Raw genomic sequence first — 57671 nt, 5'->3', positions numbered from 1 at the left:
AGTCTTTAAGACAACGATTGTCATTAGACAAAACAGCGATATCCCAAGTAACCAAACATATCGACTTTTTCGCATAAAATCCCTCCTTGCTTGTCTCTACTATATATTCTAAGAGGGAAATGCTACTTTAAGACCACATTAGCCAAAAACTTTTCTTAATACATTAAGCACAAACTCCGGTAAACGGACATAATAAATACGCATATCTCTGTCCTCCTTTACACGCCTTTGATATCCAACGCTCAGTGGTAATGTATGCAGACAAAGCAAATATTGATATCCTAAACTGATTGGTAATTCTTGACAGCTTCTTCAAGCTGTGCAACGAGCAAACGCTCTTCTTCTGTATTTGCTGTGAAATACAGTCGTCCAATTATTCCAGTAATCACCTTTAGGACATCTTCTAGTACTAACTTTTCCTTCATAGCTAATTGCGCGCTGGTCTCAATCAAGGCAATTCCAAACTGATGTCCTACTCCTTCTTTAATCATGCGTGTACAGCTTTTCCCTAACAGCCTCATAACTAAAGATGCTTCCTGAACATCTAACTGACGTACCGCATCAATGGTTGTTGTTAGTCCTTGAACCATACGTAAACCTACGCTATTCCAGCTTATTTGTTGATTATCCATAATATGCCCCCCCTAAAGCAATTCTGTTCCCGTGCCATACTATATGCCTTTGCTCCAGTAAGGGTGATAAAAAGAAAAAGCAGATAAGGTAATTTCCTTATCCGCTCTCTCTTGTTACTTTTATTAATTTTAATAGATCCTACCAAAGAAATGGTGAGCTAGGAGATCCAAAACCAACGTGGGAAGTCGCACATGAAATGTGCCTTCTTCACAGTTACGTCTTCACCGTCTCAAGACCAGGGACGCAGTGTCACACAAGCGGAAGTCTTTTACGTGAACATGAAAGCAAACTTCCGTTTAACCTAACAATCAGTCTTGCACGGTCTACCAAGACCCACACCGGAAGGCGCACATTTAAATGTGCCTTCTCCCCAGTTACGTCTTCCCCGTCCCAAGACCAGGGACGCAGTGTCACACGAGCGTGGAGTCTTTTACGTGAACAGAAAAGCAAACTTCCGTTTAACCTAACAATCAATCTCCCACGGTCTACCAAGACCCAAGCCGGAAGGTGCACATGAAATGTGCCTTCTCCCAAACAACGTTCCCCCGTCCCAAGACCAGGGACGCAGTGTCACACGAGCGCGGAGTCTTTACGTAAGCAGAAAAGCAAACTTCCGTTTAAGCGACCCCAGATACGGGGCAGTGCACACGGCCCCTTCTCGCCGTCCATGGCTACAGGGGCACTTGGCCATCCATGGCCGGCGGACGTGCACTGCCACCAGTGAGCCAAGGATGGCTCATCTGGCACGATAATCTCCGGTGGAGATTATCGCCGTAGGCGGGTTCTTCAAAACGATAACTATCGCCGAAGGATGAACCCCGCTCCCCAGAGAAAAGAGCTTAAACGGTTAGTTTGCTCTGCGTCGTAAGCACGGAGCGCTGTGTGATACAAGTCCCCGCTATTTCCCTAACTTTGCCACTTTAATCCTCGAAACCATAAGACATGCTAAAACTAACATGCTCACCAGATAAATATACCAAGGCAACATATTGCGAAAAAACATTAATAAAGCCATAAACCCACCAGCAAAGGTAATGGGGACACCTACGAAATACGTTGTAATATTAAGCATATTAAACCGAGCTAAACGAACTGCTCCACATAAAGCAAATAATGCTGCAATACCTAGCCCAATATACCTTACATAGTCCGGTTGGGGGTATAAAATTGCTTGATAAGTAAGAATAGCCGGAGCAACCCCAAAAGATACCAAATCGCTCAATGAATCCAGTTCTTTACCGAAATCAGAACTTACCGAAAGTCTGCGGGCCACCTTACCATCTAAACTATCCATTAAAACCGAAAGAACTATCATAGCAGCTGCCAGAGTATACTGCTGTTCGATAACCCAAATTAGGGCTAGAAAACCAAAAAACAGATTTGCTAAAGTAAAAATACTTGGGATCATACTGGTAGTAATTGGATTTCCCTTCATTTGAACCTCCTCCTCTTGATATTATCTAGTTTATCATTTTTATGGTGATTATAAAAGCTCTTAGCTTAAATGACTAGTATATTCCTCGATTTTACGAAATACGAGCTTGTTTTCCCCACGAACATGGGTTTTTATGGGCAAAGATCCTAAGAAAAATCTACCATAGTATTTGTCAATAACTCTGTCATCCAATAAGATAACTATTCCTCTATCCCCCTTTGATCGAATAAGGCGTCCAAATCCCTGTTTAAAGCGAATAACGGCTTCGGGCAATAAGAGTTCTCGAAAAGGATCCTTACCTTGGGATTTAAGATACTCGGAACGGGCCTCAATTAAAGGTAATGTCGGTGGCCAAAATGGAAGTTTCACTACTATAACGCAAGATAATGTATCGCCAGGAATATCAATACCTTCCCAAAAGCTATTAGCACCTAAAAGAACACTCCTTGGATTTCTCTTAAAAGCTTCTAATAAACTGCTGCGTTCACCTTGTATTCCTTGAGCCAGTGATTGGATCTTTGTCCTAGCTAATAAAGGATTTAGGTACTCATAGGTTTGCCGAAGCATTACATGCGAAGTAAAAAGGACTAGTGTCCTACCATGCATTCGCTCAGCGACTCCCGCTATAAAGTCTGCAAGCTCGGGAGCATTCTGCCCCTTGGAATCTAAAAGTCTGATACCATTTTTAACGATAATTAATTGCATCTGTTGCTCATAATCAAAAGGAGAATCCACCTGGGCAGTAATTGTTGACCTAGGCAAACCAATATCTTGTAGAAAATGCTCGAAGGAATCCGAGATGCTCAAGGTGGCTGAAGTCATGATTACCGAGTTAAGTCGAGAAAATATTTTTTCTCTTAGAGTATCACTAACATCAATTGGAGACGTTTTTAGAAACAATCTAGATGATTGTTCTAGCCAAGTAACTTGTTTAGGATTGTTTAGGTTTATTGCCAGTTTAAGCGTTTCTACATATTCCTGTAACTCTCTTTGATGAGTAGATATTGCATACTTAAGGTCTTCGACCTCATCAGCATCATCTTCACTTAAAACACTCGCTAAACTATCCAATATAGAAAGTAGCGCTTTAATCCTTCCGGTAAGGTTTTCTATTTGAACATTTAACCCTTCCCACCATTGTCTGGTAGTATGTTGGGCAATAAATCGGAACGTTCTCTCCGATCCTAAAATCAAAGACAACAACTCAAATAGTTCCTTAGTTTGTTTTAAAACACTTACACTGTTTTCAGGAATCCCATCTAGTCGTTTATTAAAAATCTCCCAAGGGACAGAAGGAACTAAATTTTCTAAAGATCCCAAACGTTGCTTCGTAGATGAATAAAAACTAAGTCCCGTGGATCGGTAAATGCTATCTACGGCCCTTGTTACACTCTCCAAACATAATTCAGAGCCTAGATGCTGTAAGGCAGTTTGATAGATCTGGTGTGCTTCATCAAGGACTAAGTAATGATATTCTGGCAATACATTATAATCTGTTTTTAAATCAGAAAAAAGGAGTGAATGATTTACGATTAACACATCTGATTCTTCGGCTTTTTTACGTGCTCTGAGTAAGAAGCAAACTCCTGCCTTTGAACATCTTCCAGGAATACACATATCATTATCGGCATTTACATTAGGCCAAAGTTCCATTAAGCCGGGTACTTTTGATAGTTCTTGGACATCACCCGTCAATGTTTCCCTTACCCAAACTAGGATAGTAAGCACTGCCAGTTTCTGTTGCACACCCAGGTTTTCTCGGCTGGCTAAGCAACCCTGCCATTTCTTTATGCAGAAGTAATTATTTTTCCCCTTTAATACTGAAGCCTTAAAAGGAAAAGGCAGGACTGATTCTAAAATCGGGATATCCTTCTTTTGAAGCTGTTCCTGTAAGGGAATAGTATGAGTTGCCACAACAACCTTTTGGCCTGTTTTTTTGGCAGACCATAGACTTGGTATCAAATAAGCAAATGATTTTCCTGTTCCGGTGCCGGCTTCAACAACAACATGTTGTGAGGAAGAGAATCCCTTTGCTATGAGTTTGGCCATTTTCATTTGCCCCGATCGACTCTCATAACTCGGGATGTTTTGTTCAAGATTTCCTCCCGGAGCAAAATTCTCCACAACCCAGTCTGTCGAGTCAGGAATCCTTACTGAAAAGTTTTTCTCAGCTGAAAACAACCCCTCAGAAGAAGGGGTAAGAACCAGATCTGTACGAATGGGCCTTTCCGGGAATGATCGGATTATTTCTCTCTGTAATTCTTCAAAGAAGCCCTTGCCGGCCCATTCAGCAATAAATCCATTTGCCTGATTAAAGAAACTAAGATCAAACTTTAACCCTTTTTCCCAGCACGCTTCATAAAGCTTCCAAGTCAACCATGTCTTTTCCTCTATTATTCGCTGATCCTCTTTCCTTGATGGAAGAGATAGTTTTTCTGCTAGAAAATCGAGCTGATAATGATGCAGTGTTGGGAAGAAAATCCTTGCTAATTCTGAGGTGTCCCAAAAAGGCTGCAGAAAATGGAAATTTAATTCTCGCTGAAGAATAGTGAGGAACAAGGACACTTCATGACCTACTAAGACTGCATCACTCATAAAATCAATAATCTCTTGACGATGCTTAATTAACCAGTTATCTTTATTAAAGTCAATATTTCTATGTCTATAGTCTTGACAACCTGGTTCTTCTGAGTCAACCGGTTGATAAGAATAACAGCATGATTCGTGAATCAGTCCTTCGCGGACTCGAAGTGCAGATAACTGCACTATTCTACCTTGTGAAAATTCAGAACCCAATGTTTCAATATCAAAAAACACCATATCTTTGACCACAGATGTTGACCCCTCTCTTCTTGATATTGTACACTATTTTCAAGACTGGAACCAACAAAAGCAGGATTTTTGAAATCCATAGCGAATACTCTTTAAAATACGTTCAGAAATATGAATATGAATTTGAATTCGACTATCTTTAATTAGGAAGAAGGATTCCCATTGTTAAGAAGAAAGATATCGATGTTCGGACTCACTCTCGCCATTTTATTCACTAGCCTTTTCTTGAACGGATGTTCTCCAAAACCCTTTTTAACACAAGATGGAACTTACGTAATTTTGTCAGTTTCCCCAACAGGCATGAACCAATCGGAGCTCCTGGAATTACCCTGGAACACTAATATGGCTGTTCTACAAAAGTTCCTTTTAGAAGCTTCTTTTGTATTGAGTGATCTGCACACACCGAGTCCATCTGAGACATCTACGGAAACCCTAGTAAAGGCGACAAAAATTCAGGCTAATTTCCCGCAACCAAAGAGAATGAAATTTATGGTTGATAACCACACACTTAATCTTGATGTACAGTCCATACAAATTGAAGTGGAGGGGCCAAATGTAGGCCAGGTTATCATCAATCAAACTATTATTTTACAAGGACTGGAGAACCCTAACCTTCAACCTGCCTTTCAGGAATTATTAGATGCATTGCACAATAACAAAGCGAAATAGAAAGTTGCTTAACCGCAACTTTCTTTTTGTACAACTATCCAATTTTAGTTTAGAATATTTGCTAAACTTCATATTCTCAGCTCTTGGCAGAGGTTATAAAGGAAGCTTTTCTTAGCAACACTATAAGGGATTACGTACATTTTAGATGTGCGAATTGAAGGGGATACATTTTATGATATTTTTGTTGGACAATCATGACTCTTTTACGTATAACCTTTATCAATACTTCGGAGAACTTGGAGAAGACATCATAGTTAGGCGACAAGACGCCTGTAAACTTGAAGATATAGAAGAGGTACATCCCGACCTAATTGTAATCTCACCCGGCCCTTGTACCCCTGACGAGGCTCCTCTCTCTTTAGCGGTCATTGAACATTTCAAAGGACGTATCCCTATCTTAGGGGTTTGTCTTGGTCATCAAGCTATAGGACAATTCTTTGGTGGAAAAGTGATCAGGGCTAAGCAGCCAATCCATGGCAAGACAATGCCTATTCGACATGATCAACAAGGAGTTTTCCATGAGTTAATTAACCCTTTAGTAGTAACTCGATATCACTCTCTGATAATCGAGCGTTCCACTCTTCCCGAAGATCTTCTAATTACTGCCGAAACGGAGGATGGCGAAATCATGGGGATTCGTCATTCTGACTTACCGATAGAAGGTATTCAATTTCATCCGGAAGCCATATTAACTGAATCTGGCCGCCAGTTGTTAAAGAACGCCCTTCGAAATGCAAAAGACTGGAATTCCCATAATTCTTCGTCACAATGGGTTGTTCAGCCGCTCTCAATTTCAATTCCTCCCCATCGTTTATTTCCGGCCTTAAAGGGAGAGTCTGCGCCCTTCTTTTTAGATAGTGGCAACGGCTACCAAGAACTGGGAAAATATTCTTATATGGGGGCCTTCCCCTTTCTGGAAGCAACCGCCTATTCGGAAAAGCTCGAACTTTTCTATCCCGCCAAATCTCAACTTGACATAACTCCCCTTCAAGGAACCAAAAGTCTGGAATATCTTGATCAGATTAGTCGTAAATATTACCTCCCCCATTCTCCCTTTCCCTTTTCGGGAGGGGCAGTGGGCTTTTTAAGTTATGACTTGAAAAATGAACTTGAACATCTTCCTAAGGCTGCAAACGATGACCTTAATTTACCACTATGGCGATTTGCCTGGTATGATGGAATAGTTATCTATGATCATGCCGAGAACAAATACTGGATTGCGGCCTGTGGAATGCAGGAAGATGGATCTTGCCGACGAGAATTAGCCAATTCTCGAATTGCGCGCTTAGAACAAACAATCAATGTTTTTCTGAAATACGAAACTCAACAAGAATTATTAACCCTCTCTGATAATCCTAGCGCCGCTATTATTGAGCCTAGTGTAAGCAAGCAACAATACCTAGCGGACTTACAACGTGTAATTGACTATATCTATGCCGGTGATATTTACCAAGCCAACTTAACTCAACGCTTCTCCCTAAATTGGGAAGGGGATACTTGGAGTCTTTATTCTCATCTTCATCAACAAAATCCCGCTCCTTTTGCAGCTTTCCTGCCTTACCAGGATTTTCAGGTTCTTTGTAGTTCTCCTGAACGATTTATAAAAATTGGCCCCAACGGACAAGTTGAAACACGGCCGATTAAGGGTACTCGTCCACGCAAAGACTCACCCTCAGCAGATCAACAACAAGCCATGGAACTTCAGAACAGTCCCAAAGACCGAGCTGAACTTACCATGATCATTGATCTAGAAAGAAATGATCTCGGGCGGATCTGCAGATTTGGAACAGTTAAGGTTCCTGACTTAATTAGGCTTGAAAAATATCCAACGGTTTGGCATCTAGTTTCTACGGTAACGGGACAATTGTTACAAGGATTAAAACCCAGTGAGATTATTAAGGCAATTTTTCCAGGAGGTTCCATCACAGGTGCTCCTAAAATCAGAGCTATGGAGATTATCGAGGAGTTAGAACCGCACTCTCGCGGTCTTTATACCGGCAGCATTGGTTATATAGGCTTTGATGGAGCTTGGGACTTAAACATAGTTATTCGGACAATATTAATTAAAGATGGCAAGGCCTTTGTTCATGTAGGAGGTGGGATTGTCGCTGACTCCAAGCCTGAAGATGAATATGATGAGACTCTCCACAAAGCAAAAGCATTATTTAAAGTTTTGAGAGGTCATCTGCATGACACCCATTAGTACAATTTCGACAAATGATCGTCTAGCTTTATTTGGATTTGGACTATTTGAAACTCTCCTTATTACAACTCGCGGTGCACTCTTTGTCGATCTCCATTGGGAGCGTATGTATAGGGGGGCTCAGATACTGGGCCTCAAGATGCCTAATCAGCAGGAATGGCTATTAACCATTCAAGACTTTGTCCGTCAATTTAGTCAGCCCGAACCATTTGCACTTAGAATTACCTTAAGTGGAGGAACACCAGCAACCAATCTTCCTTCTCAGTTACTGCTTCATCAACGCTCAATACCATACACACCAGAACAGTACTCTTCTGGTATAAAGCTGCACCTCTTGACTTATCCCCGAAATGAGCAATCTCCACTAAGTCAAATTAAGTCAACTAATTATCTTGAGAACCTATTGGCAAAAGAAGAAGCTGTGAGTTACGACTGTGAAGAAGGACTGTGGCTTAATACCCAAGGATATTTAGCTGAAGGGACAATGAGCAACCTCTTCTTTGTTAAGAATAAGACTCTATATACCCCTGCACTGACAAGTGGCTGTTTGCCTGGGACTCGCCGCCAAATTATTCTTGATTTAGCTCGCTCAAATAATATCTTTACCAAAGAAGGTTTCTATACCCTAAACGATCTATCGTCTGCTGATGAAGTCTTCATGACTAACTCCTTGATGGGTTTAATGCCAGTACAAAGTTTAAACGGTTGTTCTTTTAGAGTTTCCTTGCCACACTCTAAAGATTCTATTACGAGAAATCTTGAACACGCATACTCGAATTTGATCAAAGAACAATAATTCTCTACCTTTCATTTTAATAAGGCAAAGGTGCCAAGAGTTTGAATTCCTCAAACTCTTGGCACCTTTTTGAGTTTAATTAATATTTTTCATCCAGAACCTCAAACATTTGCGGCGTTGCTTGCTTGAATGCTTTATTTTCTCCAACTGTATCAGCCCAATTCTCATAGGCTGTACGATTTTCCCATTTCGAAAAAAGCATTATATCTTTGGTGTTTTGCTGCTTATTAACTGAGGCAAATTTAAATCCCTCGATATCTTCAACAGATTGTATCCCTGTCCTAACTTCTCCTAGAATTCGATCCTGATCAGGACCATTGAAGGTATGAATAACTGTCAACATAAAATATCCTCCCATTAACCTTAATTTAATATTTAGCGTTCTCAGTTTGTCCTGAATTTTCTGTTCACATACGTGATTTTTCTATGAACTTTTATTCGACAATCAGCATAAATTAAGTTGACAGGAGTAGGAGATATAGCAAAATTGCCCATCGTTTTATCAATCATTTCATGCTATACTAAACCTGATGCATCAGGAATCTCTGGAATTATCAGAGGGGGATTAAGTTTAAGATGAAGTTAAGTTACATACGAACTGACTTTCCTAACGGGCGCTCACACATACTAATGCGCGATTCTGAATCCACAAATCCTGAACTAGTTCATTTCTTATTAGTTTTAAGCAGCAATGGCACCTTATGGGTTGACGTCTTTTGGCCATACGATGAAGAATCTGAAGGTTATACCCGCAGAATCTCAGAGCAGCAGTTCTGGCAGACCTTCCGTGAATGGAGACTACAAGGAATCTTTTTAGGGGACAATGGCAAAGTTGCTAATATGCTGGCTCGAAAGAGATTATCACGGAAACAATCACATAAAGAATCTCTAACAAAATAATCAACTCTAAAAAAGCGGCAAATGCCGCTTTTTATTTTATATATTGTTGTAAAGCCCTTCTTGTAAGTTTTGCAACTGCTTAAGGTGATCATGTTCGTTTGAGAATATAGGATTTAAAACCTCTTTCTCAGCGCTGTTTAAATACTGCTCCGAATATTGAACCGCTCTAGCTAATCCTTTATCCTCTCCGTCATAAAGACGTTTAAGCATTTCAGCCGGGGCAACCTCCCTCATATTTGCTAGTCTAGTTTTCCATTCAGCGATCATACCCGGGAAACCCGCCCCTTCTTCAACCTGCCCTCCATTTGTCTGAATATAATAAGCTATCCGGGTCGCATGCTCTTTATGATCTGTAAGAATTGCTATAAGATGGTTTCGTAGTGGGCTATCCGTTAATGTGTCTATATAGGCCTGGTATTGATCGATAGCCATATGTTCGCCCTTGAGTATTGTGTTTAAAGCTTCAAATGATGTCTTCATAAAGACCTCCTGCATCCTATTTTCATTGTATTAATAGTTTGCGAAGCATTCTCTGAATTATGTATCGTTTATAATCTTGAGCTGGATTTAACTTTTTCTAAGCGATAAACAAAAGCTAACAATTCAGCCACGGCTTGGTAAAGTTGAGGAGGTATTTCCTTTGACAATTCAACTTGCATCAGAGCTTCTACAAGTACCTCGTTCTTTTGAATAGGGATACCTTCTTCTTCAGCATTTTCTATTATTTTACGAGCAACTTCTCCTACTCCTTTAGCTACAATTCTCGGTGCCCCAGCCTGGTCGTAGACTAAAGCGGCAGCCTTATCTTCTCTTTTCTTTTTAGTTATGGTCTTGTTTTCGTTATTCTCTATCATCTCAGAATATCAACTCCACTTCGTCGAGATCCATGGAGAAAATTACGAAATTCAAGGTTCTGTCTTAGTTCTCCCGATTCGACTCTTTCTAATTGAAAGCCTAGTTTTATAAATTTCTCTTTTGTTTCAGGTATTGCTGCTTCTAGGAGTCGCGGGAGCAAGGAATCATCACTTAGCACCTTGCATGTGAAATTCTTCTCATTAAAAAAAGCATCAATTCCTATTTCTCCAAGTTCCTGAGTTTGAACTAAGATAGCAATTCGACAATGGTTTTCATCCATTTTTGATCCTTTACGCGAACTTTCGATAGCTATTTGAGCGGGGATAAGCTGCTCATGATTCAAGAGTGGTAGATGTAGGATCAGGTACGCACTATCCAGGGCTCCTGTTTTTAACCACAATTGCTGCCCAGTTATTTTCTGAAGCATTTGAACAAGTGGGTTATCCGAATCATTCCTGTCCTCATTGTTTTGACTTTGAATTGCTTTCAGGAGTACTCCTTTAAATGTATCCAAGAGACTTTGTTTTTCAATCTCTTTAGCAGGTTGATCTAATTTAAGCATATTATGTATCCGGTGTTCGTAATTTAGACCAAGCTTTTTCAAGCTCTTCAACAATTCATCTTTTCCATTGTCTCCAGATAGACTACTCCACTGAGGAATTGCCTTTTTCAAGTATGTTAATAATTCATTGTTAAACGCAGTTCCCTGCATACTTCCGAATAATGCACTAAACACTTCTAAAGGCGTTGTTGGAAAGTTTTTTACTAAAGCGACGATAGTTTGATTATTAGGTAAGCCCCGCTCATTTATCTGTTGGACTTGTGGAGGGACAGAGAAACTATCTTTTAGTTTGCCGGGAATTGGCTCACGAATAAGTAATAAGCCTCCCTCATTTAAATTCCCTACCTTCACCCAAAATTTCTCCCCCACCTGAGTTGATGTTTCTAAAAGGGCGTTTAAACTTTGTCCTTTAACCCTAATAGTCCCTTCGCCCTTATCGGAAATGTTCATAACTTCTACCAGAAGCCGCTCTCCAAGCTGAAACTTGCTTAGAAGGGCTGCGTTAGCCGAACTAGGTGCCGATATGCCACTTACTTCCACGCGTATACACCATCCTTACATAAGCAGCCGATTCCCATGCTAAAGGTTAAAAATTATCTACTTTCTTGGCTTTATTCTATTTCTTACCTTGCCTTTCCAAAGAACTTTTAAGCATTTTTAAGGCCTTCCTCATAGAACAATCCAGTTGATCAGCCACCGTTATTGATTTATCTTCTGACTTATCATTTGACATTAGTCCACTTTTAGCAGATCGTCGCTTCGCTCTCCGCCCTCTCGCCATTGGCGTAGTCTCGGCTTTTATCCCCGATTTTGGCCGGATTTTCGAAGGCTTCTTCCCTACGCGATTAATGGTGTTAGTTGAAGTTGTATCATTCTGCTCAGCCGTTAAGATATCGGGTGAAGGAAATTCTTGATTAACCCATTCTTTAATGCGCTGAGGGTGCTTCGTTACAACAAAGGCTTCTTGGATTGAGCCACTACTTTTAAGCAACAGCTTGCATCCTGTTTGTGTTTCATATTTATAAACAATACCTCTTTCAGAGGATCGGTTCACATCAATAACACCTGGAATGATGTCAGTAACTTCCACCAGAAGGCTTAGATTTTCTAACCATTCTAATGCATTTTGAATAATACCATGTTCACGTTTGACTTTATTCCTACGATGTTTCATTGATATCCTCCGGATATACTTTCTGTAGATGCTTAAAAATAAAGATGCTTCGCTTGTATCTCCCCATGTTGAATATTAATTAGTCCAAAAGAAAAGTATTGCTCTCTTCGTTTGTCTGTTGGAGAACCAGGGTTAAATAAGAGCAGACCATTTCTCCACTCTAAAAACGGAGTATGACTATGCCCAAAAACAATAATATCTACTTTTGAATCAACAAAAGCATAATAAGCTCGATCAGGGGTGTTTTTTCCTTTTCCCACATGACCGTGAATTAAGCCAATACTTACACTCTCACATTCAATAATATCCCGGTCAGGAAGTGCAACATCCCAACCATCACAATTCCCGCTCACAGCCCGAACCTGTGCTATGGAAGACAATTCCTCAAGCAATCCCATATTCGTCAAATCACCTGCATGTAGAATCATATCTACTTGATTCAAGTGTTCCCAGACAAAACTTGGCAGAGATTTACCAGGACGCAAATGTGTGTCTGACAATACAGCAATGTGCATTTTATTCACCTCTTGGCTTTAACTTAACCCCGTTTGGGGGATACTGTCTTAATGATATTATAGTAGGTATCTCTTTCAACTGCTTCTAATCCCAATTCATGAATCATCTCAATTAGCTGTTGTTCTGTCTGCATCTGAGGACTTGTAGCTCCCGCAGTATGATAGATTTTTTCTTCACGTACTACGCCATCTAAATCATTGGCTCCGAAGGATAGTGCCATTTGGGCTACTTGCGGACTTGAAGAAACCCAATAAGCCTTGATATAGCGAAAATTATCTAAGATTAAGCGAGCAACAGCAATCACTTTTAATGTTCGTACGGCACTTGCTTGAGGGAGATCCTCGAATTTTGTATTTTTAGGATGAAAAGCAGTCGGAATTAAGGCCTTGAAGCCTCCGGTCTCATCTTGCAAGGTCCTTAAAGCTAAGAGGTGATCTATTAGCTCTTCATCTGTTTCAATAATACCATACAGAACATTTGCATTTGATGGTATACCTAGGGTATGGGCAAGACGATGTATTTCTAACCAGCGCTCTCCGCTCAACTTTCCGGGACAAATGATTTCACGAACCCTTGGACTAAAATTTTCCGCTCCTCCACCGGTAATAAAGCTTAGTCCTGCATCTTTAAGAATTTTGATTATTTCTAAAACCGGTAAATTCTCTTTTTGCGCAAAGAAATCGTATTCTGCCGCCGTGAAGGCTTTTAAACTTACTTGTGGAGCAGACTCTTTTATTTGTTTAATCATTTCTAAGTAGTATGAAAAGGGAAGATCCGGATGTATGCCTCCAACTATATGAAGTTCAGTAACGCCCTGTTTGGCGAAGTGCCTTGCTTTATCAACCACTTCTTCAATAGTCATCGTATAGGAACCCTTTTCCCCTGGGTCTTTGGCAAAAGCGCAGAGTCCACATTTAACTTTACACACATTACTGTAGTTGATATGGGCATTGTTATTATAAAAAACTTGATCCCCGGTCATCATTCGTTTCTTTTGGTTAGCTAGATAACCCAGACCAAGTAAATTAGTTGTTTGTAAGAGTAATAAACCATCATCTTTGTTTAGCCTTTGCTGAGTATTTATTTTTGTATAGATTTTTTCTAATCCATCGATTACTGGAGTAAAACTCACAACGGACCCTTCTTTCCTATAATTGTTATGTATTTTAATTATAACATAATTCCTGAAATTCGAGAAAAGATATAGGAAAGATGTCGAAAAGGTACAGGAAAGGACTGTAATTAATTACAGCCCCATTAAACATTAGTGATAATTTTTCATTGTTTTACGTTGTCGTTTAATAGCTTTACGAACCTCATTCGCTACACGCCAGGTCTCAGGTTGGTGAGGGGTTATTAATTCCAGACGACCAGAGCGTTTGTCAATCAATATATCGACAGTTGGTTTTCGGCCTTCTTTTTTCTCTTCTCCTGGATGTAAAATATCGATGCCGATTTTATTTTCATCGTATTGGGGGGGAACAAGATAATTCAGCACTTCTTCAGTTGCATCCATTAATTCAACCACTTGTTCTTGGGGATAACCTTCCCTCAGGAGAATCTCTCTCACCTGTGTTAAAGGATGGTCTAGGGTGAGAAGCATCTGGGCGCGTTGTACCAAATTATAATCAATGTCCATGATGCACCTCTTTTTAAATTATTTTTACGATACTTACATTTTCCCCTTAACTTTGTATTGAATACTGATACATCTTAACGGAGTTGCCTTAATTCACCATGGATATTTAGTCTTAACTGGTGAAAACTCGAGAATCCAATGGTTTACTGATTAAGTCTAAGATTATGGTTTACTATAATTCAAAAAATTGCTTTAGGAGGAATTAAATGTCAAAATTACTTTCTCTCCCGTTTTTAATTGCTGCGATTTCTGGTGTTGCAATGGCAGTGCAAGGTACTTTAAACTCATCTTTAAGTCAAAAGACCTCACTTCTATCTGCCACACTCCTTGTCCATATTATCGGTACACTTGTCTCACTAGGAGTAATGCTCACTTGGCGAGCACCATTCTTCAGCCATACCTGGAGCTCTATTCCATGGTATTTGTATCTAGGTGGGGTTCTTAGTGTCATTATCGTCGGACTTGTAGCAACAAGTATTCCAAAAGTTGGTGTCTGTAATGCTACGACTGCAATCATCATTGGGCAAGTCAGTATGGCTGTTCTTATTGATCATTTCGGCCTATTCGGAGTTACAAAAGTTCACTGGAGTCCATGGCAATTGCTCGGCATCGGTCTTTTCGCGGCAGGCGCAAAACTTCTTTTTCGCTAAAAACTTACTTACTATTGCGATTTACGATTAATGCCATATTTGTGATTATGGCATATATTTCATCACTCACATTATACTTACTTATTTGGCCGTTTGAAGACAATATCAATGTAATTTTTCCAGCAGCGTTTTTATCACTTTCTATTAAATTCAGCAAATAGGCATAGGAATCACTGCTAACTGAAAGTTGCTTAAACTCTCCATCAGCAACAAAGATAACCCAATAACCTATAGATACTTCGTTGTTACTATTATTGTATAGTGCATTAGATACACTAGAAAAACCTTGGCCCAAGAAATTCTGATCACTTGTGAAATCAGTATTAGGATTTACCGGATTATTAAGAGAATATTGGTCGTTAATTGTACTCGCTTGAGAAACCGGATCTGAAAGATGACTATATACGCTCTTAAAAAAGCTTGGAAAAAGGACATAACCTACAACTCCAATAATCAAGATCCACAAAGCAAGTGCTTGTAAGTCCCGCCATAATTCATTGCGCGGTGGTCGTCCCCAAGTATTAGGCATATCAATCCCCTCCAATATACTTGAACTTAACTTTATCTGACAACCACAATGCTTGATATACCATATATACGTTTGTTTACTTAAAGATATGATTATTAAACTTGCATCTCTTAATTCCAACCTCTAAAATAGACTTGAGGTGGGAATATTGAATCTGCTTCGCCAGAAGCTATCCTTGTTGCCAGAAAAACCTGGCGTTTATTTAATGAAAGATAACCAAGCTCAAATTATTTATGTCGGGAAAGCAAAAGTTCTTAAAAACCGAGTTAAATCATATTTCACCGGTTCACACGACGGAAAAACTGCCCGACTAGTTAGTCAAATTTCAGATTTTGAATATATCACGACGGATTCCGAAGTTGAAGCTCTTGTTTTAGAGTGTAATTTAATTAAGAAATATAACCCAAAATACAATATTCTCTTGCGGGATGATAAATCTTACCCTTACCTATCGATTACTGAAGAAAGTCACCCTCGAGTTCTTGTTACACGCCAGTTGAAGAAAGACAAAAGTAAATATTATGGACCTTACCCTAATGCAACGGCAGCCAGGGAAGCGGCCCGTTTACTAAATCGACTATTTCCTTTTCGGAAATGTCGTCAAATCCCCTCACAACCCTGTCTTTATTATCATTTAGAACAGTGCCTTGCTCCTTGTATACAAGAGGTTTCTCCTGAAGTCTATAGAGGAATGCGCAAAGAGATATCTACTTTTCTAAAAGGGGATCAAAGTGGTATCCTTACACTCTTACATGGGAGAATGATTAAAGCTTCTGAAGCTTTACAATTTGAACGAGCCAAGGAATACCGAGACCTTATTGAGGATCTAAAGCAGTTAGGAGAAAAACAAAACATCACCCTCAATGATTTTATTGATCGCGATGTTTTGGGTTTTGCAACGACAACTGACCAGATGTGTATTCAAGTATTCTATTTGCGTCAAGGAAAATTGCTTGCCAGAGATAATTTTATTTTTCCCTATTACGAAGATCCGGAAGAAGCTTTTGTTTCTTTTGTTGCTCAGTTTTATATAGAACGGGCTGTATGGCCCAAAGAAATCCTAATTCCAGCCATTGAGTCCTTGGCACTGTCCAAACTCTTCCCTATTACAACTCCTCAGAAAGGGAAAAAAAGAGAGTTGGTACTAATGGCCATGACAAATGCTCAAACCACTCTTCATGACCAAATCACTCTTGAAATTAATCAACAGCAAGAAACAGGAGATGCTTTAAAGACACTTGGGGAACTCTTAAACATTTCAGTTCCCAGAAGAATTGAAGCCTTTGACATTTCCAATATTTCAGGAGCACACACTGTTGCTGGAATGGTACAATTTATTGAAGGTAAACCTGAACGCAGAGGTTATCGTAAATATAAAATCCAACCCATGGATACTTCTGATGATACTGCTGCCATGAAGCAAGTAATTTTTCGCAGGTATAAACGATTAGTTTCCGAAAACGAAACTCTTCCTAACTTAATATTGGTGGATGGGGGTAAAGGGCAAATAAGGGCAGCATTAAGTGCCTTAAAGGAAATTAATCTAGTAATTCCAGTTGCCGGAATGGTTAAAAATGAACGTCATCAAACCCACGGGCTAATTAATCAGTTCGGAGAACAGGTTCTATTACCTAAGAATCATCCTACGTTTTTTTTACTTGGCAGAATTCAGGATGAAGTCCACCGCTTTGCGATTACTTTTCATCGTCAGCAGCGTGCCAAAAATATGACTTTTTCTATTCTAGATGATATTCCGGGAATTGGCCCAAGACGCAAACAACAGCTGTTACGTCATTTTCCGTCACTTGAAGATATTCAATCTGCTAGCATCCTGGAACTACAAGCTTCCGGGATCCCTTTCAATACTGCTAAAACCATCTACGATTATTTTCACTCAGATTCTAAAAGTGATTGACATTAATAGGAGGAACTACAATATCGTGATCCTTAATTATAGAGTTGAACTATGTCGCAAGTGTTATTTCAAACGCACCCATAAATGCTCAATTACCGATTTTTATATTCATAATTCTTCTATAGCTCTGGTTAAACCGGGAGGAGAATGTATTAAATATACGCCTATCCCCTGGATACCACGACTATAGCTCTCTCTAGTATTTGATTACAAAAAAGTCCAGCAAAATTGCTGGACTTTAAAACTTTTGAAACTAGTTAACCCGACGAGCACCTACATACCGAGCAGCATAGTAACTATCGTTAAGGCTTGTGGTACGGACACCACTGTTTGAAGCATGTACGAATTTTCCACCACCAATGTAAACACCTACATGAGACGGGCCTTTTGCATATGTCGAGAAGAACACTAAATCGCCCGATTGTAGTTGGTCTTTCTTTACAGGTGTCCCTACATTAAATTGCGCAGAAGATGTTCTGGGTAAAGATATCCCTGAACCCTTAAAAACATACTGTGTATACCCCGAGCAATCGAACCCCTTCTTGCTCGTTCCGCCAAATACATAGGGCACTCCTGTTAGACTTAGGGCATTACTGACAAGAGTAGAATCACTTGAACGGGATACCTGTTGTTTAGGTGCTTCTGCAACTTGCACCGCTTTGGTATTAATCTTTTCTGCCTGCGCTTTCTTTGCAGTTTGCAAATCCGTTGTTGGTTGAGTTTTCTCTGCAACAATTGCGGATTTACTTTGTGTTGAGATAGGTGCAGGCTCTAATTTTTCTGGTGCGGGTGGACTTTCCACATTTACACTGGTCTTTGCTGTGATTTCAATCCATTGTAGTTGCTTTCGAACAGTCTGATTATAAGTGTCATCTAATACATTAGATGAAGCGGTTAGCAAGGGCTTCATGGGAATAGGACTCGGAGTCGTACCCTGTTCAGATGAAGCTGATACCGGAAGGCTGCTTGCTAAAAGAAGACCAGCGAAAGTAATGCTTCCCAACCACTTCCGCGTAGATGAGGAAACCACCAAATGTACGTCCACCTTTCTTAGCTTACGAGGTTAGTTGACGGATTCGGGCAGTAGGTGTAAAGCCCTACACGTGAATAGGCACGTGATTCACCCCAAAATTATCCCCCGCTCCAAAGTACTGCATTTGGACTCAGCTTTTTCTTAATATATATTATTCGAGACAAACCTAAAATGTCCTGCATTTACTCTTGAGGAAATTTATTCCTCAGTAAATATTTTCCAAACTGAAGGGGGTGGGTAAGTCTATCGTTTACTAGTTCTGTCGTATTTGCTCAAAACGAATCATCTCACTCAAATCCCTACAACAGTGTATCCGAAATTCAACCTAACATTCATCCATTATATTCCCGCCCTGCAACACTTTGGTAATTAATTGAGCCATATACGGAACTTTACAAATACCTAAACAGAAGTGCCCCCACCATTTTAAGGTGAGGGCAATAAAACGTATAAAGCGAGCTCGTTAACCAAGGTATTCAGTAGACTGACTTACTAGAGGTTCTAGTCAGATATGGGTAAAAATGAGCTTAAATCCCTAAGATTAAGTCTATCTTATAAATTAAAACATCGAAGATAAAGTCTAATTAGTAAGGCTAATTATTGGTGCAGGAATACGACCTCCACGATGAACAAACAAATTCGACGAGTATGGATGAATAGCAATTATCGGCGCTCCACCTAATAGCCCTCCGAATTCGACTCTATCCCCAGCCTGTTTGCCAATCGCTGGGATTACTCGTACAGCAGTTGTTTTCTTGTTGATCATTCCTATGGCTGCTTCGTCGGCGATAATTGCGGAAATCGTTTCTGCACTAACATCACCCGGTAGGGCAATCATATCCAGACCGACTGAACAAACACAAGTCATTGCTTCCAGCTTGTCAAGTGTTAAGGCTCCTTCTTCAACAGCTCTCACCATTCCCGCATCTTCTGACACTGGAATGAAAGCGCCACTCAGCCCTCCCACATGAGATGATGCCATTGCTCCGCCCTTTTTGACGGCATCGTTAAGCAAAGCTAAAGCTGCCGTTGTACCGTGAGTTCCACAGCGCTCAAGCCCCATATTCTCTAATATTTCTGCCACGCTGTCCCCGATTGCGGGAGTAGGTGCCAGAGACAAGTCTACAATGCCAAAAGGAACGTTAAGTGACTTGGAAGCGGCACGTCCAATCAACTCGCCCATCCGAGTAATTTTAAAGGAAGTTTGCTTTATTAAATTAGAAAGCTCACTGAAGTCTGCATTAGGATGTTCTTTTACAACCTTAGCCACAACCCCTGGCCCACTAACCCCGACGTTGATAACCCTTTCCGGTTCTCCGACACCATGGAAAGCACCAGCCATGAAGGGGTTATCTTCCGGCGCATTACAGAATACAACTAACTTAGCTGCAGCTATTCCATCATTATCTGCAGTAAGCTGTGCAGATTTCAAGATTATTTTACCCATTTTTAGTACGGCGTCCATGTTAATTCCAGCTTTTGTGGTACCAATATTAACCGATGAGCAGACAAACTCTGTCTCGCTCAGCGCTTGTGGGATTGAATCAATCAGTGCCAAATCACCATTAGTAAACCCTTTTTGCACAAGAGCTGAAAAACCACCAATAAAATTTATCCCGATCTCACGAGCGGCTTTGTTCAAAGCTTTTGCAATCCGCACCATTTCTTCTGAGTTCATTTGAGCAGCTGCAATCGCTATGGGAGTCACCGAAACTCGCTTATTAATGATGGGAATTCCATAACGAGCTGAAATTTGCTCACCAACTTCTACTAAGCGTCCGGCATTTTTAGTAATCTTATCGTAGATTTTCGTTTCCAGTTTGCCGATGTCATCAGAGCTACAATCGAGTAAACTTATACCCATAGTAATTGTTCTGATATCAAGGTTTTCTTTCTGAATCATATTAATTGTTTGTTGAATTTCTTCTCGTGCGAACGTGATCGTCATTGACTTACCTCCACTATTCCACTAATAGAATTAATATAAATACATTAAATGCGGTGCATAAATCTAAAGATATCTTCGTGTTGAACCTTTACCTGCAACCCTTTTTCATTACCCTCTTGCTCCAGAGTTTGAGCCAATCCATCAATCTCGATAGTCGCAGGTTCTAAGTCAACAATCATAATCATTGTAAAAAATTCATCTAGTATTGTTTGGCTAATATCTAGTACGTTTACCTGGCATTCTGCTAGGCGTCCTGATACCCAAGCAATAATTCCAATCTGGTCACGACCTATTACCGTAATAATTGCACGGTTAGATTCTTCTCGTGGCATTGTCATCGTTCTTCCTCCCTTTGTAGACCAATCAACTATATGGGGATTAGACTAACATATTTACGTTGTATACTCAAGCCTATTCTTCTAATCTAGACTTCAATAAGTTGAGTTACCCTATAATTACATAAAATTCACACTCAAAAACGAAAGGTTCTCAAGGGATTTTTATCAAAAATTGATTTTTTAGTTTAGGTACTCGACAATAAGATGAATAATTATTACTATTGAAAAAGAGAGCTCGTTCGAGCTCTCTTTGGAAAACTTTTATGAACAACTTCCGCCGCAACTATCGCCACAACCTCCGCCGGACTTTGCTGTACGAATTTCGAATCCACCACCATGACTGGATTCTACAAAATCGATAACAGCTCCTTCTAAGTGGGTTGTAAGTTTCTTATCCGTAAGAATGGAAACACCGTGCTCTACATCAAGAATATCTTCATCTGTTTTAGACTCTTCCAGAGTCATGCCGAAATTCGGCCCACCTCAGCCAATGCCTGCAAGATAAAGGCGAAGGAATGCATTTTCTTTATTTTGGTTCTTAAGCACTTCTTTAACTTTTTGGGCAGCTAGTTCCGTAATATTGACCATTATCTTCACTCCTTTTAATTCAACTGATTCTAAATATACCATACTTCAAGTTTTTTTAAAAGTATCTTATAAATATAACTCCAATTTTCTAATTTATACTTGTTTGCCATTGCTATTTGGTTGAAAATCTTTCCAAAGACGACGAACCTCAACTTCAATGCTTGCCGGCAGATCTTGTGAGATTTTCTGCCATTGCTTTAATTCCCCTTGAATTACCTGTACCCAACTATGATCTTTTGACCAAGTAATAAAGGCCTTCGGCTGGGGAAGAAATATAGTCTTAGCAAGTCCTAAGAATACTAGAATTGTGAACAATCGCCAAAGCCAACGCATTATCGTAATTCATCCTTTCAAGCTTATATACTATCAGCTTGTCCAGAATCCGAAATTTTAAATCGTTCAGCATGCAATTGTTGCCAGAATCCTTCCATATAAAGAAACAGCGGATCAAAAAAAGTTCTCCCGGTCTTCGTAAACAAGTGAGCCCGATAACTACAGATTCTTTCCCGGTAAAAATTTTCGCAGGAGTTTTCTCCTACTAAAGTCCAGCCCTGAACACCAGCCCATATAAACAACCGGCTTAATCCTATCGCGCCAACAAAGTCTAATTTATCAGCATCGTACAAAATTTTTGCTTCAAGAGTCTTTGGTTCATGACCTGCTTCTCGAGAATGAGAAACAATAGCTTCTCTAACTTGGTGAACAATCTCTTCAGAATAGCCATTTTTCAAAAGTATGTTCACAGCTAAACCCGCACTGCTTTCGGCGTGAGTCCTCTCAACAGCACCAGACCGACCTATATCATGTAAAAGAGCCGCCAATTCGACGACAGTGATATCAGCACCTTCTTCTAGGGCAAGTTTTCTCCCCCACTCTCTGACTCGTAGTGCATGGTCTAGATCATGGGCACGATCCTTTCTTGCATAGAAACCTTGAGCGACTTGAATAATCTGCTGTAAGGCATCGTGATTCGCTGTATTATCCATTTTCCAATCCCCCCCATTCCAGAAGGATAAATCAGTAAGATTTCAAACTTAGTGCTGGTTTAAATTCATCTTATTCCCGTAACTTCGGCTTGTCAAGTTTACCAGTTATGGAATATTGTACTCATTATTCTTAATGCATTCTTTAGTTATCTAATTTTCACCTATTAACAAACCGATTGCTTAAATTATGATATACTTTTCCAAAAATATATTTTACTTAGGAGGAGCTATGCGCAAATACTTACCAACAATTTTACTTATAGTGGGGGCATCTATGGCAGCCTTCCTTTACATAGTCTCAACTAACTCTATGATTCCACTATCAACTCTTAATCAGGAATCCCCTACGAACCCCGAGCCCCTCCCCAGGACCTCAGAACAAAGCACTGATTCCCCCACTTCACATCTTGATAAGCAACTCACTACCACCAGCCCCACCGAATCTAATCGTGTCTCTGACCCTCGAGCGGTTCTTCTCTATGAAAAGGGACTGAAGCTTTATTATCAACGCCGATTTCCTGAAGCTTTAGTTTTTTTCAATCAAGCTTTACAAATCGATGACCTTTGTTATGAAGCACTGAATGCCAAAGGGGCCACTCTAGCTTTTCAAGGGCAACATGATCAAGGGCTTGCCCTTATTAAGCAAGCCCTTGATCTAAACCCCACCTTTGTTTATGCAAATTTCAATTTAGGCTTGGCCTATGAACTTGCCGGTAAGTGGGATGATTCTATCGCATCCTATCAAAAAGCTTTACAGCTCGATGATCAAGACACCTGGAGTTATTATGGAATAGCCAGCATATACGGTCGCCAAGGTAATGTTGAGAAAGTCCTGGTATATCTGGAACAAGCTATAGCACTTGATCCTGATGTTAAGTCAGTCGCCAGAAGCGAGCATGACTTTTCCCCAGTTCAACATGACCCTCGTTTTCAAGCTCTGGTTAAGCCCTAACCTTACCCAAGGAGTTTCTCTAACCGGTCTACAAGCTCTGAGAAAACTCCCAGCGCATTTCGTACTGGGGCGGGAGTCTCCATATCCACTCCTGCTTTTCTTAATAATTCGATGGGATAGTCTGAACTTCCGCCACTTAAAAACTCTAGATACCTAGCCACCGCAGGCTCCCCTTCCTCTAAAATGGCCCGAGCAAAGGCAATCGCCGCGGAGAAACCGGTTGCGTATTTATAGACGTAAAAGGCATTATAAAAATGAGGTATACGTGCCCATTCTAAAGCGATCTCTGGATCTAATATTACGTCGTTACCATAGTATGCCATATTTAAATCACGATACATTTCCGAGAGACTATCGGCAGTTAAAGCTCCCCCCTCCTCGACTACTGAGTGTATCTTTTTCTCAAATTCAGCGAACATCGTCTGCCTGAAAATAGTACCTCGAAATTGTTCCAAATAGTGGTTTACTAAATAGGCCAATATTTTGGTGTCTTTGGTTTCTTTTAAAAGATGTTCCATGATCAATGATTCATTAAGGGTAGAGGCTACCTCAGCCACAAAAATTTTATATCCGGCATAAAGATGAGGTTGACTGCGGTTGGAAAGATAAGTATGCAGTGAATGCCCCATCTCATGAGCGAGGGTAAACATTGAATCGAGTGTATCTTGATGATTAAGTAATACGTAGGGATGAGAACGATAGGTACCCCAAGAATAAGCTCCACTAGTTTTCCCTTCATTTTCATAAACATCAACCCAACTCTTGGAGAACCCTTCTTCAAGAATACTTATGTAATCCTTACCTAATGGCTTCAAACCAGCAATAACCATACTTTTAGCTTCATCATAGGTTATTTTCATAGTTGTTTCAGGTACGATAGGTACATATATATCATACATATGTAATTCACTAAGTTTCAAAGCCTTTTTGCGCAGTTGCACATATCTATGCATCTGAGGCAAGAACTCATGAACCGTATTGATAAGAGAATCATAAACTTTTAAGGGAACCCGATCATCGTCTAAAGAAGCTTCTAATGCCGAAGGATAGTGCCGCGCTTTGGCGTAGAAAACATCAGACTTTATACTGGAATTTAAGGTTGCGGCCCAAGTATTCCGTTGCTTAGCATAAGTACCATAAAGTGTCTGGAATGCTTCCTTGCGAACCTCCTGTTTTTGACTCTCCATAAATTGGATAAAGTTTCCTTTAGTTAATTCAATAGAGTCTCCGGATTCATCTGTTATATTTGGAAACTTTAAATCCGCATTATTAGCCATTGTGAAAATTGCTCCCGGTGCCTCTGCCAATTCACCAACTTCAGCTAATAATCTTTCCTCTGCTGAACTAAGAATATGTTCTTTCTTACGAAGAATGTCATCCAAGGCATGGTTATATAGTTCCATTTTAGGTGAAGTTGCGCGGAACTCTTCCAGCTTTCCCTTAGGCATGGCTAATAATTCCGGCACTACAAAAGAGACTGCACTGCTGACCTTGACAGCTAGAGCACTGGCGCGATCGGTTAGGGCTTGATAATTTGCATTACGATTATCCTCATCACGCCTCATACGTGCATAAGAGTATACTTCTTCTAAACGAAGACTCAGATCGTCCATCCACTCGAAACAGGAGATAAGATTATCCGTATTATCTGCTAAATGCCCTTCAAATTTTTTCCCCTCTCCCAATAATTTCTCAATCTGAGAAAACTCTTCTTCCCATTTGCTAATATCTAAAAAGATATCCTCTAACCGCCATTTATGAGCCTCTGAGATTTCTGTTCTAGACTTTAGTCGTTGCTGATCCACAAATAGTAACCTCCTTTAGTAATAATTACCTTTATTATTATATACATCCTAACTGTAAATTACTATTTTCTAGAGACTTTGAAAATTACCCTTAAACACAGCGAAACAGGCAGCGTACGTTCCACTGCCTGCTCCACCTTGTCCACTATCCCCTTGGAAGGTTCCCCAACCTTCCAAGTTATATTTTACTCGATCATTGCGACCTATGCAAGTATATTGCTATTTGCTTTCGACGATAACTTGCCGTTAATCTCTATCTGTATTATGATAGTAGGAAAATACTCAATATTCATCAATCCTTTACATAATATGGCAGAATTGTAGCTCCTATACCTAGGCTCTATAAGATTCTGACTCATCTTTAAATGATGGGACAGTTTTTTTTATACCTGCACTTATTATCTAGCTGCGATAACAATCCAACAAACCCTCAAAGATTCAAATCAGACAATTAACCTAGAGATTTGGCTACTGCTAATATCTCTTTATATTTAGGAAGGAGATAGACATGCAAAAAATTGGTTTTTTAGGTCCAAAGGGAAGTTTTTCAGAGGAGGCTATACTTTTATTTTTAGCTGCTCACCCTGATTTAACAGCAACAGCCCCAGATCTGATCCCATTTTCAACGATACCCAAATTACTATTTGCCTGCAATGATCATGAAATCGACTGGGCTTTTGTCCCTTTAGAGAATTCGACAGAAGGTCAAGTAGGCGTAACAATGGATACGCTGGGACAAACTGAGCACCTCTTTATTACCCATGAATTTATCCATCCAATTGACCAATGTCTCTTAGCACACGAATCTATGCCACTTGAACAAATCGAACGAATTTATTCTCATGAGCAAGCGATCGGGCAATGCAGGGATTTCCTAGAGAATCATCTGCCTAATGCTCAGCAAATCACTTGTCTTAGTACTGCGGAAGCGGCCCATAGAATATCTTCCATCCGAGAAAATTGGGCGGCTATCGGTCCGCGTCGAGCAGCCCGTCTCTATAATTTGCATATTCTCAAAGAATGTATCCAAGATGCTACCTTAAACGCCACTCGTTTCGTGATGGTTGGTCATAACCTTGCGGAAATGTCCGACGGCGATGATAAAACCTCACTATTGGTGATTGCCGAAAACACTCCGGGCTCTTTATATCGAATATTAGGGGAATTTGCCAAACGACATATTAATTTAAGTCGTATAGAATCTCGTCCCTCAAAACGTATACTTGGAGAATATGTTTTCTTTGTTGATGTCGACGGCTATGTCTTTGCTCCCCCCATTCAAGATGTACTTTGGGCATTTAAAGAAGAACACATATCGGTTAAACTTCTTGGTTCCTACCCCAAAGCACACCCCCAAGAGAGAACTTTTTAAGGAGTGAGGATAATCCTCACTCCTTAATCATATAACTTTTAAATATAACTTTAGATAGACTCTACTTATCGATAAACATTTTGGTAATCAACTCGCTAATTTCTTCAGGCGAGCATGATCTGGCTTTTTTCTCGGGCTTCTTATCCAAACCTTGTAAACCTATGGGGATTTCCCATCCTGTTAATTGACTTAAGCCTTCCAGCGCTTCCCACTCATTTGAGCAAGTTGATTTTGGATCCTTTGCCAAAGCTCGAATTACATTTGAAGAAAACTTAAAAGGACTTGCAGTGGAAGCAATAACTGTGAATGTTTGATCCTTGGTTGCGGTAAGATAATCATCATAGACTTTCATCGCAACTGCAGTATGGGGATCAAAGACATATCCATACTCTTCATAACTGCTAGCAATTGTATTAAGAGTCTCTTCTTCATTAGCCCATCCAGCATAAACAGTGTCTTGGCATTCTTTCAAAGTAGCGGAATCAACCTTAAATTCCCCTCGATTGCTTGCATCATACCATGACTGAATTTTTTCCGAATCCCGTCCACTCATTTCAAATAGAAAACGCTCAAAGTTGCTGGAGATTAAGATATCCATTGAAGGGGATATGGTTTGAAAAAATGGCCGTTGACTCTGATATACACCGGTTTTAAAGAAATCTGCCAGAACATTATTGGAATTCGAAGCACAAATAATACGGTTGATGGGCAACCCCATGCGTTTAGCATAGTAAGCAGCCTGTAAGTTGCCAAAATTCCCGGTAGGGACTACAACATTTATTTTACTCTCCGGAGTAACCTTACCTTGTTTGACAGCCTGTAAGTATGCCCAGTAATAGTATACTATCTGCGGCAAAAGCCGACCCCAGTTAATAGAATTAGCGGAGGAGAAAATCAACTTATTCTCTTGCAGCTGAGTCTTCAAAGTATCGGAAGCAAAAATCTTTTTAACAGCTGTCTGACACTGATCGAAGTTACCTCCAACCACACCCACAACATGAGTATTTAAACCTTCAGTCGTAGTCATTTGACGCTCTTGAACCGGGCTTACACCGCCCGCAGGATAGAAGACAACAATGTGCATTCCTTCTCTGTTTTTGAACCCTTCTAAGGCAGCTTTACCAGTATCCCCAGATGTAGCCACAAGAATTAAGACGTCCTCTTCTCGGTTAAACTGTTTAAGACTCGTTTTTAATAAGTCTGGCAATACTTGCAAAGCCATGTCTTTAAATGCTGCAGTCGGTCCATGCCAAAGTTCCAGTACTCCCAAACTTCCTACGGGAACTAAAGGTGCCGGATCTTCTCCAGCAAATCGACCGTCAGAATAAACTTTGATAATTTCCGCAACTGCTTCCTCAGAGAAATCCGATAAATATGGCATCATAACACGTTTAGCGACCTCACCATATGTTAACCCCTGAAGGTCTTGCCAATTCAAGTTGGGAAACGTCGAAGGAACAAAAAGTCCCCCGCCTGGTACCATTCCTAATGTGATAGCTTGTGACGCTGTTTGACCGTAAAGATTACCCCGTGTGCTTTCGTACAATCCATTTCCCTCCTTGACCCCATTAACTCGATTAATTATTTACATTCTATTTGCTGTATATTCGCCTTATAAGAATAAATTTCCTTCTTAGTAGTTCAAAGTATATCTAGTCTAAAAATTTACTCGACTTTTGAAGGAAACTTCTAATTTATTGTTGAATACCTCTTAAGAAAATCCGCTGATTTCAGAAAGGAGCGCAGAAATGTCAGATTACTCAATCCGTAAATATCGTCAAACTCTTATTATTGGACTCATCGGAGTTGTTAAAGAACTCTTTCCCGGTGAACAACTTAAAATTTCTCACTCTATCCTGGATGGTGTATACTGTGAACTTGAAAACTCCGTACTCTCTTCCAGGGAAATCCAGACTATTGAGGATCATTTAAAAGTTTGGGTAGAGTCAGATCAAACAATCTCCTATCAAACCTGTAATGACCATCTATATCATTGCCAAGTTGATCTGGATTTGATCACCACAATCTATCCTCCTCTGGAACGGTCCGGGTCTTTAAAACATTTCAAGTTGATACATTTTTTGCCTGGGTTTATCATTCTCTTTCCTAACGTAAACCATCCTGAATCACTGTCTCCCTTTATTCCACCAGAAAAACTATCTGCGACATTTTCAGAAACCCAAAGATGGCTTGAAAACTTACACCTTTCTTATGTTCATGATGTGAATGCTATTATTTCAAGTAAGTCTTCTCAAGACCTGATCTATTTGGCAGAAGCTTTGCACGAAAAGACGATTTCTTCAATTGCCGACCGAATCTTTAGCCAACGTTCTAAAGTAAGAGTTATCCTTATTTCCGGCCCTACATCTTCCGGAAAAACAACCTTCGCTCAGCGATTGTCCACCCAATTACGTGTTAACGGTCTCCGCCCAGTTGCTTTATCCCTCGATAATTACTTCTTACCCCGGGATAAGACCCCAGTGGACAGTAACGGTCAATACGATTTTGAGTGCTTAGAAGCTCTGGATTTACCTCTCCTGGCCGATCAATTAAACGCCTTAATCGGAGGATCTGAAGTAGAAACTCCACTCTTCGATTTCGTTTGTGGCGGGAGATGTCAAACGGGAAGAACCATGCGCTTGGGTTCTGATGAGATTCTTGTAATTGAAGGAATTCATGCTCTTAACCCAGCATTACTCCCTTCACTGGACCGTTCACAAATGTTTAAGATATATGTCAGCGCCCTATTCCAGCTCAATATTGATGCTTATACGCGAGTTTCTACGACTGAAGTTCGACTCATACGCCGTCTTGTCAGGGACAATCAATTTCGAGGAACTGAACCCGCTCGAACACTAGCACAATGGGATAGTGTTCGTCGAGGAGAAAATAATAACATCTTTCCCTATCAGGAAGAAGCAGATGTTATGTTTAACTCCAGCCTCTTGTATGAACTAAATGCCTTACGCCCATATGCAGAGCATTTATTAGTCTCAATTACTCCGGAATGCCCAGACTATGAAATGGCTGTTCACCTTTTAACTCTGTTATCCTTTTTTGAAGTCTTAGATATTTCTACGGTTCCGTTTAACTCTATTTTAAGAGAGTTTTTAGGCGGAAGCGCCTATAATGTATAACTGCCACATTCTAACCACCCGGCTATTCAGAAAATAGGCTAACTTTATATAATTGTACGATAAAGTGCGAAGAGATGATGCTCTTCGCACTTTATTAGGAAATTAGCTTTTTGCTATTTGTCACTGGCAAGCTTACCAGCCTTTGCGTAATTTTCTTTTAGCATATCCCGAATAATAATCGAGATATTTTCTGGCGCCGCTCCAGTTGACTCGATAATTGCCTGGGTAACTTTTTCTACTAGTAATCGTTTTTGATCAAGTGTGCGTCCTTCTAATAAATCAATTTGTACAAATGGCAATGTTTTTCCCTCCAGATAATTTTAATCACTAATTTTATCGTGTTTTGAAACCAATAAAGCCGAAAAAGAAAGCCCCCGGCGCTCTGCCAGTTGATAAATGTGTTCCGGCTCTTTTATCAACTGGCACTTTTCTGTTCTAAGGCACCTTTTTATAGCATGCTCCAATCTTAAAGCTTCACTCCACGTCCCAACTTCCCAAGCTTGGGCTAAAGTAACCGGTAGATGTGAAGAAGTGTATTTTGCACCTTTCCTACCGGAAGAACCTCGGTTGTGTTCTTTTATCCTGCGGTCTAAATCTGTGGTTGCGCCAGTATAAAGTGTGTTATTCCCACACCTTACCAGGTATACCCAATAACCCATACTCTACTCCTTAGGCCAAAACTCAAGAACAGGACGACTAGGAAGTAAACTGAGTTCAAAACACAAGCCTAAATATTTATTTAATCCACACTCCAGTGAGCTATCTAAACCATAGTTAAACTGGGCAAAATATCCGGCCCAGAAACCATGTGTCCCTCCAAGCATGGTTTGACAGGTCAAGATAACATCCTCCATATTACAGAGTGCCTTAACTTTTGCCTCTATAAGCAGTTTATGGATGATCTTGATTTCTTGCGCTCGCTCAGATAAGAGTAATTTGGGAAATGCCCACACTGCATACGTCATAGAACAACCGGTAAATTTCAACCACTCTTCGCCTAAATCATAGATATAACAGTCGGGCTGAAGTAAAGCCGCTTGAATGGCTGCATCTCCGATAAGGAGTGCTGCATCAGCAACTAAAAACATTTCTTGGAGATTTGAAGACATGGTCAAATACTGAGGTATTACTCCATAATAATGATGGAGTATAATCTTCGTCAAATTTACAGAAGTTGCCGAAGCGTCGGTTAAGGCAATTGTCAAGCCATCTAAATCATTTAAAGGTACTTTAGAGAACAAGATAATTGATCCAACTCGTCCTTTTGTAGAAACCGAGAGATTGGGTAATATAGCGTAATCCTTCCAATGCTCACCGTAGGAGAATGCGCTTATGGGTGCCATATCTATCTCCCCGGCAGCTAACATGGCATTATGCCCTGTTGGTTCAGCTATAACCGCTTCTATTAAAGGATGGTTCTTATCTAAGAAATGGAACATGGGCAACATATTTGTATTTGGGTTATGCCCGATGCGAATCATGCTTATACCCCCATGTATGAGATCATTTTTTAACAGTATTGCGCAATTCCCCGATTCCTTGAATCTTTACAACAACTTCATCTCCGGGGCGAACAGGGCCTACTCCCTCAGGTGTGCCAGTAAGTACTACGTCGCCAGGATTAAGTGTCATAACTTGAGATATAAAGCTTATAAGTTTAGGAACTGGGGTTATGAAATTCTGAGTATTTGAAGATTGCTTAGTTTCTCCATTTAGGATTGACTGAATATCTAACTGACTGGAGTCTAAATCAGTTACAACCCAGGGGCCGAGGGGACAAAATGTGTCAAAGGATTTCGATCGGGTCCATTGACCATCCTTTTTTTGCAGATCTCTGGCTGTGACATCATTGGCACAGGTATAACCAAAAATTGCTTCTAGAGCTTCTATTTCAGTAGCTTCCTTTATAGATTTCCCAATGACAACAGCCAATTCAGCCTCATAGTCTACTTGTTGGCTGATTTTCGGATAAACGATCTCAGCGTCCGGGCCGATAACACTAGTTTTAGGTTTTAGAAAAATAACCGGATCATCCGGTAATAAATGTTCCAACTCTTTGGCATGCAAAGCATAGTTTAGTCCAACACATACTACTTTACTTGGCTCTACAGGGGCAAGCAAGGCTACCTCATCAATAGATAACATAGTACCTGTAGGCTTACTAAGAGGATTTAAGAATGATCCATCCAGAACCTGCACTTTTTCTTCTTCAAGGATTCCATATCCAATCCCACTTTTACTGCGAAAACGAACATATTTCATAAGAATCAATCCTCTCTAATTTTCTGGGAAACCAAACCGTCCTCTTCCCGGTGCATCTTGCAATACTCAGAAACCGGGCATACCTCACATCCCGGCTTTCGAGCGTTGCAAATTCTCCTTCCATGGAAAATAAGAAGATGGTGAAGCAATGACCATTTGTCTCGCGGAAAGAGCACCATTAGATCGTCTTCAACTTTTTCAGGGGTTTTGCCAGTTGAGAGACCCAAGCGATGGGCTACTCTGAATACATGAGTATCAACTGCAATTGATGGGATTCCAAAGGCATTGCTGACAACGACATTAGCTGTTTTTCGTCCTACACCGGGAAGCATCTTAAGTAACTCCACATCCCCAGGTACCTGTCCCTGAAAGTTTTCAACTAGAACTTGGCAGGCAGCAAGAATATTCTTAGCTTTATTGTGGTAAAGGCCCAAAGAGCGAATTTTGTTTTCGAGCTTGGCTAGCCCTAAGTCTAGAACCCCTTGGGGGGTATTTGCTTCTGCAAATAGAGAAGCAGTGACAAGATTGACTCTTTCGTCTGTGCATTGTGCAGATAAGATTGTTGCAATTAAAAGTTCGAAGGGCGTGTTGTACTCTAACTCGCAGTGTGCATCAGGAAATCTCTCCTGCAAAGCATTAAAAATCAACATCGAAACCGGCTCTTTTGAACCAATCTTTGCCATGCTGTTACCTCCGCAACTAGCTTAAGACTTCCTCAATAAAGATTGTACGTTTTCCCACCATATTGTACTCTTTGACTACATTTGAGCCAAATTCAGACTCATCAAAAACACGTACAATCGGTCTAGCAGGCATACTTAGATTTTGATCGACTACGACCCCAATCTCGCCTGTATTGAGTCGTACTGTAACTCCTGTGGGATATGCGGCAATATTCTTTAAAAAAACTCTAATCATTTCCAAGGGATATAATACCCCAGCAAGACCCATAAGTATTTCACAAGCCTCGTGGGGCATAATTCGTTTAACATTACTGTGATCTGAAGTCAGCTTGTCGTAAAGATCTGCAATAGCTACAATTTGGGCCAGTGGATGTATTTCGCCCTCTTTCAAGCGTCGGGGATAGCCTGTTCCATTGACATGTTCATGATGCTGAAAAGCGATGTGGGCGACAACTAGATTAAGATCTTTTCGTTTTCTAAGATCTTCAAATCCCAAGATAGTATGTGTTTTAAGAACTTCAATTTCTTCTTCTGTTAAATTTACTTTTGATATAAGCTGTGGATCAAGATGAATCTTTCCAAAATCATGCATTATTGCACCAATAGCTAAGGTCTCTAGTTTTTCTCGGTCAAGCATTAAGGCCTTACCAAGAATAGTCGAAAGGACACATACGTTGACAGAATGGGCAAACATCTGGTTGTCTAGGCTGCGCATATCCATCATATTGACTAGTATATCCTTTTTAAATAAGATCTCTTCGACAATTTTATTGATAATTTTTTTTAGGTCAAACCCATCCAAATCTTTGCCTAACCGTACCGACCTTGTACTTTTCTCAAGAATTTCCATAGCCTCACGGCGATGCTCTTCGCTAATAACATCTTCTACAACTACATCGTCAAAACGATCATCTTCAATATAAAGTATGGAAATTCCCATATCCCTTAATTTCGCAATATACAACGGAGTAAGTTTAACACCTTTACCTAACAGGACTCTTCCTGTGCTGGAGAAGATTGTCTTGCCTAATATGTCACCCATCTTTAACGAATTAACACTTACTTGCCGCACTTATAGGTCTGCTCCTTCCTATGGAAGCATAGTTTTCAACCCAACAATACAATCCTACACTATTTTCAACATTTTTCCCAGTCCTCAATGCGAATGTATAATGACTGAAACGAATATTGGGAGTATACTATAAAAGCAATTTCGTAAATGAGGTAAAAACAATGCTTTTTGATCTAACTATAATCTGCACTCTTGGTTTTTTTGCGGCGATGGTTGATGCAATTGCCGGTGGAGGTGGGCTTATTAGTTTACCCGCTTTGCTTATGGTGGGTATACCCCCTCACTTGGCACTAGGGACTAATAAATTTTCTGCTTCTTTAGCTTCTTTAAATAGTTCCATTACCTTTGCTCGTTCAGGAAAAGTTCACCTTCCGCTGGTCAAATGGCAAATCCCCTTTACATTATTTGGTGCTGCTCTTGGCGCTTGGGCAGTGCTTCGTGTCAGTTCAGATTTTTTGAATAAGGCTGTTCTTGTCTTAATACTTGTAGTAGGAATTTATACCTTTGTCCATAAAAACCTTGGAATGGAGAATAGGTTTAAGGGACTAACTCCCTTCAACACAAGTATTGGCTGTCTATTCGCCCTTATCTTAGGCTTCTATGACGGTTTTTTTGGTCCGGGAACAGGCTCCTTCCTGATTTTTTCGTTCATCGCACTATTTGGATTTGATTTTGTTATTGCTTCTGCAAATTCTAAAGTTCTAAATTTCACTAGTAATATCTCATCCCTTTTCCTATTTGCTTGGAATGGTAAAGTTCTCTATTCCTATGGTGTTCCAATGGCAGTATTCATGATTCTAGGTTCCTATGTCGGCACGAGGCTTGCTATTCATCGAGGTGCAGCACTTGTGAAACCTTTGTTTATTATAATGTCTCTTTTAGTCGCTGCAAAATTAATTTTTCAGTATATATAGGTAATGCTAAAAACAAAGACTTATTGGGTTCTCTAACGAAGTAGGAGGGTAAAACAACGTCAACAAGAAATGGCTGTTCCAGAATTGAATTATATTCAGCTGTGCATGAGATCTTCTTGAAGAAATAAACTAAACGGTATATTGAGAAGTAGAAAAGACTCCCGATAAGTGTAGTGCTTATCAGGAGTCTTTCAAATAATAAAAAGTTCACTTGGGATCCATGTCCCAAGACTCGGGGCCTCTTGGATAACCTTGAGGCTTTTGGAGTTTTGGGTGAGTATTATCAGCTATTCCAAACAAACGCACTCTAAGCCAGTTTGTGCCTGTACGAGCACTTATTAGTAGATATCCTTGAGTATCATTTCTAAACCGAAAATCAAGGATTCCATAGGATACCGTGGCATCTTGTCCTCGGAGGACATAAGACACCGGCAACGAATGAGTATGTTTTTCGACTATTGCCAGGTTAGCTTGGCGAACTGCTTGATAAAGCGTACTTGAGTCTTGGCAAATACCCCCACCTATTTCTTTGATCATTGACCGATCCACAAAAACTATGGCTGGAGAATAACCTGAAGCCGCTGTACGCTCTCCCACTATTTCATTAAAGGAAAACACACCACCCGGAGGGATTAAACGATTATTTAAGGCCATGGCAGCCAAACGGACGTTATTAGTACGCTGTTCTTCATGTGGGTTAAAAAATGTCGAGTAGTCCCCCAAAACATCTTCAATTTTAGCTATATCATAAGTGCTTGGCTGAGGCTGAACCATATCAACAACTGCTTCCACTTGTTCTTGCTCATGTTCTTGGGAAAGTTTCAGCCAGGTTGCCTCAATATTAACTTCTATTCCAGTTGAACCACTGGTTCTTTTCAATTGACCATCTACAAACTCTATTGTAGCAATACGCGCAGGTTGATTGATTCTTTGGCTAAATTCTCTTATCTGTGCAATACCTTCTTCTTGATTCAAACTTAGATCGCCCATTCGGAGAACATTTAAAGGACGAGTAAGATTTTGAAGAACATCTATAATCCATGATCCTGTTGTTGGAGGATAGACGAGATCTAACCATTGTTCAATCTCAACATTAGTCCTTTCCCACTTTAAAGGATATACTTCTTCTTCATACGTAATAGCATCTGGTAGCTTTTCTCTTATTTGAGCAGATACTTGCTCTCTACTCAAATAAGAAATATCTTGGCCCCAAATGAATAGGCCAGAAGGTGCCTGATCTCGCGTTTTGCCATAAGAAACAACGGCTCCAAACCCTAGTGTAACACATAGTTGCAGCAATAAGACTAAGATAAGTAACCTTGTTTTTTTCATAGTTGTTATTTCTCATTATTCTTTCCTTAGTTTTTTTGCAAATGAGAAGTAACTTCCATCAATGTACTTCTCGTAGTAATATGAGTTACCATTTCGGGTGTAATGAATTCACCGGCATGTAAGATATCAGCGTTGTCCAAAATTATGTCTTTGTCTACTTTTTTCCCGATAAAATATTGGAGTTGTCTCTGCTCAAAAAGATTAAAATCGGTTTCACGTTCTTCAGGGATATCTACCTTTTCAAATGTATCTGGTTGAGGGTCTACTTCCTCAACAGGCTCTTGATTAGTATCTTCCAGAATTTGGTTGTTAATAGCTTGATCTTCCATAACTTCATCTTCTTTAAATATGCCTGATGTTACGGTTGAATTTAATAATTCATCGTTTAGTTCAAAGCTCCCCAGTGCAGCAACGGGGGTAGATTCTTCTTCGATAATTAGCAACTCTTTCCCGAGGGTAATTATCTTTTCAGCCTGGATTTCTTGCATCTCTCCATCGGACTCAAACAGACAGGAAGCGATGCGGCCAGTTTCCTCATTGATAATTACTTCTCTCACCTCGCCAATGAGTTGACCCTTTTTAGTTAAAACTTTTGTTCCAATTACTCGAATATCCTGCTTTAATAAGTTTTGAATCTCTGAATTTTGAGCGACATCTTGTATGACATCCTGATTGGGAATGGTAATTGCAAACTCTCCAACACCTAACAGATCTGTATAAGAAATAACTTTTGCTCCAAAATAGTCCGAAGGTTGATCAATAATTAAAAAATCCAAGGATTTTCCCTGAGGGTTAAGAACTAAATCTTTTACAACTCCAATTTGAGTCCCATCTGAAATACTTATAACTCGTAAGCCAATTATAACTTTTGTTGCTTTCACAGGCTAATGCCCCCTAATCATTAAATATTTGTTTACTAAGATTCTCTTTGATTACCCATGAATCAAAGAGACGCCGAAGTTCCGGATCAAACTGTGCTAAATATGTCCTAACATAATTGTTTAATTCTATCAAGGAACACTCACTGTCCCCGACATTATTTAACAGCCAATAACTATCCATTATTAGACACAAGGCTAAATCCGGTGCTGGATTCAGTGCTAAAGCATTAAGGAAATAAAGGGACGCCTGATTGAAATTTCCCGATTGCTTTTCACTAAATCCTAAATCAATAAGTTCATCAATAGAGAAACCATTTATTTCTGACTCATTAGTACTTTCGTAAAATATATCATCTATTATAGTCTCACCTGATAATGTTTCTTCTACTATTATTTTTTCTACTACTGTTTTTTCTACTACTGTATTTTCTACTATTGCTTCTTCTACTATTGTTTCTTCCACTATTGTTTCTTCCACTATTGCCTCTTCTACTATTGCTTCTTCTACTATTGCTTCTTCTACTATTGCTTCTTCTACTATTGCTTCTTCTACTATTGCTTCTTCTGTAATCGGATCGTTTCCGCCAAATACTTTATAGTTTTTGATTTTACTAATTAATTTAATTTTGGGCCATATTGTCCCTGAAATTATCAAAACTAGCACCGATAAAATCCACAATGCTATTAGGCCTGAGCGAAGCGCATAAGGAAACATTAAGACAGCACAACTTAACAGAACAGAAATCAAAAATGCTCTCATTCTGGTCAATCCTAACATCTTCGCTTGCCAAATTAAAAACGCAATAAATGGAATACTTACTAAAACAACAGTAATATTATATGTCAGAACATGGGTCCCCCCCTTATTTTAATTCAGTGTTTGTTTAAAAATTCGACAGAAGTCCTGTTTCTCCTTCTTCTTACTCTTTGAATTGCATTCTTTTTGATACATTTTCCAAAAACTTTCTTTAGGGAAATGAATTATAAGCAAAGGATTATTTGATTTAAAATAGAATAGTATATATAGTTTGTCCTAATTCAATTATCCTCTAATAATACTCATCAGATTTCGGGTTATAGGGGGCACATTTCTATGTCAAGTCATCAAAAAATGGATTCAGAAAACAACTTTACATTGATAGAACGAATTCAGGTATTAGAAAGCCAACTGGAAGAAATACGTTTACAGACAAATGTTCTTTTAGATATTGCCCGCGCGCTAAATGCATCTCTTGATCCTAAAGTTATTGCTGCTAATATTATAAGCGCCATTGCTTCCCTTATTAGCATTGATCAAGCAAGCGTGTGTTTATTCAATGAAAATACTCAAGAGTTTGAAGTTATTGGAGTTTTTGATTCACGTACAATCACTCCAAAAATTCCACCAAATCTTGATTTCTCTTTTCTCGCTGAAGTATTATCGAAAGGTGTTACTCATTATTGCTCACCTGGCAACAGAACGCAGAACTGGGAATGGATATGTTGTTTACCACTTCAAAATGCTCAGCATAAGACTGGTACCATAAATATTCATGCTATCAGACAACCTGAAATTACTCCTGAGCAAATGCAATTTCTTGAAACTGTTGCTGGTCATGCTACTTCAGCCTTGGAAAATGCACTTTTGTATGCCATAGTTGAACGAGAATCAATTACTGACGGCTTAACTGGTGTCTATAATCATCGTTATTTCCAAAAACGCTTGCATGAATATATTTCACTTTGTCAACGTCATAAAAGATCTGTAACTTTTGGCTTGCTTATGGTTGATGTTGATAACTTCAAACAATTTAATGATTGCTATGGGCATGTTTTTGGTGATACAGTTCTAAAAACTATTGTGCGAGAGCTTAGAAACAATTTACGAGAAGAAGATCTAATTGCCAGGTATGGAGGAGAAGAATTCGTGGTTCTTATTCCCGAAGCAACAGAAAAAATCGTCCTATTTATCAGCGAAAAGATTCGGGAAGTAGTTGAGAATACAAAAGTCTATCATCTAACATCTCCTTATGTATCTGTTACAGTGAGTATCGGTGCTACTTTATGGCGCCCCTCTGATACTCCCTCATCCGTACTCTTAAGAGCAGATCATGCTCTGTATGAAGCCAAAACTACCGGGCGGAATCAAAGTATCTACCGATAATACAGATAGGTAGAAATATAAGATTCTATGCTTTAAATAAGACCAAAAAAAAACACCCGTTATGGGTGTTTATTTGATCTTATTTGAGGTTGTTTATCTAGGCTTGAACTGCCCTGGGCAATGTGCCATTACTTTTGGGTAAGTTGGTCGTTAATTTCACAAGTTGACAGCACGAAGCAGCAATTACAACTGCACATCCGCCTAAAAATCCACCAATTATTAATACAGGAATGAAAGCTAACATAATAACTCCCCCTCTCAAATAATTGTTCTTCTGTCTACTAAAAGTTAAGCAACAGCATTAATTGTTCTTATCTTCACTATTATAATATCAAACATATAAAAAAAAGGAAAGTGATTGTGATCACTTTCTTAAAATTTAACTCTTTGGAATAGTCTAAACGTTCAAATTCATCTGTCATCTCCACGCAATACCCTGCTCCGTATAACTCACTTGTTTTTTACTAAAGTCATTAATCCATTGTGTAAATGCTTGAGACTCCACTTCCGGTACATGTACGAGTAGCTGAACAACCTCACTAAAATCTTCCTTTGAAATTATCCAATTACGCAGTCCAAATTGATACTTAATCATTTCAAACCATTCATAGGGTAGAGTTAAATGGTACACCTGATAAAGTGACAATTTCTTTAAATTGGTCTCATTAATTAACTGCCGGGCTGTTCCACCATATGCTCTGGACAGGCCACCAGTCCCCAGCAGTACACCGCCAAAATATCTCACTACAACCAACAATATATTCCATATATCTCCATGTTGTAAAATATCCATTACGGGACGTCCCCCCGTCCCTTGAGGTTCTCCATCGTCCGAAGACTTCTCAATTAAGCCTTCATATAATCGATAAGCGTAGACGTAATGGCGAGCGTTGGGATAATTATCACGAATATTTTTCATTGCCATGTCAAATTGATTTATTGAGGTCAGCGGAACTGCAATTCCGATAAAACGGGATTTATCAATTATTTGTTCCCATGTATTCATTTCAGAAATTGTGTTGAAGGATTTCACTTTACATCCCCTGATTACGAGCTTGAGCTTTAGCTATAAAAGAATCGGCATCAATAACAAAACGTTCGTGCTTCCCAACACCAATCTGTCCGGCATCATCAAATGCTTCGACCGTAAAAACTAGTTTTCGACGGTCTATTTCCACAAGTTCAGCGATGGCGAAAACATTCACACCTAAAGGGGTTGCAGCATTATGTTTAATTGATAAGGAAGTTCCTACACTTGATTGTCCTTCAGGCAACTCTAAGGCATTAACAGCAGCTTGTTCCATAAGGGCAATCATTGCCGGAGTTGCAAAGACTTCTAGCTGTCCACTCCCCATAGTTTTTGCAGTATTTAAGGTACTTACAGTTGTCTGGGCCCGTCCTTTTCTACCAACCTTTAAATCCAAAGCGAACACATCCTATTCTTTGTAAGATTATCGATTTTCTCAATTAGTTTACCACAAAAACAGATAATAGCGTTGTGTTTCTTCACAACGCTATTATCTGTTTTATTATGCTAATCGAGTCACCTTTAAATATTATTAATGATGAGCTCCCCGTGAAATGTCACTAAGAGCATCACCTGCTTCATTGATATGGATTTTCTCAACTGCCAAATCCCCTAAAGCAACAATTCCAGCGATTCTCCCCTGTTCTATAACGGGTAATCTCCTGATTTGATTATCCGCCATTATACGAGCAGCTTCGTGTACATCTTGATCAGAAGTTACTGTGATAACCTGGGAGGTCATTATGTCCTTAGCGGATACACTACTAACATTCTTTCCATCAGCTATAACCTTTAGAACAATATCTCTGTCAGTAATAATACCTAAAACTTTCTGCCCTTCACATACAGGAATAGAACCCACATCATTACGCTTCATCAAGCGTGCAATTTCTTCAACTGAAGAACTAGGAGCTACTGTTTCAATCTGTCTAGTCATAACGTCGCGAACTTTCATACTAATCCCTTCCTTTTAACAAGATTTCATCAATTATCAAGGATAGTATGATCAATAAATACAGAATCATGCAAGATTAAAATGTCCTTATGGTTTTTTGCCTGAAACAATTGCCACAACACCACCAGCCAAATTAGTAAAACAAGCATCCTTCAGTCCACACTCTGTAAAAATTCGAACTAATTCTTCTTGAGCAGGGAACTCGCGTGCTGAGTCATGGAAATATTGATAAGCACTCGCTTTTCTCGTCCAGACTTTACCCATTAAAGGAATCAGTTTTTCAAAATATAACCAATATGCTTGTTTAAATCCTAATAATGATGGTTTAGCCATATCAAGTGATACTACTTTTCCTCCAGGCTTAACCGTTCTTATCATTTCTTTTAAACCTTGTCTCAAATCGGGCAAATTCCTTAACCCCCAGCCAACTGTGACACCGTCAAAAGAATTATCGGGGAAGGGTAGTTCCATTGCATTCCCTTGAACAAAACGTATATGAGCCGAATTTGAAGTTTGTTGCAAGGATCTTTCGGCGACTTCCAACATTTTTTGAGAAAAATCTAACCCAGTCACGTTTCCTTCTGAGCCCACAGCTTGTCCTAGTTCAAAGGAAAGTTGACCAGTTCCGCAACAAACGTCTAGTATATTCATACCCGGCATTGCTCCAACCTTTTGGACGGCAAGACGCCGCCACCCTTTATCCATTCCCAGGCTCATTAAGGTATTCATCAAATCGTATCGCGGTGCAATAGAATTAAATGTCTCTTTTACATATGTAGCTTTATCTTTCCCTGCAAAATCCATCATAATCTCCCTATCTAATGATTTATAGTTATTATTAGCATTTTCTTAAATACTACCCTTCCGTTAAGCATTTGTCTAGAGAGACTGTCTTCTGGTTGGAATTATCTTGCCTCATTCAAAGGCAAATCTTCATAAGCGAACTATTTGGCTGATGATCCCATAATTATAGTGTTTATTGCAGTATACTAAGATTAACAGTATACTGTAATAAACAGTTAGGAGGCATCAATTTGAGCAAATCTAAACAGAGTCGTCATACAAATGCATTTATTCTTCTCCTTTTAGAAAAATCATCTTCTGCCTATGGTGCCCAAATTCTTTCTAGCTTGCAGGAAGAATTACCCTTTTGTTTAACTGACAGTCCCAGTGTTTATCGTGCCCTTCAAGATATGGAGGAAAAGAAATGGGTTGAAGCGAGTTGGAAAACTTCAGAGTCTGGATCTCCTCGGAAATGGTATTCCATCACTCCTTCCGGACAAGCTGCTCTCAATAATTATGCTCAAGACATTAATCAACGCAAAGCAAATTTGGAGTATTTTCTTAACAGCTATACTCAAATCATTAATGACAAGTCTGAGGAGGAATATCCAAGATGACAGAATCTAATCGGTCCATTGAGTATTCAACAATTGGTATACTTTCGTTAGCTCATATGTTAAATGACATGTATAGTAACTACTTACCTCAAATGCTTCCCTTTCTAGTAGCTGCAACAGCTCTTAACGCCACGAAAGCAGCAATATTAGTCTCAGCGTTTACTATCAGTTCTTCTTTCATACAGCCAGTCTTTGGCTATTTTCTTGACCGCCAGGGTAAACGATGGCTTGTCCATGTAGGAACCCTATGGATGGCAATTATGCTCAGTTTGACCGGCTTAGTCAACAACTATTTGCTTTTAGTTCTCTTAGCCAGTCTTGCCGGTCTCGGAACAGCTGCCTTTCATCCTCAAGCATCAACAATGATAACTGTTGTCAGCGGTGATCGTAAAGCAGTTCTACTCTCCACATTTATCGCCTTTGGAAACATTGGTTTTGCACTCAGCCCCCTAATACTGGTTCCCCTATTTCAGAACTATGGTCTTAGTGCGACAATTTATACGATTATTCCAGGTATTATTGTCGCACTGTTATTATACTTTTTCGCCCCAACTAATCATGTACTTCGTGGGGGAACTACGCCACCTACTCTGGCCGAGGTATGGCTTTCGTTACTGAAAGCTCGCAAAGAACTTTTAGCAATTACTAGTGTCATTGCCATCCGTGCACTAGCCTATACCGGTTTATTAACCATTCTCCCCCTATATTTCCACGAACAACATCTTTCCTCTATAACCTCCAGTCATTTAGTCTTTATAATGCTCTTTGCTGGAGCAATTGGAGGGATTTTAGGGGGGTATATATCGGATCGATTTGGCAGAAAACCTTTAACGATCGGTTCTCTGGTTCTAGCTACACCATGCTTTTACGGTTTCCTTTATACAAATGGCACTTTGAGCGTTGTTTTGCTAGCTCTCGCCGGTGCCTGCTTGTTATCCAGTTTTTCCGTAACTGTAGTTGCAGCTCAAGAAGCCATTCCCAATAATAAGTCTTTAGCCGCCGGGTTGACGATGGGATTCGCAGGAGGGGTAGGGGGCCTTCTGGTAATACCCATAGGGAGAATAGGAGATCTTTACGGCCTATCAACCTCAATTTCGATATTGTTCTTACTCCCACTTCTTGCCGGACTTACCGCATTATTTATGAGAAATCGACCTGCGGCAAAGTCGCAACGAATCGCCGCACGATAATTATTAATCTAGTGTCATCTATTAATTGTAGGAAGAGCCCTGTCACTTATATCCTAATTTGGTATAAGTGACAGGGCTCTTCCGGGTGTTTTTGATTTTTTTATATAAAGTTTCTGTTCAAATTCCCTAGAATTCATTTATTTGATATAGAAAGCTCTCCTCATAAGCTCATATATTAGTTCTTCAATTCCTTCTAAAGGACGAGGCTTCCTTGAACTTACCCAGTCACTAATGGCTGCATCCAGAGTTCCGAAGAACATCTGCCGACCCACTTTTATATCCGCTAAAGTTATTTCTTCTTTCTGAACTCCTTCATTAAGAACTTGTTCAATTAAATGAAAATACTCTCTTAAAGGCCCTGAAATAGCTTCTCGAATTTTTGGGTCAGATTGTCTTAACTCAATCTGCGTAACTATTGCCAAAGATCGATTTTCCTGCATGTATTTAAGATGAGTCCGAATTATACAAAATAAGCGTTCTTTAGTTGTCGTACATTGCGCTATTGATTGTTGGATCTCACGAATAAAATTCCCCATGCGATCCGAAAAAAGGCTAACCAGGATATCTTCTTTATTCTTAAAATATAAATAAATAGTTCCGTCTGCTACTCCAGCCAGTTTGGCAATTTTAGATACTTGGCAAGTAAAATAGCCGTATTCCGCAAAAGCCTCCGTGGCCGCATCCAGAATAGCATGATATTTCTCCTCACGGGGCTTAATCATCAAATCATAAACTCCCTTCATCCAGACCATCAATAGTGTAGATAAATTATTCTATCCACTTTATATCATATCATATATTTTTTCCAACATCATCTTCCGAAACATCCACTTCTTGTAAGTAGATGTCCTTATTCTGCTTTAGTAGGGCTATCCCCCCCGAGAAGTCTCGGAGTTCAACTTTAGCGGAACAAGTTCACTTACCGTAAACTTGATTTAGCATTGTCTGGCCTTTCTCAGTCAGTCCCCAAAAAGTAAATGTTTCTGGTGAATGGAAGCCACAATTTTCACAGTGCCCACTGCAGCGATTCATTCCACAACTCGGGCTGCATGCTTGGCCAAAGATTTCTCGACAAATATATCCCATGTGTTCCATCTGTTCTAAAGCGCTTTCAATTTCCTTTAACGAATAGCCTACCTCAAGAGCAAGCTGTGACATTGATAAGGTAGCTTCTTTACGAGACAAAACTTTCAAAATATCTGTAAGCAATCCGATTCACTCCCCAGGGTTTTCTAATCACTGGATGCCAAGAAACAGTCCGACATGGAGAATAAGCCAACCCACTATAAAACTAAGCAAAAGGTTATAGACAACGCCGAAACTTGTCCAACCAATACTATGGGATTCTTTATAGGTCGTTACAACAGAAGCCAGACAAGGGATATATAACATATAGACAACTAAAAAAGTATATGCTCCTAACGGAGTCATAGCTCCGGTCATAGCTTGAGCAATCGACTGGGAAGCATCTGCAGCAACACCATATAGAATTCCTAAGGTAGAGAGAGTTGTTTCTTTAGCGGTAAAGCCAAACACAATAGCTACCATAATCCTCCAGTCAAATCCCAAGGGTTGTCCAATAAAGGTAAGCCATCCTCCCATCTTACCTGCCCATGTCTCATCCATAGGGACTCCCTGGGGATAGGAACTTAAGACCCAAACAACAATCGAAGCAACTAAAATGAACGTCCACGCCCTTCTTAGGAAGGAATAAGTTTTTTGCCAGGTAGGCAATAAAATATTGCGCAGAGTAGGAATGTGATATAAAGGGAGTTCCATAACAAAGGCTGAGCGTTCCCTTTGTTTAACGACTCTTCTTAATAAGATTGCTGAGAACATGACCAGAATCATGCTTAAAGATAAAAGACTAATCATAATAACGGCACCCAGAGATCCTGGAAAAAAGGCTGCCACAACAGCACTCATTACACCTAAGCGCGGAACACAAGGAATCAATGGGTTAATTAACATGGTAATCAAGCGATCTTTAGGATCTTCTAAAGTTCTTGTAGCCATAATGCCCGGTACATTACAGCCAAACCCGGACACCAAGGAGAAAAATGATTTTCCATGTAGTCCCATGAGCTGCATAAACCGATCTCCTAAAAATGCGGCCCGTGCTAAATAGCCACTATCTTGCATTAAAGAGAAAAAAGCAAAGAATATTGCAATTTGAGGAACAAAAGCAAGAACAGCACCAACACCAGCGAAAATTCCATCTCGCACTAAGCTTTGAATAGCAACAGGAATCTGCACCTTCTGCATCAGACCTACAATCATATCTGCGGCCCAAGCCATTCCATCTGAAACAGCACCACCTAAAGGTGCACTGGCAACAAAGGAAAACCAAAATACTACAGACAATATTATCAACATAATTGGATAACCCCATATCGGAGATAATATCCATTCATCAAGTCTATCCGTCCAAGTACGTTTTATCGGGCCCTCGTTTATCCTGAATTCTGGCAGGATCTTAGAAATATATTGGTACTTGGCATCCGCTACGGTCATTTCAAATTTGTCTTTGCTCCACCCTTCAACTTCATAAGCCTGGAGCAAATCTTCTCCAGGCAAGGTGTCCGTATCTTGCAGTACGTATTTTATAGAATCTCCTGAGTCACAGCAGGAATCATTATTCTTCGACCTTTTGGAGTTCTGAGGTATACTCCTCCAGGTCTGTCCAATTTCCGAATCCCGTTCTAAACGTTTAATAGCCAACCAACGCAAGGGATACTTTGTCGCCCAGATTGTATCCGCTAATAAATGTTCCATTGCTTGAATCCGTCTTTCAAGTTCCTCTGGATAAGGAACCTCATCCCTTAAAGGATCTTTTTTGAGGTTTCCCACTCGGATTGCCTCAGACAAGAATTCTTCGACTCCTTGTCCTTTGGCAGCAACAATTTCAACAACAGGCACATTTAAGACCTGGGCTAATCTATTAGAAAGGATTTTTATGCCTGCAGATTTAGCTAAATCCATCATGTTTAAACCGATTACAACTCTTGGGGCTAGCTCAAGAATCTGAAGAACTAAGTAAAGGTTTCGTTCAATATTTGAAGCATCAACCAAAGCCATAACAACATCTGGTTTTTCGCGCAGAATATACTCACGTGTAACAATCTCTTCCTGAGAATATGCGGTCAGACTATAAGTACCCGGAAGATCAATCAGTTCAATTTGTTCATTGGCTCTCTGAATTACTCCTGATTTTCGTTCTACAGTTTTTCCCGCCCAATTTCCTACTTGTTGATTTGATCCAGTCAAAGCATTAAAAACTGTGCTCTTACCAACATTAGGATTACCCATAAGAGCTATTTTCATGACTCCACCGCCTCCTCTCCATGCAACACAAAAATTATGTCCTAGCGGCACCTCTATACACACAATAAGAATAATGCGATTTTATTAACAATTGATATTAATACAGGTTAAATATCAGAACCTGATACAGATTCTTAATCCAGGCAATTTTGGTAGAACTAGGCTAACGACTTGCTAACGATGGTTCCAGAAGACTTTGCTCAGGTACAGAAACTATTATCTTAGCACATTCCCCACGGCGCATAGCTAAGTAATATCCTTTCAAACGAATCTGAAGCGGGCCACCAAATGGAGCACAACGTACAACTTCTATTTCTACTCCCGGGACAATTCCCATATCCATCATTCTCCGGCGCAAAGCACCTCCGCCTTCAATATGCTCAACACGCGCCCATTCCCCAGGTTTTACATCCTGTAAAAAGCGTTCCATTAGTTCCCCCCCTTTATCAAAACGATAACCATTCTCAGGCCTACTTGAAAATATAACTGAGAATACATCTCACTTCATTTACAGAATACTATTCATTTAAAACCCTGTCAATAATAAAAATTCGATTGCATAGGGCGGTCCCTAACAACCTACAGACCATTGCATCAACGCGCAAAGACATGATATAATTAAAGTAGTATTATATGGTAACAGGGGAGCTGGGGTTACTGGCTGAGAGGGACTATTGTCCGACCCTTAACCTGATCTGGGTAATGCCAGCGTAGGGAGCAGAGATAAGAACACGCCGCATTATTATTTGCGGTGTTTTTTTATATTCTAACCAAATTACAAGGGAGGAAAGATTATGGCAAATATTATTATGGCTCTACAAGTTGTTCCCAAAGTCGAGGAATCACGAATCTATGAAGTTGTGGACGAGGCCATTAAAGTAATTGCAAAGAGTGGAGTTACTTACGAAGTTGGCCCAATGGAAACTACTATGGAAGGGGAACCTGACCAACTCTGGGCAATTATTAAAGAGGCTCAAGAAGCTTGCATTCGGGCTGGTGCATCCAGAGTAATGTCCTATATTAAGATGGATTACGTCCCTACAGGCTCTACAATAGGCGAAAAAATTGATAAGTACCGCACCAAATAGATGATCAAAAAGAAGTGGAAAGATAGAATTCCTTCACTGCTATTCTTCCTCTTTCTTCTCGGGATGTGGCAGTTCCTTACTATCACCGCTCAAATCCCCCTTTGGATTCTTCCCACACCTTTCCAAATCGCTCAAGCCCTATGGGAAACACGCCAACTCTTATGGATGCATACTCTAACGACATTACTGGAAACAACTGTTGGGTTCCTTCTCGCCGTTATCTTCAGTCTAATAACCGCTGGTATTATGGTTTTATCCCCTTGGATTAAACGACTTATTTATCCGTTTTTGATTATATCTCAGACGGTTCCACTGATAGCCATAGCCCCCCTTCTAATTCTTTGGCTGGGATATGGCCTCACCCCCAAAATTATTATCATTATTATAGTTTGTTTTTTTCCAATCACGATTAGCCTTATTGAAGGATTAGAATTGACTGATCGGGACCTACTTAATCTCTTGAAAAGTATGGGGGCCACCCGTTGGCAAGTCTTTTACATCGTTCGCTGGCCTCATGCCCTGCCTTCATTTTTCTCAGGCCTTAAAATTGCCGCAACTTACAGCGTCATGGGAGCTGTTATTGGGGAGTGGCTTGGCTCTAGCTCCGGTTTAGGGGTATACCTGACCCGTTCGTCCCATTCGTTTTTGACAGATCGTGTATTTGCAGCAATTTTCACCATTACCCTACTAAGTTTTGTTTACTTTACACTTATCTCTGCTCTTGCTCGAATTGCCTTGCCCTGGATCGCTAAAGATCCGGATGATAATCTTAACTAGCAGGTATTTTTCTTCAAGCTAGAATTTATTGGAAAGGACTTCGATATGAAAAAATTACTTTCTTTATTAATAATCTCTCTTTTACTGTTGGGATGCAGTGCAAATCCTTCAACAACTGATTCCTCTAAAGCAGAATCAACTACTGAGGTAACTCTTATCCTCGATTGGACTCCTAATACAAATCATACGGGTATCTTTGTAGCAAAAGACAAGGGGTACTTTGCAGAGGAAGGGCTAGTTGTCAAAATCCTGGAACCTTCCAGTTCCGGAAATGTTGAGCAGCTAGTTGCTGCAGGCAAATCAGAGTTTGGAATTAGTCAACAAGAACAAGTTACCACAGCGCGAGCTAATGAGGTTCCAATTGTCTCTTTAGCGGCAATAATTCAACATAACACCTCCGGTTTTGCATCTCCAACCATGAAAAACATCCATAATGCTAAAGACTTCGAGGGTAAGACCTACGGTGGGTGGGGCCTCCCATCTGAAGATGCTATTTTAAAAGCACTCATGGAAAAGGATAAGGCTGATTTCTCAAAGATAAAGATGATTAATATTGGTGAAGCCGATCAACTAACCTCCTTAACAAAGGATATAGATTTGACTTGGATTTTTTATGGTTGGACAGGGATAGAAGCAGAATTACGCCAACAACCATTAGACATGCTTTGGCTGAAAGACGTGGATCCTGCTCTAGATTTTTATACCCCTGTTGTAATTACTAACGAGGCTACCATAAAATCTCAACCGGAGCTCGCAAGGAAATTTATGAAAGCTGTAAGCGCTGGGTATCAGTTTGCCATTAAGAATCCTGCCGAATCTGCCGAAATCCTAATAAAGAATGCACCTGAAGCAAATCCTGAGCTTATTCGCAAAAGCCAAGCATGGCTCAGTCCTCAATATCAGGCAGACGCTACTCGTTGGGGAGAACAGAAAATTCAGGTTTGGGAAAGTTATGCAAAGTGGCTTGTCGAGAGAGATTTATTGCCACAAATGATCGATCCCGCCAAAGCCTACACTAACGATTTTCTACCTAATTCTTAGGGGGAAGAAGATGGGACTTACTCTTCAAGGCCTTTCGAAATCATATTATAACCCACATCTTGATCGTCAAATGAGGATCATTAATTCTCTAAGTTTTGAGATAGAGACTGGTTCATTTGTTTCATTGATTGGTCCTTCGGGATGTGGAAAAAGTACAATATGTAATCTTATAGCAGGTATAGAAAGCCCCGATTGTGGCCAAATCATGCTGGACAGCTCCTTGATTAATGGCCTTTCTGGGAATATCGGTTACATGCCTCAAAAGGATTTACTTTTACCCTGGCGTACTCTTCTAGAAAATGTTCTGCTGGGATGCGAGATACAGCATCAAGACAAACATAATGCGCTAGAGGAAGCTCATAAATGGTTAAATCAATTCGGACTAGCATCCTTCACAAACCATTACCCCCATCAATTATCAGGTGGGATGCGTCAACGGGGTGCTTTGTTGAGAACAATTCTATTTGGCAAAAAAACTTTGCTGCTTGATGAACCTTTTGGAGCCCTAGATGCCTTAACCCGCCAAGAAATACAACGCTGGCTGTCATCTATCTGGAACCAAACACGCCATACAGTTTTGTTCATAACCCATGATATTGACGAGGCTATACTTCTTTCCGATAAAATAATTGTTTTGAGTCAACAACCGGCGTCTGTTCTACAAGAATTGATTGTCCCCTTTCCTCAACCACGTAATCCCGATGTACTACTTTCAAGTGCATCATTAGACCTTAAAAAAGAGTTATTGAATTTACTCATCAAGTAAACTCATACCCCTAACCCATTAACCTAAAAAACCAAAGGCTTTGATCAATATGACCAAACGCCTTTGGTTTTTTAAATTAATTTGGTCTATATTAAGAACTATCTCTTCAGACAGTTTCATTAGTGGGTTTAGTCTTTAAGAGCTTCTGTCTAAGAAACCTAACATCATCATCAATAAATCTATGTTGCACTTGCTTCACATTAAATCTAAAGAGCTTAAAGATAAACTGAATGATATAGCCAAGGACAACAGACATAATCAACGTTCCTACTCCTACGAAGCCACCTAATAGGTATCCTACAATAAGAGCGCTGATTTCTATAGAATTTCTGACAAACCTCACCGATCTATTGGTCTTTTTAGTTAAAGCAATCATTAAACCATCACGTGGACCGGAACCTAATCCTGCTCCGATGTAGAAATAACTGGCAACTCCTACAATAAACATGCCTAAAAACATCATGATAAGGCCAGAAACAAGGTCATTTGCTATCGGAATAAGATAATTTAACATTATCAAATCCATAAACAATCCAATAAACAGCATATTGCCAAGAGATCCCCACCCTACCCTCTCTCCTAAGGCCGCATTGATGATTACTAGAATAATTCCTACTCCAATGCTAGCTTGCCCCATCGTAATACCTGTAAGATGGACTATTCCTTGATGAAAAACATCCCATGGAGCCAACCCCAGATTGGCATTAATTGTCAACACAATGCCAACTGCAAACAAGAATAAACCTAAAAATAACCTTATAATCCTTTGAACCATTATTATCACCATAGCCTTCTGCCTTAAAGATAAATACATAATTCTAACAGACAATTATCATACTTATTATAGTGCACTATAGTTATATCTACTAATATTTCAATAATAAGGAGGGACTCAAATTATGACAAAGTTTAACAAGCTCTCTGAGCATGGAAATGTAAATTCATCTAACCCTACTTCTAAAACTTCTCCTGAACCTAATACAACTGGAAAAAGCAAAGATGATGTGATTTTCACAAAGGATAAAAGCCCTGATGATCTAGAAATATTAGATTAGACTATACCATTACTCTTCACTTTGTGATCTTCGTTATCTGTTTTTCTTTTGCTATTTCTAAATACCAATAAAGCTTACTAGCCCAGTCAGCTAACTGTCTTCTATCTTCTAATATATCAACTGAAACCCCATAATATGGCATTAATGTCCGTTTATAAGAAAATGGTTTAAAGTTGATCAGTCACATCTTCTTTGTAACTATTTCTAATCCCATTAGACCAAACACATCAAGTCAATTATAGTTTATATTACAAAAGGCCAGGGATAAATCCCTGGCCTCTTGTTATTCATCATTTTAGTAACGACGCATAGATTGGAAACAATCACGGCAGTACACTGGTTTTTCACCCGATGGTTGAAATGGAACTTCCGTTTGTACACCGCAGCTTGCGCAGACTGCTGGAAACATTTCACGTTGTGGACGACTTCCGAAATTACCTCTACCGCCACCACCTGATTGTTGTTTGCGTGCCTGACGGCAAGCAGGACAACGTGTTGGTTCATTTTCAAAACCTTTTTCAGCATAGAAATCTTGTTCACCTGCTGAAAATACAAATTCTTGACTGCAATCGCGGCATATTAGGTATTTGTCTTGAGCCATAATAACTCCTCCTTATTTGGTGTTCTTGTATGTTGGATCCTACAAATTATCATCCGTGCACCAAATAAGGTCAGAACTCTGGATTCCAATTTAAGTTAGGCCCAAGTTTTAACAAGCACACGGTCAGTATAGCAGAGGGTGTGCGGATTATCAACCAAAATTTGCTACAATTTATTATCTTTCTTTAAATTGTAATATTAAAACTTAATAGATAAAGATTTGATTAGGTTTGAATATTCAAATCCTCCAAGGCCTTTCTTAGTCTGGCAATATGAAAGGGTTTAGTCATATCTTCCCCATGCCAATGACAATCTAATATGTCTGCATCTTTAACGATCTCCTCAAGTGGTGATCCAATTTCCTCCTTCTTAGAATGATTAATGACAGCCTTAATAATGAGCTCTTTGGTTTCCTTTGTTTCACCTCTTTGAGTAAGAAAAGCCCTTACTGGCTCTTCACCTTTTGGGGCATGCTCATTCTGACGTCCCGAGAACCACCTACCAATATCATGCAAAGCACAGGCTAAGGCAGCCCACTCCACATCTACACCTCTTTTTTCCGCTAACATACGCCCAATTTGAGCACAACTTGTAGCATGTATCTTTTCCCACAAAATAGGATAATCCCGTTCAGCCGTCTGTGCACCTATTTCATCCAATAAAGAGTAGATGTCCTGCAAATCATTAATAAATTGCCAATTCATAACTTCTGCTCCTTTAAATCTTCTTTACAAAAAAAAGAAATAAGTGTCATCGCCCCAATTGTCTCTTCTAACCCCTGCGCTTAATTTTATCTTCAACTGCCTATTAACGCAACTTCATTAGGAATATAATAGGCTCTCTTCCCCCTAATGTATTACAATTTGGCGTCTAAGGTATGAGACCAATCGCTTTGGCAAGAACTTGTGAGTAAAATTTAAATAAATAATTGGATTAAGTATTTTAATACGTTGTAAGTTAACTGCAATAGTAAACTATTATCTATGAATAAACTTAAGGGCATCACTTTAAAATTGATGTTTTATTTTAATATTTCCTTAACCTAATGGCTAGTAATCATTATTATATCTGATATTATCTACTTGTTCTTTTGAGGATTAACCATTATTATTGGACATAACCAGAATGATCAAAGGAGATGACCCCACCTATGCTTGAGCTTAAAAACCATACAGAAATAGTTGTCCAACAGGCGCTTAAAAAATATCTCGGCAATAATACTCTAGGTTGCTCATGCGAGCGTTGTCAGGCTGATATTATGGCATTGGCTTTAAATCGACTGCCGGCACGCTATTATGTTTCTTCGCGAGGAGAAATATTGACTCAGTTAGAGTCCCAAACATCTCCTGACCAAGCACGAATTATGGCTGAGGTAGTGCGTGCAGCCCAACAAGTAAGTGCTACACCATCTCATCAGCATGATCAAATAAAATAATATAGCTTACTCAGCATTAATCACAGTTATCACAGATAGAACTACCAATACAAATATGGTAAATACCCTAAAAGAATCATCAATTACCGACTTTATGCGCACCGGAGTCCATTCAATTTCTGCCATTTCCAATCCTCCTTACACTTATTGTATGTGTTTTATTTGATTTGTGAATTGCAGAAAGACCTCAATTTTGAAATGAGGTGAATTAATGCTTAACTCTGAAGACCTTAACCGTTTTTCCCTATTTTCGTCTTTAAGCTCTCAGGATATCGCACCGCTTCTCCCCAATCTTATAGAACGACGTTACCGTCGGGGTCAGATATTATTTGTCGAAGGCGAGATTGGATCATCAGTTTACTTTGTTCTTACCGGGCAAGTTAAACTTAGTCGATCCACTCAAACCGGCGAGAAGCAAATAATTGATTGGTGTGGCCCCTATGAATGCTTTGCTGAGGTTTTGCTACTAGAGTCTGGTTCATATGCAGCAACTGCTGAAGTAATTAAAGACAGTACCTTACTGGTTTTAAACAATGAAATAATGCCTCGATTATTAGAAGCTAACCCAGCTCTATCCGTGGCTCTTATACGTACCCTCAGCCGAAGATTAAGACTTGCTCAAGAATTTATAAGGATTTTGACAAATCGTTCAACCACCGGAATACTTGCGGCCCTTCTCCTTCGCTTAGCACGACCTGCAGTTACAACGGGAAGACCAATTTTTGTTGATGCTTCGATGACCCACAAGGACTTAGCTAGCATGATTGGAACATCACGAGAATGTGTCAATCGAGCAATTAATGGTTGGAAGCGGGCAGGGATTTTAAAACTGGTTGATGGTCGCTTAGAAATTCTAAAACCCCATGAACTTGCTGACTGGCCCTAATTAAACACCATTGAGTTTGTACTCATCGGTCGCTCGAATTGGCATATGATCCGCCAGCATTCATCCCAGCTTACATTAGGTTGACGCCGCCAAAAGACCATAGCTGCACGAGTTTTTTCGCACTCTCGGTCATTAAGCAAACTTTGATTGGGGAGTTTTCCTCCCCAGGCATTGACCCATTCTTGATAACAATGGGACATTTCTGTTGATTGGTTCCTCAGATAGCGCATAGTATAGACACTTGTTAACCAATGAATAACTTTATCTTCACTGCCCCTCGCATACACTTGGCCATCCAAGTCAATTCCAGCCACTAATAAAAGCAAGAATAAGAAGTGTACTCTAACAGCTTGCCGCAATGTTTCCGGATTGATCTCATTTAGCTCCGCAAATCGTCCTAAAGGTTTTAAAAACAATTTAACCGAAGGATCTCGATAATTACATATTCCAAACGCCGAAAGTGGGATTGGATATACATCTTCCAATCCACTTTCTTGCAATTGTCCAACTAAATCACGTTCAGCTTGGACTAGACGTTGTTCTTTTAACAGGAGTTGCTCCGCAGTTTCTCGCAAGAAGGATTCTGCTTCTTTTGGGCGCTCCGGAAGGGAATCTGCCCATTCACGCAAACGTGATCGCTTGGGCATAAGAATTTCAATAATCGAACCAGTTTCTTGATGTAATAATTTAAAACCTTGGCGAACTCGATCAGGATCGCGATATAGACCCCTCATAAGTGTTTCAGCTGGTTGGGGAATTTCTACAGATTCCTCAAACCGTACGACTACTTCTCCATTTCGCTCTGGAAACTTGAGTCCCATAGCCTTTTCAATCTCTAATCTTATTGAAGACATGTCTGATCCCCCCTAGCCTTGTCTCTAGTTTCATCCTATGGATTCAACCACTAATTCAGACCATGCCTGTATAAATTTGACCATTATTCATTGCTTTGTTAAAATTAGTAAAACATATCAGAAACGAGCTGACTAAAATGTCGAAGCGCACTTATCACGAGATGAGCCTGGACCCTTTTCAAGAAGAGGCTCTTGATGCCATTGATGCTGGCAAATCAGTCATTGTTGCTGCACCTACTGGTACTGGGAAAACCCTTGTTGCGGATTATTTAATAGAAAAGGCCATGAAAGAACATTTAAGAGTAATCTATACCGCACCAATCAAAGCACTCAGCAATCAAAAGTTTAGGGACTTTAAAAAAATGTTTGGAGAAGAAGCTGTAGGGATAATGACAGGAGATGTTGTTCTCAATCCTAATGCTCCTCTACTAATCATGACGACAGAAGTATTTCGCAATCAAGTTATTACTGAAGATCCATCCTTAGAATTTGTGTCTCACATTGTGTTTGATGAAATTCACTGGCTGAATGACGAAGAGCGTGGGACGGTATGGGAAGAATCAATTATTTTAGCCCCTCCAAAAATGAAGATACTTGGCTTAAGCGCTACAATTGCCAATGCCAAACATCTCGTGGACTGGATTGAATCCATTCGCCACGAAGAGGTTGCTCTTATTGAAGAACATAATCGGGTTGTACCCTTAGAGTACTTTTACTATACAAAAGACACCGGCCTTGTCGATTACGATCAACTATGGCGCTACTACCGCCGGAAACTTAAAGATCGAACAAATGACGAAAACCCCTTTGGCTCTACGACCCACTTAGACCTTATTCGAACCATACAACGCCATCATCTCCCTGCACTATTTTTTGTGTTTAGCCGAAGACAATGTGCTATAAAAGCAATGGAATTAGCTAATATCGCTAATTATCTGAAACCTGCTGAACGAAAGATTGTCGAAGAAAAGTTTATTCATCTCTTTGGTTCCGAGTTTGAGTGGTCATCATCAACCCGTCAACTTAAACGTTTATGTTCAAAGGGTATTGCCTATCATCACGCCGGATTACTGCCCTCTCAAAAAGTTATCGTTGAAGAACTATTTCTGGAAAGACTTATTAAGGTTCTCTACTGCACAGAAACATTCAGCGTGGGGATAAACTACCCCGTCAAAGCCGTCTGTTTCGATTCATTAAATAAATACGATGGCAGGAATTTTCGGCCTCTTGCCAATCATGAATTTTTTCAGATGTCCGGCCGGGCAGGACGTCGTGGTCTGGATGAAAAAGGTTACTCCTTTGCCTTAGTTGATCTGGCATATATGGAGAAAAGCCCACCGCCAAAATTCCAGTTAAATCGCCTAGAACCTCTAACCAGTCAATTTAGACTTACCTACAATACTGTCCTTAATCTAACTGCGACATTATCTCAGGCACAAATAGAAATCTATTTCCAAAAGAGTTTTTCATCCTACAGCTACAAGCTGAGTTCAGAGAGGCTTAATCTAGAATTAGCCCAGATTCAGCAAAAGCTTGAAGGAACTCATCAGCATATTTGCGGAGAGGTTGGCTCCTTTAACTGTCCGCTAAAACACCATCCAAAGCGAAAAGAGTTAGAGAAGCTAAAAAAAGTCTATAAATCTTTAGGACCTCGCAAGCAATCACGTGTATACGGAAGAGAGATGGCTCGCAAGATACGCACCTGGGAGAAACTTCTCTCTCAAACTCCGAAAAATTGTGCGCCACAGCATCAGGAAAACTGTTTTGCTCAAAGTAAATCTTACTTGACGATTAAGCAGCAGCAACAGGAACTTCAAAATGCCTTGGCAGCCCTTCCTGAAGAAAACGCTTTTCTTCAGGAATTTGAATCTAAGAAAAACCACCTCAGGCAGATTGGCTACTTAAGAGGTGATGAATTATTGCCTCGAGGAACCTGCGCTAGTCGTATTTATGTTCAAGAACTTTTAGTAACCGAACTAATATATTCAGATATTTTTACACAGTTAGATGATGATCAACTAAATGCATTACTTTCCAGCGTTGATTTTGAAGCTCGAAAAAATGATATGTTTCAAAAAACAAGCGTCTTTGATGCAAATCCAGTTAAAGAAATTGCTGAGTATATTCAAAGTATCTGTGGACAAGATTCCATTAGATTTGATCCTCGTGTGGCCGGAATTACCCACGCGTGGAGCCAAGGCAGTACGTTTGTTGAAGTACAGGCTATGTGCAACCTGGACGAAGGGGATATCATCAGTGTTTTTAGACGCACTATTGACCTAATGCGGCAGATGAGAGATGCTGTAAGTGACTCTGCCCTGCGTACCCGGTTGAAGGTATGCATGGAGAAGCTAGACCGGGATGAAGCTGCAATAATGGAACTCTAAAAAAACTATACTATAAAACGAAGAACGGGAAAAGCTGAGAGCTTTTCCCGTTCTTCGTTTTATCCACCGTAACCCTATCGGAGGTATTTCAAAAATAACTCATATGTCAAGTGTTACTCTGAAACCTCAAAC

Annotated in this window: 64 protein-coding genes and 2 riboswitches (1 of these 66 running past the window's edge); of the genes, 21 read left to right on the top strand and 43 right to left on the bottom strand. The window is 39.8% G+C overall.

Annotated elements, in window-relative coordinates:
* The 4 genes from DP73_RS08850 to DP73_RS08835 all read right to left on the bottom strand — a co-directional run.
* Nucleotides 1-75, bottom strand: partial view of a hypothetical protein gene (locus tag DP73_RS08850; RefSeq protein ID WP_034598925.1) — the start only. 408 nt of this gene lie to the left of the window's left edge; 75 of the gene's 483 nt are visible here — the first part of the coding sequence; its start codon is at nt 73-75; its stop codon lies off the left edge, out of view.
* A 206-nt stretch (nt 76-281) separates the two neighbouring features.
* Entirely contained in the window at nt 282-632 is a 351-nt protein-coding gene (locus DP73_RS08845; RefSeq protein ID WP_014903474.1) for a hypothetical protein, read from the bottom strand.
* Nucleotides 633-1531: 899 nt separating this feature from the next.
* Entirely contained in the window at nt 1532-2068 is a 537-nt protein-coding gene (gene pssA / locus DP73_RS08840) for a CDP-diacylglycerol--serine O-phosphatidyltransferase (RefSeq protein WP_034598923.1), read from the bottom strand.
* Nucleotides 2069-2128: 60 nt separating this feature from the next.
* Nucleotides 2129-4900: a helicase C-terminal domain-containing protein gene (locus tag DP73_RS08835; protein ID WP_034598921.1), complete on the bottom strand. Its 2772-nt coding sequence runs from the start codon at nt 4898-4900 to the stop codon at nt 2129-2131.
* Nucleotides 4901-5062: 162 nt separating this feature from the next.
* Here DP73_RS08835 and DP73_RS08830 point away from each other — a divergent pair, with 162 nt between their 5' ends.
* The 3 genes from DP73_RS08830 to DP73_RS08820 all read left to right on the top strand — a co-directional run bounded on the left by DP73_RS08830 (nt 5063) and on the right by DP73_RS08820 (nt 8568).
* Complete coding sequence (locus tag DP73_RS08830; RefSeq protein ID WP_034598920.1) at nt 5063-5569, top strand: hypothetical protein; 507 nt, start codon at nt 5063-5065, stop codon at nt 5567-5569.
* A 172-nt stretch (nt 5570-5741) separates the two neighbouring features.
* Nucleotides 5742-7772: an aminodeoxychorismate synthase component I gene (gene pabB, locus DP73_RS08825; RefSeq protein ID WP_034598919.1), complete on the top strand. Its 2031-nt coding sequence runs from the start codon at nt 5742-5744 to the stop codon at nt 7770-7772.
* Nucleotides 7759-8568, top strand: a complete 810-nt coding sequence (locus tag DP73_RS08820; protein ID WP_034598918.1) for an aminotransferase class IV — start codon at nt 7759-7761, stop codon at nt 8566-8568. The genes pabB and DP73_RS08820 overlap by 14 nt, the downstream gene beginning before the upstream one ends.
* A gap of 79 nt (nt 8569-8647) precedes the next feature.
* On the opposite strand, the gene DP73_RS08815 is transcribed toward DP73_RS08820, so the two are convergent.
* Nucleotides 8648-8911, bottom strand: coding sequence for an antibiotic biosynthesis monooxygenase (locus tag DP73_RS08815; RefSeq protein WP_014903480.1), 264 nt, complete (start codon nt 8909-8911; stop codon nt 8648-8650).
* Nucleotides 8912-9144: 233 nt separating this feature from the next.
* Here DP73_RS08815 and DP73_RS08810 point away from each other — a divergent pair, with 233 nt between their 5' ends.
* Nucleotides 9145-9468, top strand: coding sequence for a hypothetical protein (locus DP73_RS08810; RefSeq protein WP_034598916.1), 324 nt, complete (start codon nt 9145-9147; stop codon nt 9466-9468).
* A gap of 36 nt (nt 9469-9504) precedes the next feature.
* On the opposite strand, the gene DP73_RS08805 is transcribed toward DP73_RS08810, so the two are convergent.
* The 7 genes from DP73_RS08805 to DP73_RS08775 all read right to left on the bottom strand — a co-directional run bounded on the left by DP73_RS08805 (nt 9505) and on the right by DP73_RS08775 (nt 14214).
* Nucleotides 9505-9948, bottom strand: coding sequence for a DUF2383 domain-containing protein (locus DP73_RS08805; RefSeq protein ID WP_034598915.1), 444 nt, complete (start codon nt 9946-9948; stop codon nt 9505-9507).
* Nucleotides 9949-10016: 68 nt separating this feature from the next.
* A complete protein-coding gene (locus DP73_RS08800) occupies nt 10017-10322 on the bottom strand; it encodes an EscU/YscU/HrcU family type III secretion system export apparatus switch protein (RefSeq protein WP_052090507.1) in 306 nt (101 codons plus the stop codon).
* On the bottom strand, nt 10319-11425 hold the full coding sequence (locus tag DP73_RS08795; RefSeq protein ID WP_034598914.1) for a hypothetical protein: 1107 nt from the start codon (nt 11423-11425) through the stop codon (nt 10319-10321). The genes DP73_RS08800 and DP73_RS08795 overlap by 4 nt, the downstream gene beginning before the upstream one ends.
* Before the next feature lie 76 nt (nt 11426-11501).
* The gene (locus tag DP73_RS22005) at nt 11502-12059 is read right to left on the bottom strand and encodes a DUF2103 domain-containing protein (RefSeq protein ID WP_052090505.1); all 558 of its coding nucleotides are present in this window, start codon (nt 12057-12059) and stop codon (nt 11502-11504) included.
* A gap of 32 nt (nt 12060-12091) precedes the next feature.
* Entirely contained in the window at nt 12092-12574 is a 483-nt protein-coding gene (locus tag DP73_RS08785) for a metallophosphoesterase family protein (RefSeq protein ID WP_034598913.1), read from the bottom strand.
* A 23-nt stretch (nt 12575-12597) separates the two neighbouring features.
* Nucleotides 12598-13707, bottom strand: coding sequence for an aminofutalosine synthase MqnE (gene mqnE, locus DP73_RS08780; RefSeq protein ID WP_034598912.1), 1110 nt, complete (start codon nt 13705-13707; stop codon nt 12598-12600).
* 132 nt (nt 13708-13839) lie between these two features.
* Nucleotides 13840-14214: a hypothetical protein gene (locus tag DP73_RS08775; protein ID WP_034598911.1), complete on the bottom strand. Its 375-nt coding sequence runs from the start codon at nt 14212-14214 to the stop codon at nt 13840-13842.
* 206 nt (nt 14215-14420) lie between these two features.
* Between DP73_RS08775 and DP73_RS08770 the strand changes: the two genes are divergently transcribed.
* Nucleotides 14421-14864 (top strand): DMT family transporter, encoded by a 444-nt coding sequence (locus DP73_RS08770; protein WP_034598910.1) that lies wholly within the window; start codon nt 14421-14423, stop codon nt 14862-14864.
* A gap of 4 nt (nt 14865-14868) precedes the next feature.
* On the opposite strand, the gene DP73_RS08765 is transcribed toward DP73_RS08770, so the two are convergent.
* Entirely contained in the window at nt 14869-15393 is a 525-nt protein-coding gene (locus tag DP73_RS08765; RefSeq protein ID WP_034598909.1) for a hypothetical protein, read from the bottom strand.
* Nucleotides 15394-15541: 148 nt separating this feature from the next.
* Here DP73_RS08765 and uvrC point away from each other — a divergent pair, with 148 nt between their 5' ends.
* Nucleotides 15542-17308, top strand: a complete 1767-nt coding sequence (gene uvrC, locus DP73_RS08760; protein ID WP_034598908.1) for an excinuclease ABC subunit UvrC — start codon at nt 15542-15544, stop codon at nt 17306-17308.
* A gap of 253 nt (nt 17309-17561) precedes the next feature.
* Here the strand turns inward: uvrC and DP73_RS08755 are convergent, their stop codons facing one another.
* From DP73_RS08755 to DP73_RS08730, 6 genes are all read right to left on the bottom strand, one after another.
* Nucleotides 17562-18338 carry a C40 family peptidase gene (locus tag DP73_RS08755; RefSeq protein WP_034599144.1) on the bottom strand — a complete coding sequence of 259 codons (777 nt, stop codon included), beginning with the start codon at nt 18336-18338 and terminating at the stop codon, nt 17562-17564.
* A 7-nt stretch (nt 18339-18345) separates the two neighbouring features.
* A riboswitch (cyclic di-AMP (ydaO/yuaA leader) is annotated at nt 18346-18487 on the bottom strand.
* A gap of 434 nt (nt 18488-18921) precedes the next feature.
* On the bottom strand, nt 18922-20289 hold the full coding sequence (locus tag DP73_RS08750; RefSeq protein WP_034598907.1) for a PFL family protein: 1368 nt from the start codon (nt 20287-20289) through the stop codon (nt 18922-18924).
* A 44-nt stretch (nt 20290-20333) separates the two neighbouring features.
* Nucleotides 20334-20627, bottom strand: a complete 294-nt coding sequence (locus tag DP73_RS08745) for an ACT domain-containing protein (RefSeq protein ID WP_034598906.1) — start codon at nt 20625-20627, stop codon at nt 20334-20336.
* Between the two features lie 261 nt (nt 20628-20888).
* Nucleotides 20889-21215 carry an iron-sulfur cluster assembly accessory protein gene (locus DP73_RS08740; protein ID WP_014903496.1) on the bottom strand — a complete coding sequence of 109 codons (327 nt, stop codon included), beginning with the start codon at nt 21213-21215 and terminating at the stop codon, nt 20889-20891.
* Nucleotides 21216-21308: 93 nt separating this feature from the next.
* Entirely contained in the window at nt 21309-21548 is a 240-nt protein-coding gene (locus DP73_RS08735; RefSeq protein WP_034598905.1) for a hypothetical protein, read from the bottom strand.
* A 23-nt stretch (nt 21549-21571) separates the two neighbouring features.
* The gene (locus DP73_RS08730; protein WP_034598904.1) at nt 21572-22201 is read right to left on the bottom strand and encodes an HD domain-containing protein; all 630 of its coding nucleotides are present in this window, start codon (nt 22199-22201) and stop codon (nt 21572-21574) included.
* Nucleotides 22202-22430: 229 nt separating this feature from the next.
* On the opposite strand from DP73_RS08730, the gene DP73_RS08725 reads away from it, so the two are divergent.
* Nucleotides 22431-23153 (top strand): tetratricopeptide repeat protein, encoded by a 723-nt coding sequence (locus DP73_RS08725; protein ID WP_034598903.1) that lies wholly within the window; start codon nt 22431-22433, stop codon nt 23151-23153.
* 2 nt (nt 23154-23155) lie between these two features.
* On the opposite strand, the gene pepF is transcribed toward DP73_RS08725, so the two are convergent.
* Nucleotides 23156-24958 carry an oligoendopeptidase F gene (pepF, locus tag DP73_RS08720; protein ID WP_034598901.1) on the bottom strand — a complete coding sequence of 601 codons (1803 nt, stop codon included), beginning with the start codon at nt 24956-24958 and terminating at the stop codon, nt 23156-23158.
* 508 nt (nt 24959-25466) lie between these two features.
* Between pepF and pheA the strand changes: the two genes are divergently transcribed.
* The gene (pheA, locus tag DP73_RS08715; protein ID WP_034598900.1) at nt 25467-26330 is read left to right on the top strand and encodes a prephenate dehydratase; all 864 of its coding nucleotides are present in this window, start codon (nt 25467-25469) and stop codon (nt 26328-26330) included.
* A 61-nt stretch (nt 26331-26391) separates the two neighbouring features.
* Here pheA and thrC read toward each other — a convergent pair whose 3' ends face one another.
* Entirely contained in the window at nt 26392-27876 is a 1485-nt protein-coding gene (thrC, locus tag DP73_RS08710; protein WP_034598899.1) for a threonine synthase, read from the bottom strand.
* A 202-nt stretch (nt 27877-28078) separates the two neighbouring features.
* Between thrC and DP73_RS08705 the strand changes: the two genes are divergently transcribed.
* Nucleotides 28079-29467: a nucleoside kinase gene (locus tag DP73_RS08705; protein ID WP_034598898.1), complete on the top strand. Its 1389-nt coding sequence runs from the start codon at nt 28079-28081 to the stop codon at nt 29465-29467.
* Between the two features lie 113 nt (nt 29468-29580).
* On the opposite strand, the gene DP73_RS08700 is transcribed toward DP73_RS08705, so the two are convergent.
* The 6 genes from DP73_RS08700 to DP73_RS08675 are packed head-to-tail and all read right to left on the bottom strand — an operon-like array spanning nt 29581 to nt 33484.
* On the bottom strand, nt 29581-29766 hold the full coding sequence (locus tag DP73_RS08700; protein ID WP_034598897.1) for a 2-hydroxymuconate tautomerase: 186 nt from the start codon (nt 29764-29766) through the stop codon (nt 29581-29583).
* A 21-nt stretch (nt 29767-29787) separates the two neighbouring features.
* Nucleotides 29788-30126, bottom strand: coding sequence for a GIY-YIG nuclease family protein (locus DP73_RS08695; protein WP_034598896.1), 339 nt, complete (start codon nt 30124-30126; stop codon nt 29788-29790).
* Between the two features lie 3 nt (nt 30127-30129).
* Nucleotides 30130-30948 (bottom strand): menaquinone biosynthesis protein, encoded by an 819-nt coding sequence (locus tag DP73_RS08690; RefSeq protein WP_034598895.1) that lies wholly within the window; start codon nt 30946-30948, stop codon nt 30130-30132.
* A gap of 22 nt (nt 30949-30970) precedes the next feature.
* Nucleotides 30971-31729 (bottom strand): fumarylacetoacetate hydrolase family protein, encoded by a 759-nt coding sequence (locus DP73_RS08685; RefSeq protein WP_034598893.1) that lies wholly within the window; start codon nt 31727-31729, stop codon nt 30971-30973.
* Nucleotides 31730-31734: 5 nt separating this feature from the next.
* On the bottom strand, nt 31735-32412 hold the full coding sequence (gene nth, locus DP73_RS08680; RefSeq protein ID WP_034598892.1) for an endonuclease III: 678 nt from the start codon (nt 32410-32412) through the stop codon (nt 31735-31737).
* A gap of 16 nt (nt 32413-32428) precedes the next feature.
* Nucleotides 32429-33484, bottom strand: coding sequence for an HD-GYP domain-containing protein (locus DP73_RS08675; protein ID WP_034598891.1), 1056 nt, complete (start codon nt 33482-33484; stop codon nt 32429-32431).
* Nucleotides 33485-33645: 161 nt separating this feature from the next.
* Here DP73_RS08675 and DP73_RS08670 point away from each other — a divergent pair, with 161 nt between their 5' ends.
* A complete protein-coding gene (locus tag DP73_RS08670; protein ID WP_034598890.1) occupies nt 33646-34398 on the top strand; it encodes a TSUP family transporter in 753 nt (250 codons plus the stop codon).
* 207 nt (nt 34399-34605) lie between these two features.
* Here the strand turns inward: DP73_RS08670 and DP73_RS08665 are convergent, their stop codons facing one another.
* Genes DP73_RS08665 through DP73_RS23410 form a run of 3 tightly spaced genes read right to left on the bottom strand, consistent with a single transcriptional unit; the run spans nt 34606 to nt 37371 of the window.
* Nucleotides 34606-35730: a VanW family protein gene (locus DP73_RS08665; RefSeq protein WP_034598888.1), complete on the bottom strand. Its 1125-nt coding sequence runs from the start codon at nt 35728-35730 to the stop codon at nt 34606-34608.
* 26 nt (nt 35731-35756) lie between these two features.
* Nucleotides 35757-36611 (bottom strand): PRC-barrel domain-containing protein, encoded by an 855-nt coding sequence (locus DP73_RS08660; RefSeq protein ID WP_034598887.1) that lies wholly within the window; start codon nt 36609-36611, stop codon nt 35757-35759.
* A gap of 13 nt (nt 36612-36624) precedes the next feature.
* Nucleotides 36625-37371, bottom strand: coding sequence for a hypothetical protein (locus DP73_RS23410; RefSeq protein ID WP_034598886.1), 747 nt, complete (start codon nt 37369-37371; stop codon nt 36625-36627).
* Nucleotides 37372-37704: 333 nt separating this feature from the next.
* On the opposite strand from DP73_RS23410, the gene DP73_RS08650 reads away from it, so the two are divergent.
* Nucleotides 37705-38754 (top strand): diguanylate cyclase, encoded by a 1050-nt coding sequence (locus tag DP73_RS08650; protein ID WP_034598885.1) that lies wholly within the window; start codon nt 37705-37707, stop codon nt 38752-38754.
* 97 nt (nt 38755-38851) lie between these two features.
* On the opposite strand, the gene DP73_RS23405 is transcribed toward DP73_RS08650, so the two are convergent.
* The 5 genes from DP73_RS23405 to ubiE form a co-directional block, all read right to left on the bottom strand.
* Nucleotides 38852-38998 carry a hypothetical protein gene (locus DP73_RS23405; RefSeq protein WP_014903515.1) on the bottom strand — a complete coding sequence of 49 codons (147 nt, stop codon included), beginning with the start codon at nt 38996-38998 and terminating at the stop codon, nt 38852-38854.
* Nucleotides 38999-39172: 174 nt separating this feature from the next.
* Complete coding sequence (locus tag DP73_RS08645) at nt 39173-39787, bottom strand: YigZ family protein (protein WP_034598884.1); 615 nt, start codon at nt 39785-39787, stop codon at nt 39173-39175.
* A 1-nt stretch (nt 39788) separates the two neighbouring features.
* The gene (locus tag DP73_RS08640; RefSeq protein ID WP_034598883.1) at nt 39789-40178 is read right to left on the bottom strand and encodes a thioesterase family protein; all 390 of its coding nucleotides are present in this window, start codon (nt 40176-40178) and stop codon (nt 39789-39791) included.
* 135 nt (nt 40179-40313) lie between these two features.
* Nucleotides 40314-40736: a CBS domain-containing protein gene (locus DP73_RS08635; protein ID WP_034598882.1), complete on the bottom strand. Its 423-nt coding sequence runs from the start codon at nt 40734-40736 to the stop codon at nt 40314-40316.
* Nucleotides 40737-40823: 87 nt separating this feature from the next.
* Nucleotides 40824-41540, bottom strand: coding sequence for a bifunctional demethylmenaquinone methyltransferase/2-methoxy-6-polyprenyl-1,4-benzoquinol methylase UbiE (gene ubiE, locus DP73_RS08630; protein WP_034598881.1), 717 nt, complete (start codon nt 41538-41540; stop codon nt 40824-40826).
* Nucleotides 41541-41770: 230 nt separating this feature from the next.
* Between ubiE and DP73_RS08625 the strand changes: the two genes are divergently transcribed.
* Together DP73_RS08625 and DP73_RS08620 are read left to right on the top strand one after the other, a co-directional pair.
* The gene (locus DP73_RS08625; RefSeq protein ID WP_034598879.1) at nt 41771-42136 is read left to right on the top strand and encodes a PadR family transcriptional regulator; all 366 of its coding nucleotides are present in this window, start codon (nt 41771-41773) and stop codon (nt 42134-42136) included.
* Nucleotides 42133-43326 (top strand): MFS transporter, encoded by a 1194-nt coding sequence (locus DP73_RS08620; RefSeq protein WP_034598878.1) that lies wholly within the window; start codon nt 42133-42135, stop codon nt 43324-43326. The genes DP73_RS08625 and DP73_RS08620 overlap by 4 nt, the downstream gene beginning before the upstream one ends.
* A gap of 137 nt (nt 43327-43463) precedes the next feature.
* On the opposite strand, the gene DP73_RS08615 is transcribed toward DP73_RS08620, so the two are convergent.
* The 4 genes from DP73_RS08615 to DP73_RS08600 all read right to left on the bottom strand — a co-directional run bounded on the left by DP73_RS08615 (nt 43464) and on the right by DP73_RS08600 (nt 47080).
* Nucleotides 43464-44048, bottom strand: a complete 585-nt coding sequence (locus DP73_RS08615) for a TetR/AcrR family transcriptional regulator (protein WP_034598876.1) — start codon at nt 44046-44048, stop codon at nt 43464-43466.
* Between the two features lie 193 nt (nt 44049-44241).
* Entirely contained in the window at nt 44242-44535 is a 294-nt protein-coding gene (locus tag DP73_RS08610; RefSeq protein ID WP_034598875.1) for a winged helix-turn-helix domain-containing protein, read from the bottom strand.
* Between the two features lie 27 nt (nt 44536-44562).
* The gene (gene feoB, locus DP73_RS08605; protein ID WP_034598874.1) at nt 44563-46650 is read right to left on the bottom strand and encodes a ferrous iron transport protein B; all 2088 of its coding nucleotides are present in this window, start codon (nt 46648-46650) and stop codon (nt 44563-44565) included.
* 163 nt (nt 46651-46813) lie between these two features.
* Nucleotides 46814-47080, bottom strand: a complete 267-nt coding sequence (locus DP73_RS08600) for a FeoA family protein (protein WP_034598872.1) — start codon at nt 47078-47080, stop codon at nt 46814-46816.
* Nucleotides 47081-47281: 201 nt separating this feature from the next.
* Nucleotides 47282-47384, top strand: a riboswitch (TPP riboswitch).
* Nucleotides 47385-47444: 60 nt separating this feature from the next.
* On the opposite strand from DP73_RS08600, the gene DP73_RS08595 reads away from it, so the two are divergent.
* From DP73_RS08595 to DP73_RS08580, 4 genes are read left to right on the top strand one after another with little or no spacing between them, the layout of a single operon-like run.
* Nucleotides 47445-47738: a thiamine-binding protein gene (locus DP73_RS08595; protein ID WP_014903526.1), complete on the top strand. Its 294-nt coding sequence runs from the start codon at nt 47445-47447 to the stop codon at nt 47736-47738.
* Nucleotides 47739-48515, top strand: a complete 777-nt coding sequence (locus DP73_RS08590) for an ABC transporter permease (RefSeq protein WP_034598871.1) — start codon at nt 47739-47741, stop codon at nt 48513-48515.
* Between the two features lie 45 nt (nt 48516-48560).
* A complete protein-coding gene (locus tag DP73_RS08585; RefSeq protein WP_034598869.1) occupies nt 48561-49556 on the top strand; it encodes an ABC transporter substrate-binding protein in 996 nt (331 codons plus the stop codon).
* A gap of 10 nt (nt 49557-49566) precedes the next feature.
* Nucleotides 49567-50322: an ABC transporter ATP-binding protein gene (locus DP73_RS08580; RefSeq protein ID WP_034598868.1), complete on the top strand. Its 756-nt coding sequence runs from the start codon at nt 49567-49569 to the stop codon at nt 50320-50322.
* Between the two features lie 106 nt (nt 50323-50428).
* On the opposite strand, the gene DP73_RS08575 is transcribed toward DP73_RS08580, so the two are convergent.
* Nucleotides 50429-51097 carry a hypothetical protein gene (locus DP73_RS08575; RefSeq protein ID WP_242865727.1) on the bottom strand — a complete coding sequence of 223 codons (669 nt, stop codon included), beginning with the start codon at nt 51095-51097 and terminating at the stop codon, nt 50429-50431.
* A gap of 124 nt (nt 51098-51221) precedes the next feature.
* Between DP73_RS08575 and DP73_RS23400 the strand changes: the two genes are divergently transcribed.
* Complete coding sequence (locus DP73_RS23400) at nt 51222-51377, top strand: hypothetical protein (RefSeq protein WP_165574396.1); 156 nt, start codon at nt 51222-51224, stop codon at nt 51375-51377.
* Nucleotides 51378-51672: 295 nt separating this feature from the next.
* Here the strand turns inward: DP73_RS23400 and DP73_RS08570 are convergent, their stop codons facing one another.
* On the bottom strand, nt 51673-51978 hold the full coding sequence (locus DP73_RS08570; protein ID WP_014903533.1) for a zinc-ribbon domain containing protein: 306 nt from the start codon (nt 51976-51978) through the stop codon (nt 51673-51675).
* A 223-nt stretch (nt 51979-52201) separates the two neighbouring features.
* Entirely contained in the window at nt 52202-52681 is a 480-nt protein-coding gene (locus tag DP73_RS08565; protein ID WP_034598864.1) for an HD domain-containing protein, read from the bottom strand.
* 446 nt (nt 52682-53127) lie between these two features.
* Between DP73_RS08565 and DP73_RS08560 the strand changes: the two genes are divergently transcribed.
* Together DP73_RS08560 and DP73_RS08555 are read left to right on the top strand one after the other, a co-directional pair.
* The gene (locus DP73_RS08560) at nt 53128-53412 is read left to right on the top strand and encodes a late competence development ComFB family protein (RefSeq protein ID WP_034598863.1); all 285 of its coding nucleotides are present in this window, start codon (nt 53128-53130) and stop codon (nt 53410-53412) included.
* Nucleotides 53413-53623: 211 nt separating this feature from the next.
* Nucleotides 53624-54298, top strand: coding sequence for a Crp/Fnr family transcriptional regulator (locus tag DP73_RS08555; protein ID WP_034598862.1), 675 nt, complete (start codon nt 53624-53626; stop codon nt 54296-54298).
* Here DP73_RS08555 and DP73_RS08550 read toward each other — a convergent pair.
* Nucleotides 54295-55152 (bottom strand): hypothetical protein, encoded by an 858-nt coding sequence (locus tag DP73_RS08550; RefSeq protein ID WP_034598861.1) that lies wholly within the window; start codon nt 55150-55152, stop codon nt 54295-54297. The genes DP73_RS08555 and DP73_RS08550 overlap by 4 nt on opposite strands.
* Nucleotides 55153-55289: 137 nt before the next feature.
* Between DP73_RS08550 and DP73_RS08545 the strand changes: the two genes are divergently transcribed.
* Nucleotides 55290-57539: a DEAD/DEAH box helicase gene (locus tag DP73_RS08545; RefSeq protein ID WP_034598860.1), complete on the top strand. Its 2250-nt coding sequence runs from the start codon at nt 55290-55292 to the stop codon at nt 57537-57539.
* Nucleotides 57540-57671 lie beyond the last annotated feature (132 nt).

The sequence above is a fragment of the Desulfosporosinus sp. HMP52 genome, assembly GCF_000765145.1.
Taxonomy (GTDB): domain Bacteria; phylum Bacillota; class Desulfitobacteriia; order Desulfitobacteriales; family Desulfitobacteriaceae; genus Desulfosporosinus.
The sequence above is the reverse complement of the archived record's forward strand: the minus strand, read 5'-3'. Positions and strand labels throughout refer to the sequence as shown.

Coding starts and splice junctions, on each gene's coding strand:
- DP73_RS08575 (WP_242865727.1), bottom strand. CDS start 51,097: ATGGTTCAAAGGATTATAAGGTTATTTTTAGGTTTATTCTTGTTTGCA.
- DP73_RS08545 (WP_034598860.1), top strand. CDS start 55,290: ATGTCGAAGCGCACTTATCACGAGATGAGCCTGGACCCTTTTCAAGAA.
- DP73_RS23400 (WP_165574396.1), top strand. CDS start 51,222: ATGACAAAGTTTAACAAGCTCTCTGAGCATGGAAATGTAAATTCATCT.
- DP73_RS08600 (WP_034598872.1), bottom strand. CDS start 47,080: ATGGAACGCTTTTTACAGGATGTAAAACCTGGGGAATGGGCGCGTGTT.
- DP73_RS08685 (WP_034598893.1), bottom strand. CDS start 31,729: ATGAAATATGTTCGTTTTCGCAGTAAAAGTGGGATTGGATATGGAATC.
- DP73_RS08590 (WP_034598871.1), top strand. CDS start 47,739: ATGATCAAAAAGAAGTGGAAAGATAGAATTCCTTCACTGCTATTCTTC.
- DP73_RS08560 (WP_034598863.1), top strand. CDS start 53,128: ATGCTTGAGCTTAAAAACCATACAGAAATAGTTGTCCAACAGGCGCTT.
- pssA (WP_034598923.1), bottom strand. CDS start 2,068: ATGAAGGGAAATCCAATTACTACCAGTATGATCCCAAGTATTTTTACT.
- DP73_RS08550 (WP_034598861.1), bottom strand. CDS start 55,152: ATGTCTTCAATAAGATTAGAGATTGAAAAGGCTATGGGACTCAAGTTT.
- pabB (WP_034598919.1), top strand. CDS start 5,742: ATGATATTTTTGTTGGACAATCATGACTCTTTTACGTATAACCTTTAT.
- DP73_RS08810 (WP_034598916.1), top strand. CDS start 9,145: ATGAAGTTAAGTTACATACGAACTGACTTTCCTAACGGGCGCTCACAC.
- DP73_RS08800 (WP_052090507.1), bottom strand. CDS start 10,322: ATGATAGAGAATAACGAAAACAAGACCATAACTAAAAAGAAAAGAGAA.
- DP73_RS08820 (WP_034598918.1), top strand. CDS start 7,759: ATGACACCCATTAGTACAATTTCGACAAATGATCGTCTAGCTTTATTT.
- DP73_RS08815 (WP_014903480.1), bottom strand. CDS start 8,911: ATGTTGACAGTTATTCATACCTTCAATGGTCCTGATCAGGATCGAATT.
- DP73_RS08650 (WP_034598885.1), top strand. CDS start 37,705: ATGTCAAGTCATCAAAAAATGGATTCAGAAAACAACTTTACATTGATA.
- DP73_RS08555 (WP_034598862.1), top strand. CDS start 53,624: ATGCTTAACTCTGAAGACCTTAACCGTTTTTCCCTATTTTCGTCTTTA.
- DP73_RS08565 (WP_034598864.1), bottom strand. CDS start 52,681: ATGAATTGGCAATTTATTAATGATTTGCAGGACATCTACTCTTTATTG.
- DP73_RS08615 (WP_034598876.1), bottom strand. CDS start 44,048: ATGATTAAGCCCCGTGAGGAGAAATATCATGCTATTCTGGATGCGGCC.
- DP73_RS08595 (WP_014903526.1), top strand. CDS start 47,445: ATGGCAAATATTATTATGGCTCTACAAGTTGTTCCCAAAGTCGAGGAA.
- DP73_RS08845 (WP_014903474.1), bottom strand. CDS start 632: ATGGATAATCAACAAATAAGCTGGAATAGCGTAGGTTTACGTATGGTT.
- DP73_RS08745 (WP_034598906.1), bottom strand. CDS start 20,627: ATGACAATGCCACGAGAAGAATCTAACCGTGCAATTATTACGGTAATA.
- DP73_RS08670 (WP_034598890.1), top strand. CDS start 33,646: ATGCTTTTTGATCTAACTATAATCTGCACTCTTGGTTTTTTTGCGGCG.
- DP73_RS08665 (WP_034598888.1), bottom strand. CDS start 35,730: ATGAAAAAAACAAGGTTACTTATCTTAGTCTTATTGCTGCAACTATGT.
- nth (WP_034598892.1), bottom strand. CDS start 32,412: ATGGCAAAGATTGGTTCAAAAGAGCCGGTTTCGATGTTGATTTTTAAT.
- DP73_RS08750 (WP_034598907.1), bottom strand. CDS start 20,289: ATGACGATCACGTTCGCACGAGAAGAAATTCAACAAACAATTAATATG.
- DP73_RS08775 (WP_034598911.1), bottom strand. CDS start 14,214: ATGGACATTGATTATAATTTGGTACAACGCGCCCAGATGCTTCTCACC.
- DP73_RS08580 (WP_034598868.1), top strand. CDS start 49,567: ATGGGACTTACTCTTCAAGGCCTTTCGAAATCATATTATAACCCACAT.
- DP73_RS08620 (WP_034598878.1), top strand. CDS start 42,133: ATGACAGAATCTAATCGGTCCATTGAGTATTCAACAATTGGTATACTT.
- DP73_RS08690 (WP_034598895.1), bottom strand. CDS start 30,948: ATGATTCGCATCGGGCATAACCCAAATACAAATATGTTGCCCATGTTC.
- pheA (WP_034598900.1), top strand. CDS start 25,467: ATGCAAAAAATTGGTTTTTTAGGTCCAAAGGGAAGTTTTTCAGAGGAG.
- DP73_RS08785 (WP_034598913.1), bottom strand. CDS start 12,574: ATGCACATTGCTGTATTGTCAGACACACATTTGCGTCCTGGTAAATCT.
- DP73_RS23405 (WP_014903515.1), bottom strand. CDS start 38,998: ATGTTAGCTTTCATTCCTGTATTAATAATTGGTGGATTTTTAGGCGGA.
- DP73_RS08805 (WP_034598915.1), bottom strand. CDS start 9,948: ATGAAGACATCATTTGAAGCTTTAAACACAATACTCAAGGGCGAACAT.
- DP73_RS08570 (WP_014903533.1), bottom strand. CDS start 51,978: ATGGCTCAAGACAAATACCTAATATGCCGCGATTGCAGTCAAGAATTT.
- DP73_RS08695 (WP_034598896.1), bottom strand. CDS start 30,126: ATGGGTTATTGGGTATACCTGGTAAGGTGTGGGAATAACACACTTTAT.
- DP73_RS08765 (WP_034598909.1), bottom strand. CDS start 15,393: ATGCCTAATACTTGGGGACGACCACCGCGCAATGAATTATGGCGGGAC.
- DP73_RS22005 (WP_052090505.1), bottom strand. CDS start 12,059: ATGAAACATCGTAGGAATAAAGTCAAACGTGAACATGGTATTATTCAA.
- DP73_RS08705 (WP_034598898.1), top strand. CDS start 28,079: ATGTCAGATTACTCAATCCGTAAATATCGTCAAACTCTTATTATTGGA.
- ubiE (WP_034598881.1), bottom strand. CDS start 41,540: ATGGATTTTGCAGGGAAAGATAAAGCTACATATGTAAAAGAGACATTT.
- DP73_RS08585 (WP_034598869.1), top strand. CDS start 48,561: ATGAAAAAATTACTTTCTTTATTAATAATCTCTCTTTTACTGTTGGGA.
- DP73_RS23410 (WP_034598886.1), bottom strand. CDS start 37,371: ATGAGAGCATTTTTGATTTCTGTTCTGTTAAGTTGTGCTGTCTTAATG.
- DP73_RS08735 (WP_034598905.1), bottom strand. CDS start 21,548: ATGCGTTGGCTTTGGCGATTGTTCACAATTCTAGTATTCTTAGGACTT.
- DP73_RS08635 (WP_034598882.1), bottom strand. CDS start 40,736: ATGAAAGTTCGCGACGTTATGACTAGACAGATTGAAACAGTAGCTCCT.
- DP73_RS08730 (WP_034598904.1), bottom strand. CDS start 22,201: ATGGATAATACAGCGAATCACGATGCCTTACAGCAGATTATTCAAGTC.
- feoB (WP_034598874.1), bottom strand. CDS start 46,650: ATGAAAATAGCTCTTATGGGTAATCCTAATGTTGGTAAGAGCACAGTT.
- DP73_RS08770 (WP_034598910.1), top strand. CDS start 14,421: ATGTCAAAATTACTTTCTCTCCCGTTTTTAATTGCTGCGATTTCTGGT.
- DP73_RS08725 (WP_034598903.1), top strand. CDS start 22,431: ATGCGCAAATACTTACCAACAATTTTACTTATAGTGGGGGCATCTATG.